The organism is Pseudomonas sp. fls2-241-R2A-110 (assembly GCF_030209165.1).
GTDB lineage: Bacteria > Pseudomonadota > Gammaproteobacteria > Pseudomonadales > Pseudomonadaceae > Aquipseudomonas.
Map to the genome: position 1 here is coordinate 1 of NZ_JARVSN010000042.1, position 55,872 is coordinate 55,872.

Consider the following 55,872-nt stretch of genomic DNA (forward strand, 5'->3'; position numbering starts at 1 on the left):
AAAAGCGCTTGGTTACTTGGCGCTCTTCCAAGTGACCCGCCGTCAGGGCGGAACCGCCAGCCGTCGTTACCGCAGCAACGGATATGTACCCAACCCGCAACCCCAAAACGTTCTTAAGTGAACAGCATTACGCACACGCGGGGCGTTTTCGTTAACCTGAAGCAACGCACTTCGCAGCCCCGCCACTGACCAGAACGAGGCATCAGCACCCCATGATCATTTCATCCGCATCGGATTACCGTGAGGCCGCACGCCGCAAACTCCCGCGTTTTTTGTTCGATTACATTGATGGCGGCGCTTACGCCGAGCATACGTTGCGGGCCAACAGCGCTGACCTGACGGGCATCAGCCTGCGTCAGCGGATTCTGAAAAACGTCGAAACCCTGAGCCTGGGCACCACCCTCTTCGATCAGCCGCTTTCCATGCCCATCATTCTCGCCCCGGTCGGCCTGACCGGCATGTTCGCCCGCCGAGGTGAAGTGCAGGCTGTCAAAGCGGCGCAAAACAAAGGCATCCCGCTATGCCTGTCGACCGTATCGGTGTGTTCGATCGAGGAAGTCGTAGCGCAGAGTCAGCAATCCATCTGGTTTCAGCTGTATGTGTTGAAAGACCGGGGCTTCATGAAAAATGCGCTGGAGCGGGCGAAGGCGGCCGGGGTCAAGAACCTGGTATTTACCGTCGACATGCCCACCCCCGGCGCTCGCTACCGGGATGCACATTCGGGGATGTCCGGGCCTTTTGCGTCATCGCGGCGAATGTTGCAGGCCATGACCCGACCCGACTGGGCGTTCAACGTCGGCCTCATGGGGCGCCCGCATGATCTGGGCAATATCTCGAAGTACCTGGGCAAAGCCGTCACCCTCGAAGACTACATGGGTTGGTTGGCCAACAATTTCGACCCGTCGATCAGCTGGAGCGATCTGGAGTGGATTCGTGAGTTCTGGAAAGGCCCGATGATCATCAAGGGCATCCTCGACCCTCAGGATGCCAGGGATGCGGTGAGCTTCGGCGCGGACGGGATTGTGGTGTCGAACCACGGGGGGCGGCAGCTCGATGGGGTGCTTTCTACTGCCAAGGCACTGCCGCCGATCATGCAGGCGGTGGGGAATGACCTGACGGTGCTGGTCGATTCGGGGATCCGCTCCGGGCTCGATGTGGTGCGGATGTTGGCGTTGGGGGCGAAAGGCGTATTGCTGGGTCGGTCGATGGCTTATGCATTGGCGGCTGATGGCCAGCGTGGGGTGGAAAACATGCTGGATATTTTCGCCAAGGAGATGCGTGTGGCGATGACGTTGACCGGGGTGACTTCGATTGGTCAGATTGATGAGTCGACGTTGGTGGGGGCTGGTGTTCGTTGAGCTGATGCGATTTGGGGGCTGATCCGTTATTTAGGTGATGGCTGCTTAGGGTTCCGCCCTGACGGCGGGTCACTTGGAAGAGCCTGCCCGGCCCGACGCCAAGTAACCAAGCACTTTTGCCCCTGACGCTCGGCCTCTCGAGGGGGCGTGTGCATCAAGATCAAAAGCTGAAGGCGAGCTAACGCACGACCTGATGAGTGGTGAAGATCAACAGCTTTGCGCCGATCCGCTTTTATGTGGGAGTGAGCTTGCTCGCGATGCTTTGGCTTTTCCTTTCGATCTTGGTCGGGTTGCCCCTCGCCTGGAAATCCGTCAGTCGATATTTTTCAGAACTTCAAACGTGACTTGATCGGGATAAAACGCCACGTATCCGCGAATCTGTTCTACGGACACTTTGGGGTTTTCATAGCGCCACACTGCATTCGCGGCCTCATGCCCCGTGACTTTCAAACTGTAGTAAGTGGCGTCGCCCTTGTAGGGGCAATAGGTTGTGTGGTCGGTACGCGCGAAATATTGTTCGGCGATGTCCTCCCACGGAACGTAGTACACCGGAGGATAATTGGCTTCCAGCATCACCAGCGCACGTGTCGAGGCGGCGACTTGAATACCGTGATACTTCACCAACAGGGTGCCCGGCTGTTCCGCGATGGTAATGACAGGACTGGGACCAGTGCTTTTCATGGAATGCGTTCCTCATGACGGTGATAGACCTGTGCGGCGCGCTGCGACGCCAAAACCTGAGACCAGGGTTTATCAGGTATAACGCAATTTTCGCGACAATGACTGTCTCACAGCTGAACGGGCCGTTTGGGTCGTCGCAACCTGACGCAATAGCTTAGCCTGTACATCCATACAGATAAAGATTGCTCCATCGCTCGCCACCGGCCATTCTGTGCGCCTCTTGCCAACTTGATGAACGATGGTGGTTATGCGGCTGTACCTCTGTGAGAAACCTTCCCAGGCCAAAGACATCGCGGCCGTGCTCGGCGCCAAACGGCGTGGCGACGGTTGCTGGCTGGGAACAGACGTCACGGTTACCTGGTGCATTGGCCATCTGCTGGAAACCGCACCGCCGGACGCCTACGACGCACGTTACAAGCGCTGGGTGCTGGCGGACCTGCCGATCATTCCCGACAAATGGAAGATGACCGTCAAGCCGCGCACGGCCAGTCAGTACAAGGCCGTCAAACGCCTGCTTGGCGAGGCCGATGAACTGGTGATTGCCACCGACGCCGACCGTGAGGGCGAAATGATCGCCCGGGAGCTGGTGGAACATTGCCGTTATCGTGGGCCGATCCGTCGGCTGTGGCTGTCGGCGCTGGACGATGCCTCGATACGCAAGGCGCTGGCGGCGCTCAAACCGGGTGAAGAAACCTTCAGCCTTTATCACTCGGCGCTGGGACGGTCCCGGGCCGATTGGCTGATCGGCATGAACATGAGCCGGTTGTTCACGCTACTGGGGCGTCAGTCCGGTTATCAGGGCGTATTGCCGGTGGGCCGGGTGCAGACGCCGACTTTGCGCCTGGTGGTGGACCGCGATCGCAGCATTGCCGATTTCGTCCCGGTCGCCTACTGGGCCATTGACGTGCAGCTGCTGCACGATGGCACCGCGTTCACCGCGCAATGGCGTGCGGTATCCGACGCCTGTGACGATCAGGATCGCTGCCTGAACCAGCCGCTAGCCCAGCAAGCAGCCGCCGCACTGCGCGGTGCCGCGAGTGCCCGGGTGATCAAGCTGCGCACCGAACGGATGCGTGAAGTCGCACCGTTACCGTTCGATCTGGGCACGCTGCAGGAAGTCTGTTCGAAGAAACTCGGGCTCGGCGCCCAGGAAACCCTCGACATCGCCCAGGCGCTTTATGAAACCCACAAGGTCATCACCTACCCGCGCAGCGATTGCGGCTTCCTGCCCCTGAGCCAGCACAGCGAAGCGCCAGGCATTCTCGCCGCGCTGCGCCAGGCCGACCCGTCGCTGAACGCCTTGAACGACCACCTGCAGCCCCAGCGCCGCTCACGGGCCTGGAACGATGCCAAGGTCACGGCGCACCACGGCATCATCCCGACCGCCGCCGCCAAGAATCTCGATCGGCTGGTAGGCAAGCAGCGCGCGGTCTACACGCTGATCCGCGCGCGTTATCTGGCGCAGTTCCTGCCCAACCATGAATACGACCGCACCCAGGCCGACTTCGATTGCGCCGGCGAAGCCTTGCGTGCCGTCGGCAAGCAAATCGTCGAACCGGGCTGGAAACGTGCCCTGCCCGAGGCGCTCGCCCCGGCGAAAGGCCGTGAGGCACCGGCGCCACAACCGCTGCCGGCATTGGCCGAAGGGCTTGATTGCGCCGTCGCCGAGGTCAAGCTCAAGGACCTCTGGACGCAACCGCCCAAGCCGTTCACCGAAGGCGACCTGATCAAGGCAATGAAGAATGTCGCGAAACTGGTGGAGGATCCGCTGCTCAAGCAAAAACTCAAGGACACCACCGGCATCGGCACCGAGGCGACACGCGCCTCGATCATTCAGGGCCTACTGGATCGCGGTTACCTGATCAAGAACGGCAAGGCCCTCGCCGCTACCCCCGCCGCCTTCAGCCTGATCGATGCGGTGCCGCGCGCAATTGCCGACCCGGGGACCACGGCCATCTGGGAGCAGGCGCTGGACATGGTGCAAAGCGGCGAGATGAGCCTGGAAGAATTCGTCACCAAGCAGGCGGCGTGGATGAGCAAGCAGGTCGCCCGTTGCGCCGGTCTGAGCCTGACCATCAGCGGTCCGGCAAGCCCCGCCGGTCGTGGCGCCACACCGTGGAAAAACAAACGCAAGCCCACCAAACGAAAGCCGTCGACGGGCACCAAGCGCGTGGCAAAACCGGCCAGTAAAGCTTGAGGGCACTTCGAATGGACGGTGATGGTCTAGTGTTCTTCAAGCTCACGACCGCCTATTTCTGACAAGACATCGCAGCCTCGTTTCACTCGACAGCTGCCACAGGGAAAATATTTATGATTACCGTGCACCACCTGAACAACTCCCGCTCCCAACGGATTCTCTGGTTGCTGGAAGAACTGGCCATCCCTTATGAGCTGAAAACCTACCAGCGTGACCCCAAGACCAACCTGGCACCGCCAGAACTGAAAGCGGTCAACGCCCTGGGCAAGTCGCCGGTGATCGAAGATGGCGCGCAGAAAGTCATCGAGTCCGCCGCGATCATCGACTACCTGATTCGCCGTCATGGCCAGGGACGCCTGCAACCCGATCCATCCACCGCCGCCTACGATGAATACATCCAGTGGCTGCACTTTGCCGAAGGCTCGGCCATGCTGCCGCTAATGCTGAACTTGTACGTCGGGCGCCTCGGTGAAGCCGGTGCGCCGTTGCATCCGCGTATCAACTCGGAAGTGGCCAACTACCTTGGCTACCTCGACACGGCACTGAGCCAGTCCCCGTTCTTGCTCGGCGACGAGTTCAGCGCCGCCGATATCCAGATGAGTTTCATCGGCGAGATCGCCAGAGCCCAGGGCAAACTCGGCAGCTATCCTCATGTGACCGCGTGGATTGAACGGTTCCAGGCCCGCCCTGCTTATGCCGCCGCTTTGAAAAAAGGCGGGAAGTACGACTTCGCGCCCCACTGAGTGATCCCGAACGGGCCACGGATGGCCCAGCGATCAGGAGCGACCCCGCATGCCTTCAATTGAGCTGCGCGCCGCGCACCGCGATGAAGTGGAAACCATCGAAAACCTGATGCAGTTCTACCTGTACGACTTGAGCGAATGGCTGCCGTTGAAACTCGGTGAACACGGGTTCTTCAACTTCCAGCCCGCTTGGGATTACTGGCGTAAACCCGCGACCCGGCCGTTTCTGATCAGGGTGGACGCAGAACTGGCCGGTTTCGTGACCGTGGACGACAACACCCATATCGACGGTGCCGACTACAACATCGGCTATCTCTTTGTCAGTCGACGCTTTCGTGGCCAAGGTGTCGCGAAGTTTGTCGTTTCCACCCTCTTGAGCCAGCTCCCCGGTCAATGGCAGATTTTCCACATCGACGCGAACCAGCCGGCCCGGCTGTTCTGGGCCAACGTCATGCCCGAACTCGCCGGCACTGACTTCACCCTGCACCAGCGTCCGGTAGACGGTTATCCCTGCACCTTCTACCGCTTCCAGCGTTTGCCGTCATCGGCCTGACAGACCCGCCTCGCCCACCCTTTTTTAATTCCAAACGGCTTTGTCCGACAATATGTAGTGACCAAAAATAATCACTACATAACGGTTGACGCCTTCGATTTGCCCTTGCATGATGCAGACATCTCCCCGATCGGGAGTACAGCAACATGTTTGAGCAAGCTCGTCTGACCGCCGAGCTGTTTTTCCCGGATACACGCTGCCCACAAGGCAGATTGAAGAAGCTGACCTGGCCCGAACGTCCAGTACAAGGACGAGAAGCGCTGGCGATCAATCCTCATGAAGCTTGTGGCCGACCCTGAAAAAGTCGGCAGTGGCCTCCAGGTTTTCGCTGCTTCTCCTCGTTGTGACGCTAACGCGTAGCAGTTATTCAACACGACTACATGCAACAGACGCGCAACCCCGTCGATTTGACGGCCGACCGCTGACGTCCTGGTTTCGGTGCCAGGGATCAACTAACCGATGGGCTACTTGTATTAGCGAATCAACTTTGAAAGATCACCAAATGGTCAAGGGGCATATTATGAATCTGAACAATCAACCTACTATCGATGAACTGGCTCGTATCTTCGCTGCGCAAAAAGACAGCCACGACAGCCACATTCTGTGGATCAGCAAATCGGGCCAGGTTCATATCGACTGCCTGTCGCCTCACGCTCATGAAGCGGAGTTCGACCAGAACAACCAGAACCTGCTCGCTCGACTGAAGATGTACCGTCGCGGCCAGGGCTATGTCGGCAAGAAAGCTGCAGCCGACAGGGACTTCATCGGTAACGTTCTGCAAACGCTGAAACAGGCATGGGCCTCGATGCAGAACCAGAATGAAGTTCGGGTGATTGACCGGTTCTACTGAAATCCGCCAAGGGTTTACCCCGCCTCTGAACAATAAAAAGGCCCCGCTCGAATGATCGAGCGGGGCCTTTTTTTGTTTGTCTTGTGTGCGCTAAATAAAGCTATCGTTACACCTACGTGCGGCCAGCCCTTGGAGACTTGCGATGAAAAATACCCTGACTGTTCTGCTGTGGTTGGCAATCGCCAATGCCGCCCATGCCGATATTTCCAGCCTGCCTTCATTCGATGCAGACTGCCCCGGAAAAATAGCGGTACATGCGGACTCCGGAGGCCCGGTCACCATCGGCGGCAAGGAAGCCGAAACCAAATCCATCGATGATCGCCACTTCGAAGCCAAGGCTTCGGGTATTACTGTTTCGATTGAAGTAATCGATGACGATACGGTCAAGGTGACAGCCGCCGGCAAGGGCTCGAATGGTGTGTGCCCAACACTGGATGATTGATCCTGTCGACTAACGAGCCACCGTCCCCAACACCAGATTCATAAACGCCACCGACGCTGCGCTGTGATAGTTGTTTTTACGCCGCAGCAACGCAGCGCCCCGGGTGGGCGCCTCTCCTTGCAACGGGATTTTTCGCAATGCCCGGTCCTGGGTGGCAATAGGCTCCGGGAGAATGGTGGCAATGGCCGTGTGCCGAATGACTTCCAGCAAGGTGTTCACCGAGTTGACCTCGATGACCACCTTCGGCGTGATCTGCTCCTGGGCAAAATACTCATTGATGCGGGTACGGGTGACGAAGCCAGGCGCCAGCAGCGCGAAGTCCAGTTGCGCCACCTGTTCAGCGGACAGTGCGACCTGGCTTTCATACAACGGATGATCGCGCCCCACCATCACGCCCAACGTCTCGGTAAACGCCGGGATGGATTCGATGTCGGCATTTCTGACTTGGGTAAACGCGATGGCAACGTCCAGTGAGTCATCGAGCAGCCCGGCCTCGATGTCGTCCATCGACAGCTCGAAAATCTCCAGGTGAATGTTCGGAAATTGCGCCACGTAATCGCGCACCAACGGCCCCACCAGGTACGCCATGAACGTCGGCGTCATGGCCAGGCGCAAGCTGCCGCGGGACAAGTCCTTGACGTCATGCAGCGCACGTTTCCCCGCTTCCAGCTCGACCAATACCCGACGTGCACACTCGATGTAGGCCGCCCCGGCATCGGTCGGTTTGACCGTGCGCGAGGTTCGGTCGAACAGGCTCACGCCGAGGGTTTCTTCCAGCTGGCGGATCTGCTGGGACAGGGTCGGCTGTGAAACGTGCAGCGCCTCGGCAGCGCGGGTAAAGCCGCCGTGGTCGGCAACCGCCAGCAAATAACGAAGATGTCGCAGCAACATGGGGCTCACCATCTATAGGCAGGACTTATGCGCAGCATTGTATATCGGTCTTGGACGCTATTGATCAATCGGCAGAAGATTGCTTCACACCCAAGCAATACCACCCCGATAGGAGAATCACCATGCAACAGTCCCACGCTTACAACGACCCAAGCCTGGCCCTGACCACGTCGATTCTCGATGCCAAGGCGCGTAAAAATCTGTCCTGGCAGGACCTGACCGACGGCACCGGCCTGGGCCTGGCCTACGTCACCGCCGCCCTGCTCGGCCAGCACCCACTGCCCGAATCCGCCGCCAAGGTCATTGGCGAGAAACTGGACCTGGACGCCGACGCCGTGGCCCGTCTGCAGATCATTCCGCTGCGCGGCAGCCTCTCCGGTGTTCCGACCGACCCGACCATCTACCGTTTCTACGAAATGATCCAGATCTACGGCACCACGCTCAAGGCCCTGGTCCATGAACAATTTGGCGACGGCATCATCAGCGCGATCAACTTCAAGCTCGACATGAAGAAAGTCGAAGACCCGGAAGGCGGTTCCCGCGCCGTGATTACCCTGGACGGCAAGTTCCTGCCTCTGCGTCCTTTCTAAGTTGAACCGGCCCGCACTCCGGTGCGGGCCAGACCCGATCCCCCAAACACGCTTTTGCGCTCACCACATTCGTCTGGAGGAGGCCCCATGAAAAAAATTCTGTTGGTTGTTTCCTTGCTGGCGGGCATCTCTGCCCAGGTTCACGCCCAGGACGCCGCCGTCGCTTACCAATATGGCATGCACCTGGATATCGCCCAGGTCGTGGCAATCACCCCGGTGGCCGATGTCTGCGGCGTGGTTCCAATGGAGATGACTTACCTCGACTCCAAAGGCGCGACCCACATTCTGCAATACAGCGAACTCGGCACCGGTTGCTCGAACTGAGCAGCCACTGTTAATCACTTATGAGGACGTCACCATGAAAGCGCTCATCGAAGGTTTTTTGAAGTTCCAGAACGAAGCTTTTCCGCAACGCACCGACCTGTTCAAACACCTGGCCACCACCCAGCATCCCGGCACATTGTTCATCACGTGTTCTGACAGTCGCGTGGTGCCGGAACTGCTGACCCAGCAAGAACCCGGCGAGCTGTTTGTGATCCGCAACGCCGGCAACATCGTGCCCTCCTACAGCCCGCATCCAGGTGGCGTGTCGGCCACGGTAGAATATGCCGTCGCGGTACTGGGCGTGACTGACATCGTGATTTGCGGCCATTCCGATTGCGGCGCGATGACCGCCATCGCCAAGTGTAAATGCATGGATCACTTGCCTGCCGTCAGCGGATGGTTGCAACACGCCGAGTCGGCCAAGGTTATCAACGAATCGCGCCCTCACGCCGATGACGCGGCGAAGGTGAGTTCGATGGTGCGCGAAAACGTCATCGCTCAACTGGCCAACATCCAGACCCACCCAAGCGTGCGCCTGGCCCAGGAAAAAGGTCAGTTGAACCTGCATGGCTGGGTCTATGACATCGAAACCGGTTCAATCGATGCGCTGGAAGCCAGTAGCCGCACCTTTGTGTCGCTGGCCGAACACCCAACGACCTGCGCCGTTTATGGCAAGACCGTTGAAGCGGCTTGATGGGTTTCAGAACGTGGCGAAAAGACGATCGACGCAGCGCTCCCGGTTTACGGAAGCGCTGCCTTTTAGACGATCGTGATGGTCACTTGTCGTCCGGTCTGGAGGACGATGACGACCGACGCTCAGAGGTTTCCTCGGCGTTGGGTGCCGTTGGAACGCTGCCTGGTGTGAACACGTGAGTGAGCAATTCCCTGGCATCGACCTCGACGACACCCGGCACCGAACGGGCCAGCGCAACGGCCTGCTCACATTGTTTATGGGTGATGACACGACCGCTCAACGCCACCGTTCCCGCATGGGTTTTGACATGGACCTGCATGGCAAGGCTGGGTTCGGCCAATGCCAGGGCCGACTTCACCCGGCCGGTGATCCACGTGTCGTGCACGACCGCTTCCAGATCATGAGAGTAATGCTGAAATGAATTAAGTTTCATGGCGAACCTCTCTCGAAACGCAGACGCAAACACACCTTAATTATAGTGCGCCTGGCGCCTGCGGTCGGAAAGTGATCAGCGTTTCACCGTCAGGTCCGTCTGGGTCATGCGACTGCGAACGGTGAACACCCCGTCGCCCGACAGAATGGCGCTACGGGCGAACAAACGGCCGCTCTCCCAGTTCGAAAGGCCCAGCTCCGGCTTGTTCAGCGCGTATTGGCCGTCGACCCAACGGGTGATGCCATTGCCGACAAATGGCGCGTTGACCGCATTGTAGAAACGCTCATGCGCCGCCGCATCCTCACTGATCAGCGACACGGTGAACTGCGGGCTGTAGCGATTGAACAAGGCGATGGCGCGGTCCAGGTCGTCGACGATGTTCAGGCTGACTTCCGGGGTTTCTTCCCATTCCCACTCGCGGCCCAACTGATCCTCTGGCAACGGCTCGGCCAAAGCTTCGGTCTGATAGCCTTCGGCGCGGTACACCTGGACGCTCGCGGTTTGCCATTCAGCCGGCAAGTACTGTTCGCTGCCCTCGACGATGTGCAACTTGCAGCCTTGGCCCCGAGCGGTGCCGGCCTGTTGCAGCGCGTCGAGGAACAACGGCACCAACTCCGAAGCGCGGTCACGCTGGATCAGGCAGACGTTCAGGGTGTTGCAGACCTTGCGGTCCAGGGAATTGCGCACCACGGCGGCGAAGCGCTCGGCGTCGGCGTCTTTATCGGCAATCAGCCAGGCGCCACCGGTGCCGTGCAGGCTGACGGCGGTGCCGGCCTGTTGGGCGATGCTGCCCAGTTGGCTGACTGCGCGACCCGAACCACGGGCCACCGCCAGTGACAAACGGCGGTCGGCAAACATCGCCCAGCCCGCCGCATGATTGACGCTTTCGACCAGCGACACCGCGCCGACCGGCAACCCGGCCTCGCTGAGTGCCGGGTTCAGTGCATGAGTGACAATCGCCTGGGCGGTGCCCAACGCATCGCTGCCAATGCGCAACACCGCGGTATTACCGGTGCGCAACACGCCAGCCGCGTCGGCGAAGACATTCGGCCGTCCTTCGAACACGAACGCGACGATGCCCAGCGGCGACACCACTTGCTCGACTTTCCATCCGTCGTGCTCGACGCAACTGATGACCTTGCCGCGAGTGGCCGGCGCATCGCGCCAGGCTCGCAGGCCGGCGATCATGTCGCGGCGCATGCGCTCATCCGCCAGCAGCCGTGTGGTGGAACGACCACGGGATTTGGCGCGTTCGATGTCGGCCAGGTTGGCGGCCTCGATCAAGGCCCAGCAATCCGGGTTTTCCAAACGTTGTGCAAAGAGATCGAAGAAGGTGCTGATCGCCTGATCCGGGACGCTCGACAGCGCGGTGAACGCCGCTTCGGCGCGCTCGATCGCGACGGCTGCCGCTTGCTGATCCACCACCGGGATGAGCAGCAACTCGCCGCTGACCTGCTCCACCAGCAAATGGTCCCCGGGCTGAAAGCGCGCAGCCAGTTCGGGGCTGACGACCGTGACACGATTACCGGCGAAAGGGATCGGCGTGCCAGCGACTAGACGTTCGAGCGCAAGAGACATGAAGCGGTTTCACCATGCAGGGGGCGGCTGGAAAATGTATAGGAAAATCCACGGAGCGTCATTAGCCCCGCCGCCCCGATTGCCTTAGAACACCGACCAGCCAATGCGCTGGCTCAACAACTCCAGCGCCGCCATCCCGGCCAGCGAGTTACCAGCGGCGTTCAATTCCGGTGACCAGACGCACACCGTGAACTGCCCCGGCACCACCGCGACAATCCCCCCGCCCACGCCGCTCTTGCCCGGCAGACCGACGCGATAGGCAAAGTTACCGGCCTCGTCATACAAACCGCTGGTGGCCATGATCGAATTGACCTGCTGAGTCTGGCGGGCGCTGAGAATCTGTTCGCCGCTGTGTTTGCAGAACCCGTCGTTGGCCAGGAAGCAGAACGCCCGGGCCAGGTCGACGCAATTCATGCGCAACGCGCAGTGACTGAAATAGCTGCGCAGCACCGCCTCGACGTCGTTGTGAAAGTTACCGAACGACTGCATCAGGTAAGCCATCGCCGCGTTACGCGCGCGGTGCTGGTATTCGGATTCGGCGACCTTGCCGTCCACCATCACCTGCGGATTGCCAGACAGCCGACGGACAAAATCGCGCATCGACAAGGCCGGCGCGGCAAAGCGTGACTGGTTGATGTCGCAGATCACCAGGGCACCGGCATTGATGAAGGGATTGCGCGGGCGGCCACGTTCGAATTCCAGCTGCACCAGCGAGTTGAACGGCTGGCCGGACGGCTCGTGGCCGAGGCGCTCCCAGATCGCTTCACCCGAGTGATCGATGGCCTGCACCAGGCTGAACACCTTGGAAATACTTTGCACCGAGAACGGCGTCTCGGCATCGCCCGCGCAATACAACTCGCCGTCGTTGCCATACACGGCAATGCCCAACTGATTGGCCGGGACCGTGCCGAGGGCAGGAATGTAGTCAGCCACTTTGCCCTGACCGATCAGCGGCCGGACGGCGTCAAGAATCTCGTTCAACAGCGCTTGCATGCCGGGTTCCGAAGTCTCGCCCCGAGGGATTGCGGGGACATGGAGGCTAGACGCCGTGGGTCGGCGCAGAATCACAGATTGCCCAAACACAATCTCAAAAAACACCGCGCCCCTGTGGGAGTGAGCTTGCTCGCGATGAGGCCAGATCAGTCAAATCAATGTTGACTGTCATTCCGCTATCGCGGGCAAGCTCGCTCCCACAGGAGATTGGTGTTGGCTATGTATCGGAGTGTGTACAGAGCCGCCCGCGACACACCCCATCCATAAAACCCCGCACCCGCGACACATCGCAGATACACCCGCTTGATGAACTGTGCCTGTCGATTGGCCTCGCCGATCAAAGCGCTCAACTCACTCAATGCTACGGAGTATCACCATGTTCAAGCTCTCGACTTCTTCCCTGACCCTCGGCCTGATCATCGCAGGCGGCCTGGCCCTGTCCAACGTGGCGTCGGCCTCCGAATCCGAGGCGTTCAGCATGAAACAACTGGCCCACGGCTACAGCCAGGTCCAGGCCGATACCGCAGAAAAACCCGCCGAAGGCAAATGTGGCGAAGGCAAGTGCGGCGCCGGCGAGTAACCCATTGCATGGGGCAACACGTTGCCCCGCTTCCCTGACAGAACGGAGACCCCGCCCATGACTTCTGCAATTTCGTCGGCCGTGAAAGGCCTGCACCTGAACCTCGACCGGGCCGGTAACTGGCTCGCGCCATTGACGCTACGGCTGTTCATTGCCTGGGAATTTTTCGAGTCGGGCCTGGAAAAATGGAACGGCGAAAACTGGTTCGCCGACATCCAGGACGCCTTCCCGTTTCCGTTCAACCACGTACCGGCCACCTTGAACTGGGAACTGTCGATGTGGGCCGAGCTGATTTGCGCCCTGGCCATACTCGTCGGCCTGGGGACACGTGTTTCGGCAATCATCCTGATCATCGTTACGGTCGTCGCGACCGCTGCCGTTCACTGGCCAGCCGATTGGTCTACATTGAGTGAGCTTGCTCAGGGTTATGCCATCAGCAACAAGGGGCACGGTAACTTCAAGCTGCCGCTGATCTACCTCGCAGCCCTTATGCCGCTGTTGCTCTCGGGTGCCGGCAAGCTCAGCCTGGATGCACTGTTGGCCCGATTCATCTGGCGTCGCACTCACCCTTGACCGACCAGAGGCTCGGGCGCGTCCTCCACTCCCTGAAAAAACGGAGCAATCGCCATGAGCCTTACTCTCTACGGTTTTGACGGCAGTACGTATGTGCGCACCGTGAAAATGCTGCTGTCAGAAAAAGACGCGGACTACGAACAAGTGCAGGTCAACGTGATCAAGGGCGAGCCGCACCTGCCCGAGCATTTGGTCCGCCACCCTTTCGGCAAGGTGCCGGTTATCGATCATGACGGATTTCGTGTGATCGAAACCGGCGCGATCGTCGCCTATCTGGACGAAGTCCTGCCCGGTCCGTCCATCACACCGGATAACGCCCACGACCGCGCCCGCACGCACATGGCCCAGGGAATTTACGATTCCTATGGCTATGGCAACCTGGTGCAGGTGTTCGGCTATCATCTTTTTCCTGACTTTATTGGCGGGCAGAATGAAGAAGCGCGCCGCAAAGGCATCGAAAACTCGAAACGGGTGCTGCGCGAACTGATGAAAATAAAAGGCACCGATCCGTATATTGCAGGTCTTGAACCCAGCATCGGCGACTTTTACCTCGCGCCGGGCTGCGCCTACATCGCGATGACGCCGGATGCGCCGCAGGTGTTCGCGGTGGAAGGTTTCGACGGATGGTGGAAACGCATGCAGTCTCTGCCAAGCTTCAAGGCCACACAGCCGCACTAAGCTTCATTCCACCTCACTTGCGAAAACAGGAGCCACCATGAGCGTGACCACCCAATGGATCGAGATCGACAGCGACGAAGGCACATTCGGCGCTTACCTGGCCATTCCGCATACCCGTAAAGGTCCGGGGATTGTGCTGATCCAGGAGATCTTCGGCGTGAATGAACACATCCGCTCGGTCGCCGAGCAATACGCTGCCGACGGCTACCTGGTCATCGCACCGGACCTGTTCTGGCGCAACGGCCACCGCATCGAACTGGGCTACGACGAAGCCGGCTGGAAACGCGCCGTCGAGTTGATGAACGCCACCGACATCGACAAGGCCCAGGCCGACATCAAACTGGCCATCGACGCACTCGATGCGCAGCCGGGCCTGGACGGCGGCATTGCCTCCATCGGTTATTGCTTTGGCGGCTTGCTGTCGTACCTCACCGCCGCCAACGGGCTGGTGGAAGTGGCCGTTGCTTATTACGGCGGCGGCATCCAGAACCATCTGGACCGCGCCGACGACATCGAGGTGCCGTTGCTGATGCACTTCGGCGAACAGGACAGCCACATTTCACTGGAAGCCGTGGAGAAAATCGCCGAGCGTTTCGAGAACAACGACAACGTGGAAATTGTTGTGTATCCAGACGCCGAACATGGTTTCAACTGCTCGCACCGTGACAGCTACAACCAGCGCGCCGCCGCTGAGGCCCACGGCAATACACTGATCTTTTTGGGTCAGGAACTGTAAAAGCAAATCAAAAAAAAGGGGCTTCCATCGCTCGGTGGAAGTCCCTTTTTTTCAGCGTCTTTGATGGCCCCTCGCGAGCAAGCCCGCTCCCACAAGGGATTTTCAGTGAACACAGCATTTGTGTTCAACGACGATCAACTGTGGGAGCGGGCTTGCTCGCGATGACGATCGTACATTCAGCATGGGGTGACGGGTATATCGCTTTCGCGAGCAAGCTCGCTCCCACAGGGGATTTTCAGTGAACACAGCATTTGTGTTCGACAAAGATCAAGTGTGGGAGCGGGCTTGCTCGCGATGGGAGCGCCTCGGTCTCAAGCCGTTTTCAACGCCCGGTTTCTTCAGCAGTGTCGATCACACCCGGTTTCGGCTGGTCGTTGCGTTCGTGAACATGACGATGCGGCGTACGGTCGATGTTCAGGCTCAGTATCTCCGGACGGCTGTAGTGACCGCGGCCGTCCATCTGGCGTTTACGGATTTCGATCTGGAACAGATCGATGTCGGCAATCACTTCGCCCTCGCCTTCGGTCAGTGCGCCGACGACTTCACCCTGAGGGTCAATGATCGCGGTGTAGCAGCCGCCGGAGATCGGCCCGATCTCGCAGCCGGTGTCGGCCATGATCTGGGCCTGCTGTTCCGGGTACAACCACGCCGTCGAGTTGACCACAAAGCACGCTGACTCCAGTGCGTGCATGCGGATGCTGACTTCCATCTGGCGAGTGAACAAAGGACCTGCGAACGAACCCGGGTACATCGAGGCGTGGATCTGTTCGCCGTCTTCGATCAAGGCGTAACGCGCCAGCGGATTGTAATGTTCCCAGCAGGCCAATTGACCGATGCGCCCGACCGCGCTGTCGGTGGCGCGCAGGCCAGAACCATCGCCCATGCCCCAGATCATGCGTTCGTGATAGGTCGGCGAAATCTTGCGACGCGCCTGAATCAGCGTGCCGTCGGCATCAAACAGCAACTGCGTGTTGTAGAGGGTGCTGCCATCGCGTTCATTGACGCCGATGGACACCACCATGTTGGCTTCCTTGGCTGCTTTGCCGATGGCATCGGTGGTTGCCGACGGCACGACAACGGCCTGGTCGAGCAATTTGTAGTGCTCGGAACCCATTTTGAAAGGGCTCTGCACGAAGGAAAAGTACGGGTAATACGGTACGACGGTTTCAGGGAAAACGGCGAACTGCACACCCTTCTCGCCGAGTTCGCGAATCTTGTTAACGACCTTTTCTACCGTGCCTTCACGGCTGTAGAGAACGGGGGCGATCTGGACGGCAGCGGCTTTGACAATGGTCATGGCGGTGATCTCACTGAGGGGATGGGCTTCAACGAGATCTAGATTACGGCAATCATATTTTGTCTTAAATGTCGAATGCACCACCTTTTAGGACACAGGGAAAATCAAGCTCGATGGGCGCGCTGAATCACCTGCGGTGGTTGCCCGAATGCACGGATAAAGGCGCGACGCATTCGCTCGCGGTCGCCAAACCCGGTGTCGGTCGCCACCACATCGATGGAATGCCGACCGGTTTCGATCATCAGCCGGGCCGCCTCCACCCGCAGGTTTTCGATGGCTTTGGCCGGGGTCTGGCCAGTTTCGGCATGGAACACCCGGCTGAACTGCCGGGGGCTGAGATGGGCCGCGCTGGCCAGTTCTTCCACCGACAGCGCCGATTTGAGGTGGTGTTTGGCGTAGGTCAATGCGGCCTGGATGCGATCGGTCTTGGGCTCGAGTTCGAGCATCACGGAAAACTGCGACTGGCCGCCCGCGCGCCGGTGATACACCACCAGTTGCCGGGCCACCTGGCGCGCGACTTCGGCGCCCAGGTCCTTCTCCACCAAGGCCAGCGCCAGGTCGACGCAAGCGCTCATGCCGGCAGCGGTCCAGATATTGCCATCGTTGATGAAGATACGGTCCTCTTCCACTTTCACCTTCGGGTACGCCCGCTGCAGCGCCGGGGCATGGCACCAGTGCGTGGTCGCCCGCTTGCCATCCAGCAGACCGGCTTCGGCCAGCGCGATAGCACCGGTGCAGATCGACCCCAGGCGCCGGGTGGTCTGGCGGGCGTTGCGCAGGAATTGCACCATGCCCGGCGATGTTGGCCGGATCAGGTTGTCGCCCATGACCAGCAGAGTATCGAACGCTCTCTTGTCGAACGCGTGGCTTGCCACGTCAAAACCGGCCGATGTCGGCACCGACCCACCGTGCTCGGACAGCAACGCAAGGCTGTACACCGGCTCCTCGGCGACGGTGTTGGCCAACTCGAAGGCGGCGCACATGGCGAGGCCCAAGACCTGGAAGCCTGGGTAAACGATGAGTCCGATGTTGTGCACGGGGCGTGTCCGTAAACGTGGCATGAGGGGATTCAAGTCATTGGATTGAACTCTACGCTTCTGCGCTTTCGGGTGAACAGTTCTTCGATCAGCGGATATCTATCCCCCCGTGTGTATTAGCCGCGTTACAACGTTCAGGTTCAACTGGAAGAACTAACATCGGGTCAAAAAACCAACGTGCTAATTGGGTCTATACCTAACGTGTAACTGTCGGCCATTCGAGGGAAAGGCCATGGATACCTCTAAGGATTCAGGTACTAACCTGGCCTTCTGGCTGCCTGGCAGTGCGGTCATCCTGAGTCTGGTGGTCTCGACGTTCGCCCTGACCCGCGAACCGTTCATGGAACCGCGTCCCATCGGCGCACAATTTCAGGCGCAACTGCCAATCGAAGCGCGATTGTGGCAAGACCCGTTTGATGCGCTGGAGCGTTATCGCAAAAAACTCAACGACGCCAAGAGTCCCGACGCCGGCCATTTATGCAACCCCTTGATCGCCCTGCCGCCCGAGGAATCCTCGGTTCCAGACATGATGGTGGCGCTGGTCGAGGGCGGCCCCTATGCCGATGAAGTCGAAAGGCGGCGGCGCATTCGTTACGCGTTGCTGGCAGGTTTCAAGAACTCGCACCGGGTGCCGGATCAAGAGCAATACATCCAGTGCCTGAAGCTTTCCGCTGATCTTTCAACCGACTCACCCAGCGAGACCAACTTCGCCGACATTCCCTACGAAATGTTTGTCGATAATCCCTTCGATCCACCGACCGATCCGCAAGACAAACCACTGCCGCCCAAACGCACGATCGTGTTCTGGCTGAAACAGGACGCACTCGGCACCACCCCGTTGCAAATGCTGGATAAATTGAACAAGACCCTGAGCGCCAAACTCCAGTTGGGGTGTTCCGCCCAAGCGTGTCCCCAACGGCCCGACGACGCCAATTTGAAAGTCATCGGCCCGGCCACTTCAACGGTCTTGCGCGGCATGTACCAGGATGAAGCCAACGCCCACGCAACACCGAACATCGAGATCTATTCCCCCCTGGCCACTGCCGACAACGAGACACTCGCCAAAAGCCTCCACCTCCCGGCGAAAGAACCGCCGGACAAACAGCCGATGAAACTGCTGCGCACCGTTAGTGACGACGGCACCATGACGCAATTGATGCTGGAGGAACTGAAACTGCGTCATGTCGATCCGGCAACCGGTTTGAAGTGCAACAAAGGCAGCTTGCGGCGGGTGGGTTCCGATTGCGCCCGGACCCGTTGGCCGCGCGCCGACCGCATCGCATTGATTTCCGAGTGGGACAGTTTCTACAGCCGTGCCTTGATCGAAAGCTTCAAGACCCAGGTCGCCGCGGATGCCGGCCTGCGCGAGAACAAGGAGAAGGCTGCTGTCGATCGCTGGATTCTGCGTTTCAGCTATTTGCGTGGCCTGGACGGACGCCTCCCCGAGGAAGCCGCCAGCTCTGACAAGGCAGCCAGCCCCGATGCCGGCAAAAACAAGGACGCCACGGCTATTGATCTGAGTCCGTTGGAAAAAGCCGACGGCAACTCCCAGCTGGATTATTTGCGCCGCCTCGCCGATCACATCGCCAGCGAAGACGCGACTTATCGACGAAACGGTGAAAGCGGCATCGGCGCCATCGGCATTCTGGGGGTCGATGCCTACGACAAACTGTTGGTGTTGCAGGCGCTCAAGAGCCGGATGCCGTACAAGCTGTACTTTTCCACCGACCTCGACGCCCGCATGCTGCAACGGGGCCAGGCTCAAACCACCCGCAACCTGATACTGGCAGCGCCTTACGGGCTGACGCTGACGCGAGCCCTGCAACAAGACGTTCCGCCGTTTCGCGACAGCTTGCAAAGCTCGGTGTTTGTCTCCGTCCTCGCGGCGCTGGCGCCACAGTCCTTCGACGCCAAGCGGGCGAAATTCGACTATTCGAAATCGGAGCTGCTATCGCCCGGCATCTACGAGGTCGGCATCAGCGGTTTCATTCCCTTGGCGAGTCCGGTGACCGGCATACGCCCGTTGAGTTGCGAAGCCCCGACACTGCTTTCGCGCTCGGACAGTGACTTGCGTCCACACGACTTGATGGCGTTGCGTTGCCTTCAAGACGCCTCGCCCCCGCCCTACCCGCAGGCCTCCCAGGCCGTGCGCGAGCAGTTCAAAGCCATTCAGTCGTTTTTCTGGGCCGGGCCGCTGACGTTCACCCTGCTGCTGATGGCCGGGTTCATTGCCTGGCGATGGATCTCGGGACCGAAGATCGACCCCGATACCAAGCTGGCCTGGGTGCGCGGCGTGCCCATGACGTTGTACATGGTCGCGGTGGCCTGTTCATTTATCGCCACGCGCTTCTGGCATGCCGAGTTTCTGTGGTTCACGTTCGTGCTGATCCTGCTGGGCATCATCTCGTCGAACCTGATCCGTCGTTCCCGGCAACAGGCCCACAGCAAAGACACGACGGCCAGCGCCGACAGCGGCTTTTACGACGCCTCGGCGTGGTACATCGTTGTCCCCCTCGTGGGGTTCATCCTCGCGTTGATGCTGGCGTATCAAATGCGCAGCACATTGACGGGCGAAGGCCTGGGTGAACCGATGTTTCTGTTTGAAGGCATCAGTGCCTGGCCGACCGTGGCGCTGCGCGTGGCCGCCGTACTGATATCGCTCTCGGCGCTGGCCTGGGGCTGGCGCAACCTGCGCGTCAACAGAGCCGAAATCGAAAGCGCCTACCATTTGCGCCAGTACATGCGCCGCTACCGGATCGGTGTATGCGGGCAGGTTCTGCGCTTTCTTCGCCACTGCAAGCGCTGGAACCTGCGGCGCAGGTGCAACGAACTGGGGAACGGCCTGCTGCTGATTTTTTTTCCGTTGATGAGTGCCAATGACGACTGGTCAAAACCCTGTCAGTCCGCTGAGGCCACCTGCGAGGACGGACGCAAAATGATCTCCATTGCACGCTTCTGGGGTGAACACTGCGTATGCGGATCGTTCGGTGCCCGACTGCTTCGCGCCCTGCTCGCCACCTGGGTTTTCGTCGTGGTCACCAGCGTGCTGTTCGTGGTGTGGCCCATGGAGCATTCTCCGGTGCGCGGCGATTCAATCGTGTGGATGCTCAGTTGGCTGATCCCCACCCTGGTGTTCCAGATGCTGGTGTTCTGGGTCGTGGATGCCAATCTGCTGCTGACGCGTTTCATCCGGCACCTGAGCGAACATCATGCGATCTGGCCCAAGTCGTTGCAGCTGGAACACCAGAAGATTTTCGGCATGCTCAAACACCCTTGCATCGACGAGTGGGTGGACATGCAGTTGATCGCCACCCGTACTTCGGCGGTCAGCCGCCTGATCTATGCACCAACGGTGGTCATGTTGATCCTGTTGGCGGCGCGCAGCAGCGTGTTCGATAACTGGCCGACCCCGCCCAGCGTGGTCATTTCGTTTTTAATCACGGCGCTGATCCTGCTCGCCTCCGCGCTGTCATTACGACGGGCAGCGGAAAAAGCGCGCACGGTCGCATTGCAACGGATCGATGCCTACCTGCTGCAAACGCCGAAAGCGCCAGGCCCCTACGAAAAATTCCAGATCATTCGCGAGCGCGTCGCGACGCTCAACAAAGGCTCGTTCTCGCGTTACTCCGAAGACCCGCTGATCCGCGCGCTGTTGCTGTCGCTGACCGGCATTGGCGGTTCGGCGATTGTCGATGCGTTGAACTATGCGAAGTTTTGAGCGCCCGGCACGGGCGCTGCGCGCCTACTTCGCCGACCCGTCATGCGGCTTGTAAAACTGGAACATCCCGGTTTCAGCCGTTTTGATGTACTCCTTGGCCCAGTCCGGTTTTACCGTGCGGTCATGGAAATACATGGCGCCACCGGTGTGGTCCGGCAACTGCTTATTGAGGGCCTTGCGCGCGATTTCCTTGGCGATCGCGTATTGGGTCTCATCCTGTGCCGTGTCCGGGCGCCCGTCGCACCACCAGGAGAACTGACATTTCTTGGTTTCGGAGCCTTGCTTGACCACCGCACACACCGTGTCGGGGAAACCTGCGTGACCGAGGCGGTTCATGACGACATTGGCGACCGCTTCCATGTCGGCGCTGTCCTTGCCTTTGGCTTCCCAGTAAATGGAGCGGGCCAGGCAGGTAATCGCCTCGTCCAACGGCGCAGTGCCGGACGGGTCGACTGCCTGGACCTCGGATTGGGTAATCTTCTCGGATTTGGGCACGGGCACGTTGTCGCCCTTCTCCGCCGCTTTCTGCTCAAGCACTTGAGCCTTGTCTTGAGCCACTTCTTTTTTTTGTTCCTGGTCGTCGGCGATGGCCTGACCGGCGAGCAGGGTCACGGCGAGTAATGCTGCGATCCATTTAACGGACATGGTGAAAACACTCCGAAAGTCGTCGATTCAGTGTAGTAGCCAAATTATGTCAAAGCTTAAGCAACAATCTGCAAAAAGCCATTGCCTTGAACGGGGTGAGTTCGCGCATTATGGGCGCACTCAGTCAAAGGGGATTTCCATGCGCGTTCCGTCATCCATTTTGCATCTTGTCGCGTTGCCGTTGGGCCTGGCATTTGCCGCCACCGCCGTGGCAACCGAGGATTCGCAACTGGTCGAGTCGATCAACGTTTACCGCAGCCAGGCGCAGCGCTGCGCCAATCAGGCCTCTTCGGAACTGCCACCGCTGACGAGCGACGCGCGCCTGGTCTTGTCGCCCACCGGTAACGTCGATCTGCAGCAGGCGATGGCCCGTGCGTCGTACCCGATGGTGAACGTACAGGCGATCAGCATGTCCGGACCGCGTGATGCGGCGTCCGCCATGGCGGCGATCAAAGAGAGCTTTTGCCAGGTGGTGCTCAACCCGCAATTCATCGACGTCGGTGTCAGCCATGAGGGGCGCGACTGGCGCATCGTGTTGGCGCGTCCACTGTTGACCGCACGTTTGGGCGACGCCACGGTAGAAGGCCAGAAGCTGCTGGAAATGCTCAACGCCGCTCGCAGCCAACCTCGCCAGTGTGGCGGTCAACCGTTCGCCGCAACCTCGCCGCTGGCCTGGAACGCGACATTGGCCGCTGCGTCCGAAAAACATTCGCGGGCGATGGCCAATAACAACTTCTTCGACCACAAGGACCGCGATGGCCGCACACCCGGGGACCGTGCCGAACTGGAAGGTTATAGCGGCCAGCAAGTCGGCGAGAACATTGCCGCCGGGCAAGACACCGTGCGCAAGGTCGTCGACGGCTGGCTGGCCAGCCCCGGTCATTGCGCCAACCTGATGAACCCGCAATACCGCGAGTTGGGCGCCGCCTACGCAGTCGATCCGAAGAGTGATGCCGGGATCTACTGGACAGCCATGTTCGGTGCGCAATAACGGCGATAGCGAGAGCGGTGATTCGCCGCTCTTACAACGTATGTTGTCTGTTGCCGATCTCTTTGGCTTTTTCGATGGCCCACTCCAAAGCGTCCTCCATGTCCAGCAGGTGTGGGGACGGATGCTCGTTCTCTTCAATTACGGAGTCGTCCGGCCGGTAAACGCCGATGAACATTTTCAGGGAGCCGTCCCTCAATATCTCGGCTGTCACCTTGATCTTGCATCCATTGGAAAGCGTTTCCTTGTGTTCCTCATGGCGTTCAGTCATCGCTGTCTCCCTCTCGTCGTGGATAGCAGGGTTTGCCGTCATTCTTTCTGAGCGTAGTAGAACTTCGACCAGGATTTTCACTGGCCGCCGGCAGGCGGTTTACCGGCCACGAGCCTCACAGGACAGCGGCGCAATGCCACCTATACTCCATTCCACCAACCCCGCGCGGGGCCTGCACTACCAACAATAAAAAGCAGAGGTGGAACATGGTCTGGCAGCAAGTCTACGATCCCTTTGGTAACCCGGTGCTCTCAACCATCATGGCCGCAGTGCCGGTTGTGGTGATGCTGGCATCCCTTGCGTTTTTCCATATCAAGGCGCATCTGGCGGCATTGCTGGCCCTTGGTTCTGCCCTGCTGATCGCCATCTTCGCCTTCGGCATGCCCGCGAACATGGCCGGCACGGCGGCGCTGTTCGGCGCCGCCAACGGTCTGCTGCCGATTGGCTGGATCGTGCTCAACATTATCTTCCTGCACCGGCTGACCACTGAGAACGGCTCGTTCAAAGTGTTGCAGGATTCCCTCGCACGCATCACCGACGACCGACGCCTGCAATTGCTGCTGATTGCTTTCTGCTTCGGTGCGTTCTTCGAAGGCGCTGCCGGGTTCGGCACGCCGGTGGCGGTGACGGGCGCAATCCTGATCGGCCTGGGCTTCTCACCCCTGGCGGCGTCTGGCCTGGCGTTGATTGCCAACACCGCGCCGGTGGCGTTCGGCGCTTTGGGCACGCCCATCATCACCCTGGCCAAGGTAACCGGGCTGGATGAAATGGAACTGTCGATGATGGTCGGCCGACAATTGCCATTCTTCTCGGTGCTGGTGCCATTCTGGCTGATCTGGGCTTTTGCCGGCTGGCGCAAGATGCTGGAAATCTGGCCGGCCATCCTGGTCGCCGGTGTCAGCTTTGCCGTGCCACAGTTCCTGGTGTCCAACTACCACGGGCCGATGCTGGTCGACGTGATCGCCGCACTGATCTCCATGGCCTGCCTGACCCTGTTCCTGAAAGTCTGGAAACCGGCCACGGTGCACACCTCCGCCGCGCTGTCGGGGCGTGTCGACACTTCAAAAATAGACGCCGAACATGAGCAAAAACCCGAAATCAGCGGCACCTTTGCCAGCGATGCAAAACCGGCGGTGATGCGTGCGTGGATGCCGTGGATCATCCTCACCGTCTTCGTTTTCGCCTGGGGCACCCAAGGCTTCAAAAACATGTTCGACACCCGCCCGGCAATCGACCCGGCCACCCAATCAGCCAAGCTCGACCCACAAGGCAAACCGCTGCGCGAAGCCAATCCAATGTTCGCCCCGGCCGTGACCTTCACCACCTTGCACCTGCAAGTGGAAAAGGTTCCACCGGTGGTGCCTGCGCCAAAAACCGAGGAAGCGATCTATAAATTCACTTGGTTCACCAGCACTGGCAGCGGCATCCTCCTGGCGGCCATCGTCGGCGGACTGCTGATGGGTTATTCGATCCCGCAACTGGCCCGCCAATACCTGCGAACGTTGTGGGTGGTGCGCTATTCGCTGATCACCATTGCGGCGATGTTGGCCCTGGGCTTCCTCACCCGCTACTCGGGGCTGGACGCGACCATGGGCCTGGCCTTCGCCGCCACCGGGATTTTCTACCCCATGTTCGGCACCCTGCTCGGCTGGCTCGGCGTCGCCTTGACTGGCTCGGACACGGCCTCCAACGTGCTGTTTGGCGGCTTGCAACGGGTGACTTCCGAACAACTGGGACTCAGCCCGGTATTGATGGCCGCAGCCAACAGTTCTGGCGGGGTGATGGGCAAAATGGTCGACGCCCAGTCAATCGTAGTGGCGTCCACGGCGACTCGCTGGTACGGGCATGAAGGGGAAATCCTGCGCTACGTGTTCTTCCACTCCATTGTGCTGGCCATTCTGGTCGGTGGCCTGGTCACGTTGCAGGCGTATGTCGCGCCGTTCAGCCATCTGGTGGTGGGTGGGCATTGATGAGCCGAGGTTAGTGAGTGATCCACGCCCGGCGATCTGGCCGGGTTGTGGCGAACGATGCGGTGCGGTGTGGATGAGGTGTCCAATGCGCTAAATACTGCTTTACTGATTCAAAGCCTGGACCCATGGGAAGTGCACCGATGGAACGCCTGACCGCCAAAGACTTCGCACCGGAACTGCTTGAGCTCTACGACTATTACGCCCATGGCAAAATCAACCGGCGCGAGTTTCTTGACCGGGCGGCGCTGTTCACCTTGGGCGGCCTGACGGCCAGCGCTCTGCTCGCCACCCTGAGCCCCAATTACGCGCTGGCCGAACAAGTGGAGTTCACTGACCCGGACATCCTCGCCGAGTACATCAGCTACCCCTCGCCCAACGGCCATGGCAATGTCCGTGGCTATTTGGTGCGTCCAGCCAAAGCCACCGGCAAAGTGCCGGCGGTGCTGGTCGTACATGAAAACCGTGGGCTCAACCCCTACATCGAAGACGTCGCCCGGCGCGTCGCCAAAGCGGGATTTGTTGCACTCGCCCCCGACGGCCTGAGTTCGGTGGGCGGTTATCCCGGCAACGATGACAAAGGCCGCGAGTTACAAGCGACGGTCGATCCGGAAAAGCTCATGAATGATTTTTTCGCCGCCATTGAATGGCTGATGAAACTGGATGGCGCCACGGGCAAGGTCGGGATTACCGGCTTCTGCTATGGCGGCGGTGTCGCCAATGCCGCTGCCGTGGCCTATCCGGAGCTGGCGGCAGCCGTGCCTTTTTATGGTCGCCAGCCCAAGTCCGAGGATGTGCCGAAAATCAAGGCGCCACTGCTGCTGCATTACGGCGAACTGGACAAGGCCATCAATGAAGGCTGGCCGGCGTATGAAAAAGCGTTGAAAGCGGCGGGCAAGACATACGAGGCGTATATCTATCCCGGCTGCAATCATGGTTTTCATAACGACTCCACGCCTCGTTACGATGAAGCCGCAGCGAAACTCGCGTGGGACAGGACGGTGGCCTGGTTTCGTAAATACTTGGTGTAGAAGCATCTACGGGGAGCAACTATCAATTCCCTCGATCTTTTACATCATGAAGCCGAATTTTTTATTTTTCTGCGGCGTGTTCAAGATAGCGCGACTTCTAATAATTCGGGCGATAGCGTCATGAACATAAATTTTGCGTTTGCGTGCTTGATCGTTGTGTCCTTTGCCATCGCCCTGGGCCACGGCTGATAGCGCGTCCCTGGCTCAATCGTCCGCCTGCACCACTTCAAGGCCAAGCTTTCGATAGTCCCCGATATCGCCCGAGGCGACATGCCGCTCGGTGATCAGCGTGTGAATGCGATTGCACGGCGCCACCACAAAAGGCTCGACCGCCCCCAGTTTGTCTGCAGTTGTCACCGCCACCACCTGGGATGCGCTATCGAGCATCGCCAGTTTCACCGGCACCTCATCAAAATGCAGCGAGCTGATGCCGACTTCCGGGTGGATCGCACAGACCCCGGTAAACAGCAGATCAGCCTTGATGCTCTCGATCAGTCGCAGCGTTTCATGTCCGCTGGCAGACATCGTCGCCGGATTGAGTTGGCCACCAGCCAGGATCACCTTGATGCCCGTGTATTCGGCCAACGTGATGGCAATCATCGGCGATGCCGTCATGGCCGTGATGACAATGTCCGAGGGTAACGACCGGGCGATCTGCAGCGTCGTGCTGCCCGAATCGAACATCACAATCTGGCCGTTGTGCACTCGACTGGCCGCGAGTTGCGCCAGGCGGGTTTTCACCTCATCGGTTTCGTTTACCCGGGTAAAGAAGTCCTTGCCGGTGTCCTTTGGACGCGGCAGCGCCCCGCCGTGCACGCGCTGCACCAGGCCAGCGGCGTGCAGTTCCGCCAGGTCGCGGCGAATGGTGTCTTCGGAAACGGCAAAATGCTGGCTCAACTCCGAAGCCATGACCTTGCCGTCACGCTCCAGGAGCAGAAGGATTTTTTGCCGGCGCACCGAAGGAAGCTCGACTGTCGAATGCTGATCTTGCATGTTCGTGCCTGTTTTTGCGTGTTTGTGCAAGATTAGCCAAGCAGCCTCGTAAACACAATCGCAACGAATTGTCTGGCGAGGAGGAAAAAGGCAGATGAGCGGTCGCGTAATACCCGGCGGATGGCCGATGTTGAACTAGCGTTATAAGTCCAAGCTGGCCAATCCAGCCCTTTTGCAGTGGTGAACTACATGGAAAAGATCGCCCGAAAGTTAGTCAACTCATCGGCGCCCCTTATAGCGTGCGCAGGACTTGGGTTAATGATTGGATTAGGGTATCCGGTCATTGCGCAGGCCGATGATGCAAGCGCCAAAAGCCTGCTAAAGAACATGTCCGACTATATGTCAGCGCAAAAAAACATATCGTTTAACTACGACACGGACCTTGAAGTCGTCACCCGAGAAAAACAGAAACTCACAGTGGCGGCGTCCGGCACGGTCATCATTAACCGGCCTGACAAAATCCGTTCCACGCGCACGGGCGGATTCGCCGATGTCGAGATGCTGTTCGACGGCAAGACCCTGACCCTGTTTGGCAAAAACGCAAACGCTTATACCCAGGTTGAAGCCCCTGGCACGATTGATCATTTGATTAACGAATTAAGGGACAAGTACAACCGCCCCTTACCGGGCGCCGACCTCTTTGTCGACAATCCTGCAGCGCAACTGATGGAGGGCGTCAATGACATCAAGGATTTGGGCAGCGGTGTGATTGGCGGCGTCGAATGCGACCACTTGGCGTTCAGGGCCAAGGACGTGGATTGGCAGATCTGGATCGCCCAAGGCGAGCGTCCCTACCCTTGCCGCTACGTCATTACCTCCAAGCAAGTGGCGGGCGGTCCGCAATACAGCATTGAAATCAGGGACTGGAAAAGTGGCACCGAAGTGGCCGCAGACGACTTCGCCTTCAATAACACGACAAATGCCAAGAAAATGGAGTTGAAGGACCTGCCCAACGGGGATGACTTGCCGAAAAACTTTGTGCGAGGAAAAGCCAAATGAAGCTCTTGATAAAAACAGCTGGCTTGCTGGCGGTGACGTTCGTTCTGTGCGCCGCGCTCGAACTCGGAGAAACCCTGTCGATCCCAGGCATTCACAGTGTTATTTCTCCGGCCGAAGCCATCGTCGGGCGTCCTCTCACACCGGTCAGCGTGGCTGGAGTGGCAAGGCGTACGGTGCGGCGTTGCGCGGTGGGAGTTCGTTACTGCTGATGATAATTGACACTTACCGGGTCAGGCGGCCCGGTAAGATTTAAAAACATTTGTGCGCCTGAATACCAGTAACTTCAGCAATATAAAATCCGCCAGTCTCATTTTTTTATCAAACTTTGTTGCACTCGCTTAACACTGACTCAAACTTATTACACCTCTCGTAAAAAGTAACACGTGCCTGCATTGACGAGTTTCTTAAACGCGCTTTTCATTAATCCAAAGGGCCGAATAAATATCACTCGGCCGCATCGGAAAAGCGCAAGACTCGCCAAAGGACATTGATCATGCTCATTATCGACACGCCCTATAAAACGACGGCAAAACTTAGCTGCCTGGCAAAAGAAAACGTTCAAACCATCATCCGCTACTACAACTTCAGCAACTCGGTAAGTTTTCCCGACAAGTGTTTAACGCTGATGGAAGCGCAATCCATTTGTGCCCAGGGAATGAACATTGCCGTGGTGTTCCAGCAACGACAAAACAGCGCAGACGACTTCTCGGACACCAAAGGGTATGAAGCAGGACGCAGGGCCTACCGCTATGCCAGCAACGACATCGGGCAACCCGAGGGGTCGGGGATATATTTTTCCGTCGACTTCGATGCCAGCCCCACCGACATCACCGGCAGCATCATTCCTTTTTTCCAGGGCATCCAACGGGCCTTCGAAGAGATATCCGGCAGCCAGCCGGCCTATCGGGTAGGCGTCTATGGCTCGGGAGCCACCGCCGCTGCGTTGTCAAAGAACAACTTGTGCTCGCTGGTCTGGCTCGCGATGTCATCGGGGTTCAGGGGCACGAAAGACGCGATCAGGAATGGCGTCTACAACATTCAGCAAAAGGCGCCGGAAGCCACATTGTGCGGCTTGGGCCTCGACTACAACCTCATCAATCCTCAACAGAGTGATTTCGGCGCGTTTGTTGTCCCTGTCGAAACGTCGTCAGTCCCGACGGCTGTCTCTGCGCCCACCCATGAGGTGATATCGCGAACCAGTCTGAGACTGCGGGGTGGTCCCGGCACCGAGTACAGCGTGTTGGGTAGCTTGAAGCCCAGGCAGCTGGTCGTGGCGAAACCGGTCAATCCCGAGTGGTCGAGTATTGATCTTCAGGGTGATGGCTTGATCGATGGGTTTGCGGCTTCGGCATTTCTAAAAGAGTTGGGATAAACGGCGCAACGAGGGTCAGTTAGCGGCAACCTGACCCCTGCTTGCGGACGTCACCAACACTTTCAGCGAAGCATCGAACTGCTTCAACGCATCGACCTGCACCACGTTTTGCTGGTCTATCTGCGCAGCGATCTCTGGAGCGGCCTTGCCATGCACCCAGACCGAAGGCATCTGTTGTTCCCGCGATCCTTCGGCCTTGCCGATGTACTGCAGGTTCGAATCGTAGAACTTGGCGAGGAAGCGTGCTTCGACCTGGTTATTGCGCTTGGACACCAGACGGCTGTAGGTGTCCAGCATCACCACGACGTCAGGATGGGCTTGCACCACCGCGTCGAGGCTGTCGTAGACAGTCACCGAGGCAAATTCCTTTTGCAGCGAGCCCTTGAGCCAATTGATCGCCAGTGTCGGATCGGAGCTCTTGACGAAGGCGCTGCTGATGCGCGAATCCAGCGCAGGGTTCTTCGCGCCGTTCAGTGCCACAGCATGGTACTGCTCAAGGTATTGGATCGTGTTGAGGGTGTTCTCGCTGTACAGCACGCCCACCGATTGGGTGCGCTGCAAGCTGGCGGTGCTGTCGCCCATCGGCAGGAAATGACAGGACGGATCGGCCGCATAAGCCGGTACGGTGGCGGCAACGCTGGCGGTCAATACGGCGACAAGCGCCAACAAGGTAGAGATTCTCATCGCGCAGGTTCCTTCAGAGGCGACTTCGGTATGACGTTATCTTCCTCTCATGACAGAAAAACAGAACTCGCATTCCTTGATGGTGATTATTGATTAAACGAATGGTTGCGCGGGGTTGAACGGGTTGGCCAGTGGATATCTGCGCGAAGCCGATTATGCTTCTAGAAACCCTGCAGCGATGCGAGGCCGCCAGCCTGTGTGCAGGCTTCGCGCAATGTTTAATCCGACGACATCAGCCCAAGGGCCTGGGTGCGGCAAACGATAGTGAGGTACTCCGGCCTATAACAAGAAAGACGGAGAAGACTCATGGCCGCAATCGACAACGCAACCACGGGCAGCACGTCCAACCACGGGATCACCAAGGAGGAGCGCAAGGTCATTTTCGCCTCCTCCCTGGGCACCGTGTTCGAATGGTACGACTTCTACCTGTACGGGTCCCTCGCGGCGATTATCGCCAAGCACTTCTTCGCCGGTGTCAACGAGACAACCTCGTTCATCTTCGCGCTGCTCGCCTTCGCCGCAGGCTTCGCCGTTCGCCCTTTCGGTGCCGTGGTGTTCGGCCGGCTGGGCGACATGATCGGGCGCAAGCACACCTTCCTCATCACCATTGTCATCATGGGTCTGTCCACGGCCGTGGTGGGCTTCCTGCCTGGCTACGCGACCATCGGCGTGGCGGCGCCGATCATCCTGATCTCCCTGCGCCTGCTGCAAGGCCTGGCGCTGGGCGGTGAGTACGGCGGCGCGGCGACCTACGTGGCCGAACATGCACCGAAGGGCCGGCGCGGCTACTTCACCTCGTGGATTCAAACCACGGCCACCCTTGGGCTGTTTCTCTCGCTGCTGGTGATCCTCGCTTGCCGCACCGCGCTGGGCACCGAAGCCTTCGAAGCCTGGGGCTGGCGGATTCCGTTCCTGCTGTCGATCCTGCTGCTGATCGTCTCGGTGTACATCCGCCTGCAACTCAGCGAGTCGCCGGTGTTCCTGAAAATGAAAGCCGAGGGCAAGTCCTCCAAGGCGCCGCTGACCGAATCCTTCGCGCGCTGGGAGAACCTCAAGATCGTGATCATGGCCCTGCTCGGCGGCACCGCCGGCCAGGCCGTCGTCTGGTACACCGGTCAGTTCTACGCGCTGTTCTTCCTGCTGCAAACACTGAAGATCGACCCGCAGACCGCCAACCTGCTGATTGCCGGTTCGCTGCTGATCGGCACGCCGTTCTTCGTCATCTTCGGCAGCCTGTCCGACCGGATCGGCCGCAAAGGGATCATTATGGCCGGCTGCATCCTGGCGGCAGTGACCTACTTCCCGATCTTCCATGCGTTGACCCAATACGGTAACCCCGACGTGTTCCTCGCCCAGGAGAAGAACCCGGTCACGGTGGTGGCCGATCCGGGGCTGTGCTCGTTCCAGTTCGACCCGGTGGGCAAGGCCAAATTCACCAGTTCCTGCGACCTCGCCAAGACCGTATTGGCGAAACGCGCCATACCCTACAAGAACCTCAAGGCTGAACCGGGCGCCGTCGCGCAGGTACGCATCGGCGACAAAGTCATCCAGAGCTTCGAGGGCACCGGCATGCCGGCCGCCGACTTCAAGACCAAAAACGACGCCTTCGCCGCGACCCTCGGCACAGCGCTCAAGGAGGCCGGCTACCCCGAAAAGGCCGACCCGGCCAAGACCAATTACCCAATGGTGCTGCTACTCCTGACCATCCTGGTGATCTACGTGACCATGGTCTACGGCCCGATTGCCGCCTGGCTGGTGGAACTGTTCCCGGCGCGCATCCGCTACACCTCGATGTCGCTGCCCTACCACATCGGCAATGGCTGGTTCGGCGGCTTCCTGCCGACGGTGGCGTTCGCCATGGTCGCGGCCACGGGTGATATCTATTACGGGCTGTGGTACCCGATCGTCATCGCCGTGATGACGGCCATACTCGGTACCTTCTTCCTGCCGGAAACCAAGGATCGGGAAATTCATCACACCTGAAGGCAAACGGGCCCTCTCGCCCCCGGAGAGGGCCCTGCAAACATGATCAAACGGTCTACGCTCATTTTCATTGCCTGGGGACTTCCCGGACTCCGAGAGGGGCAGCACCATGATCCGCGTCCTGTTTACCGTTTTTATGCTGGCGCTAGGCATCCCGGCCCATGCCGGGGTGACGCCATTTCCCGCCGGTTTTCGCACGCAAGACATCCCGGTCGAAGGCGCCAAAATCCATGTCCGCGTCGGCGGCAAAGGCCCTGCCGTGGTGCTGTTGCATGGTTTCGGCGACACCGGCGACATGTGGGCGCCGCTGGCAGCCGATCTGGCCCATGACCACACCGTCGTGGTCCCGGATTTACGCGGTCTGGGCTTGTCGTCAATCCCCGACGGCGGCTACGACAAGAAAACCCAGGCCAGTGATGTTCGAGGCGTGTTGGCCGCACTGGGTATCGAACATGCGGTGGTCATCGGTCACGACATCGGCACCATGGTCGCCTTCGCCTACGCCTCGCGGTATCCGCAGCTGACTGACCGCTTGGTGGTAATGGATGCGCCCGTACCGGGCATTCCGCCCTGGAACGACATTGTCCGTTCACCGATGCTGTGGCATTTCGACTTCGGCGGAGCCGATGCCGAACGCCTGGTCGCCGGTCGTGAACGCATTTACCTGGACCGTTTCTGGAACGAATTCGCGGGTGACCGCAGCAAGGTCGATGAAGCCACCCGTCAGCATTACGCCAAACTCTATGCCCGTCCCGGCGTCATGCATGCGGCCTTCGCCCAGTTCCGCAGCATTCGTCAGGACGCGGTGGACAACGAAGCGTCAATGAAAACGCGACTGACCATGCCGGTATTGGCTGTCGGTGGAGAGAAATCCTTCGGCAATAACGAAGCCATCGTGATGCGCAACGCGGCGGACAACGTGACAGAAGTGGTGATCCCCGGCGCGGGGCATTGGCTGATGGAAGAAGCGCCGACCCAGACCATCGCGGCGATCCGTAACTTTATTGGCCAGTGACCCGGCAGATCGCCAAGCCGATTGAACCCCGGCCCTCATCGTGTTTTCGAAATCCTGAGTGATGACACACGTTGATACGTCGCTGTTACATCAGTCGATCAGCCTGTTTGCGTGTTGTTACCTTAGCGGCCGTGTTGTCACTTCTGCGTCGCTCGGCAGGCCAATAGAGTATGGCCTTCGGTGTCTGGCGGGGACATGAAGTCCCATCGGCCCTGCTGTGCGCCGATCCCCCCATCACGGAAGAGGTGACACCATGAGTTTTGTAACCGTTGAAAAAAACCAGAGCAGTGCCCCATCGGAAGCCGACCTGAAAAAGGCCATGGTCGAGTCTGGCGGCAAACCGGGCGAGGTCACCGGGACCAATGCCGCTCGCAAGCTGACCTACACCGGCACAGTCAATCACACCACGTATGAGAACAAGCTGATCGAGATTGCCAAAGGCAAGCGCACCAGCTGGAACTTTGTCTGGGCCGACGCGAAGGTGAGCACACCGGCGCATTGAGGCCACGGTGGGGCGGTCGAGCGGCCGCCCTGCTGTCTCATGCCGCAGACTCACTTGATACAACCTCGTTACGCTGACTGTTACCTCCAGGGTTTGCACCCGGTTCATGCCCCTCCCGCCTGTAACGCCAAGATACTTCGCCGCCCTGCCCCTCCCGCCTACAGTGAAGCCGTCAATGTGTTTAGAGGGTGCTGATACGTTGCCCGCTGCGCATTGATTGCCTAACACAACCAAGGAAGAGGAAAGCCATGAGTAAGTCGAGCGCTGTAAGCAAGCAAGCTCTGCAACTTCACAATGATGTGCAAGAGGCCCTCAAATCGTTCCAGAGTCTGGCCCCCACGGCCCTGAAAACGTCGGATTACAGCAAGGTGCTGACGTCGACCCTGGCGGCCACGCAAAAGTCAGTCACGATCGAGATCGCCCCCGATGACCTGACGCTGCTCAAGCAGTCAGGCTACAAGCTGTGCTTCGCCAAGAAAGTCGGCAACGAAGCCTACAACGTCGTTTGGCAGTCCTATGACAAATACCTGAGCAACAACGGCTTCAGCTGGACACCTCAGTACCAACTGTTCGGGTCCAATACTTTTCAGGCTGATGTGACGGTGAAGGTGTCGACCAACATCGTCACGATCGGCCTGGGGCAACAATCGATACTGAGCGCGGAAGGTTTGTTGGGGCAGGCAGTAACCGGTGGCCCTGACATTTCCATCACCCTGGACAACGAATACGGGCCGATCCACCCCGGCATCAATCAATTGTCCGTTGGCATCGACGGCAAGCAAGTCAGCACCCCGATCTACGTTGCCACCAACCAGGTGGTCACCGGCAACACCGTTCTGACCCCTGTCGAGACCATTCTCGTGTGGTTCGAACAGAACGTGCAGACCAGCACCATGTTCAGCACTTCGCGGTCCAAGGCCATTGAAATCGACCTGACCACCGTTAACGATGCGACCCGCCTCTACGAAGACGGTAAATGGAAAACGGTGTAAAAGTCACACCGGGGGCAACCTCGCGGTTGCCCCCCTTTCATTCACGAAACATCACCGCCTCCCCGGGAGAAATACCCGGTCAACGAGCGACAGATCGACTCCGCCAGATCTTCCTGAGTGGCGATGCCATAAGGCCGATTGCGATCAAATTGCTCCGACCAGCGAATCCGCCCCTGAGCCACATCAATCAGGCGCACCGAGGTGCGGACACGGCTCGGCTCCACCCGCACGCTGCCTTCCAGCGAATAATTGCCGCGCCCGGCCCGCATGACGTCCGAGGCTTTGACACGGCTGCGCGCCACCTTCATCAACACATGGTTAGTACGGCTTTGCGTCTGTTCGAACGTCTCGAATAACCGGCAGCTCAACTCCTCGCTCAGGCCACGGGTAAAGTCATCGCCGTCGCGGGTGATGCAGGTAAAGGGCTGAATTTGCAGTATTGGATGGCGAGTCGCGACGCCCTTGGGCCTGAGCCGCTGATACGCCAGGCGATAACAACCGGGCGGTATGCTCAGGTGCACCGGGTCCAGCTGACCCGTGGTGGTGTAATGCGTCGCGAGCTTGCGCCGTAATCGGCCCACCTGCACCCGCACCACCGGATCGTCGCCCGTGCAGTAAACCGCCGGATCTCGGCGAAACACCGCCAGACCGATGGCATGCTCGGTGAGTGGCGTGTTCGAACATTGAAGGTCGTGCTCGACCAGAAAGCGCAGCAGACTGCCCATTCGCCGGGACTTGGCAAACACCGGACTGGCCAGAAGCAGCGTCAGCACGCGCTCCAATTCTTCACGATCGAGCGGCTCGGGAACCCCCTCGGCACTCGAATTGCCAACGTGTTTGATCACCATTGCCTGCCTCCGTGCAGGTTACCGACAATCGCTGGCCACCCCGATGGAGTGGATATGGATACTGAAGTCGTACTCCATGGCTACGCGCAACGCCCGACCCATGAGTGACTGGGGCGCTGCAAGGTCGAAGCTTAGCAGCCGTAACGCAATGTCGCGGATATTGTGATGATCGTCACACTGGCCGCTGCGCGTCGTGCATTGTTTGCCGCTGCAAAGGGATTGCCCTTGCCCACTGATCCGTATTTTTGTGCGCTGGCTGCCTCTGTACCAAAACCACCCCTCGTCCAACAATGAGCGACGCACGGGCACAGTTTGTTAATATCCACGCGCTTTTTTCGTCTGACTCATCAGACGCAGTCGTTCTCAAGTCGCAACACAGGAATGCTTTTCCATGAGTACGTTGTATACCCGTCGCACGGTCCTGCGCGGCATGAGCCTGTTGAGCCTGGGTTTGCTCGCCGGCTGCGATGGCAGCAGCAAGCTGTCGTTCAAGTACGGCAAGGACCTCAGCGACAAGATCATGGGACGTACCTTCAAGCTCAAGGACGCCCAGGGCGAAACGAAGATGCTGACCAGCTATCGCGGCCTGATGCCGATGGTGTTCTTCGGTTTCACCCAGTGCCCGGCGGTCTGCCCGACAACGCTGGCCCGGGCGGCGCAGGCGAAGAAGCTGATGGGTCGCGACGGCGAAAAGCTGCAAGTGATCTTCATCACCCTGGACCCCGAACGCGATACGCCGCAGATGCTCGACGCTTACGTCAAATCGTTCGATCCGAGTTTCGAGGCGCTGCATGGCTCGCTCGAAGAAACCGCTGAAACCGCCAAGGAGTTCGGCGTGTTCTTTGAAAAGATCCCCAGCGGTTCGAGCTACACCCTGTCCCACACCGCCACCAGCTTCGTCTTCGACTCCCGGGGCAATTTGCGCCTGGGGCTGTCCGCGTCCCTTACCGCCCAAGAGTGTGCAGACGATCTGCTCACCGTCATGGAAGTCTGCTAATGAATTCGATGTCCGCAAAAACCGCCTTCTCGCGACGCATCAAACAACTGGTCCTGGGCTGCTCCCTGATCGGCATGGCGTGGCAGGTCTGCGCGCAAACCCAGGTGCAAGACGCCTGGGTCCGCGCAACGGTTGCCGGCCAGCCATCGACCGGCGCCTTCATGACCCTGCAAGCCGACAGCGACAGCACACTGCTCAGCGTGCAGTCGCCCGTCGCAAAAACCGTGCAGATTCACCAATCCACCATGAAAGACGACGTGATGAGCATGCGTCAGGTCGAGTCCGTCGCGCTGCCGGCCGGCAAACCGGTGAGCTTTGATCCCCACGGCTACCACATCATGCTGATTGACCTGACCGCCCAGGTTCAGGAAGGCAGCAAAGTGCCCCTGACGCTGATCGTGGAAAACGCCAAGGGCGAGAAAGAAACGATTGAAGTGCAAGCCGATGCCCGCGCACTCGGCATGGCCGATCACAGCAAGATGCATTGACGGCTGGGCGAGCGACTCTTATTTGACGAGTCGCTTTTCCTTGGAAGGCCGGTAGCCGAAATACGAGCTGTAGCACTTGCTGAAATGGCTCGGCGAGACAAAACCACACGCGACCAACACATCCACTTGCGACAGCTCGGTGTGCTGGAGCAATCGACGTGCCTCGGTGATGCGCAATTCCAAGTAATAGCGCTGCGGCGTCGTGCCCAGTTGCTCCTTGAACAAGCGTTCCAGTTGTCGCCGTGAACGCCCGGCATAAACCGCCAGTTGCTCCAGCTCCAATGGCTCTTCGAGGTTGGCGTCCATCAACTTCACCACCTCGCGCAGGGGCGCGCTCACGCAGATGTTTTCCGTCGGTTTGATACGCCGGTAGCGCGATTCCTCAAACGCCAGAATGTCTTCGATTCCCTCGACCAGCGCTTTGCCGTGCAGGCTTTTGATCCAGTCCAGCGCCATGTGGAAGGCCCCGGATGGGCTGGACGCTGTCAGTCGGTCTCGATCAATGATGTAGGGTTCGCTGCTGACCTGCGTGACCTTGCAGAAATCGGCGAGCGCGGGGCGATGTTCGGGGTGAATGGCGCAACGGTAGCCGTCAAGCAAGCCGGCCTTGCCCAGGAACCATGCACCGTTCCACAACCCGGCCAGGCTGACACCCTGGTCTGCCGCCGTGCGCAGCAGGGTGATGAAGCCCTCGCTGGCTTTCAGCTCAGTCCGGTAGCCGCCACAAACGACCAGCAGGTCCAGCTCCTTGATCGCCGCACAATCGAGACGCGCGTCGGGACGAATGACCAGGCCCAGGTCGCTGACGACCTCCCCTTCGTTGAGGCCGAAGGTGCGCGTAGAAAACGTGTCCGGCCGCAGCAGGTTCGTCGTGACCAGCGTATCCAGCGCCTGGGTAAACGCGGGCAGCGAGAAATGTTCAAGCAGCAGGAAGCCAGCCCGAACCGTTTGCCTGGTTTCCCCGGGTTGCTCGTTCAGATAGCGCAGGTTTTTTCCCTTCATGCCCCCGCTGAATTGACGTCGTTCGATCAATGTCCGATCACTCCACTGCGTTTACGAACCTATAGTTTGATGCATTCCTGATGGTTACCACCAGAAGCGCATAAAAAAGCCCCGTCCATTGCTGGCGGGGCCTTGATCATGCCTCAGATTTCATTCAAACGGGTTTGAAGCAATAGACCGCCAGCTTGTTGCCATCCAGATCCCTTGCGTAGGCGGCATAGGCATTGGGCGCCCAGTCACGCGGGCCTGGCGCGCCTTCATCGACACCACCGGCCGCCACAGCACTGGCATGGAAGGCATCAATGGCGGCGCGATCCGGTGCCTCGAAGCTGACGGTGACGCCGTTGCCGACGCTGGCCGGGGCGCCGTTGGCCGGCTTCAAGACGAAAAACGAAGGGGCGCTCTCGCCCCAGATCGAGCCGTTCTCGCCCAGATCGGCGATGCGTTTATGGCCGAGTTGAGCCAGTACGCTGTCGTAGAAACGGCGGGCTTTTTCCAGGTCGTTGGTGCCGACGGTGACGTGAGTGAAGATGCTCATCTTAAAAATCTCTCGGGTTCAAAAACGGTGGGTGGGGTTTAACGATTGAAATGAACAACGGTGCGAATGCTCCGGCCTTCGTGCATCAGCTCGAAAGCCTGGTTGATCTCTTCCAGGCCGAGGGTGTGCGTGATGAAGGTATCCAGCGGGATTTCACCCGTTTGCGCCTTTTCGACATAGCTGGGCAGTTCGCTGCGACCTTTCACGCCGCCAAACGCCGAGCCGCGCCAGACGCGTCCGGTGACCAACTGGAAAGGACGAGTACTGATTTCCTGACCGGCGCCGGCGACGCCAATAATCACCGACTCGCCCCAGCCCTTGTGGCAGCTCTCCAGGGCCGCACGCATGAGATTGACGTTGCCAATGCATTCGAAGGAGTAATCCACGCCCCCTTCGGTCAGCTCGACAATCACGTCCTGGATCGGCCGGTCGTAATCCTTCGGATTGATGAAGTCGGTGGCGCCGAGCTGCCTGGCGATTTCGAACTTGGCCGGGTTGATATCGATCGCGATGATTCGCCCGGCCTTGGCCATGGTCGCGCCGATGATCGCGGCCAGACCGATCCCGCCCAGGCCGAAGATGGCGACGCTGGCGCCCTCTTCCACCTTGGCCGTGTTGAGCACCGCGCCAATGCCGGTGGTCACGCCGCAACCGAGCAGGCAAACCTTCTCCAGCGGCGCCTCCTGCGGAATTTTCGCCAGGGAAATTTCCGGCAGCACGGTGTACTCGGAAAAGGTCGAGGTCCCCATGTAGTGGAAGATGGGTTGGCCCTTGTAGGAAAAGCGGCTGGTGCCGTCCGGCATCAAGCCTTTGCCCTGCGTGGCGCGAATTTTCTGGCAGAGGTTGGTCTTGCCCGAAGTGCAGAATTTGCACTCGCCACATTCCGGGGTGTACAGCGGGATCACATGATCGCCCACCGCCACGGAGGTCACACCCTCGCCGATTGCTTCGACGATGCCGCCACCTTCGTGACCAAGAATGACCGGAAAGAGGCCTTCCGGATCCGCCCCGGACAGGGTGAATGCATCGGTATGACAGACGCCGGTGGCGACGATGCGCACCAATACTTCCCCGGCCTGCGGCGGTGCCACGTCGACTTCGACGATTTGCAAAGGCTGGTTAGCCGCGAAGGCTACGGCAGCGCGTGATTTGATCATATTCATAATTTCCGGGCGCAAAGAGACGCCGCCTCTGTGTGGAAGCAAGAAAACTCAGTCGTAAGCGTGTGTTTACGCGGATCGCGTTGAGGAGCGATACAACGGGCAAGGCATCCTTGCCTTCATTGCCGGTTACAACGTTGCGTCGATTTTTTTCGCGGCTGATTCACTGACCCAGGCGTGCCAAACCTCCGGGTGCTCCTTGAGGAAAATCCTCGCCAGCTTCGGTGATTCAATACGTTCCTTGGTCATCCGCGCCAGGTTCAGATTCAACAGGTCAATGGGGATGTTGACCTTCTCCAGTACCGCCACCAGTTCGGGTGCCTGCTCATGAAAAGCCTTGGAGATGCCGACTCGAGTGATGACGTTCTTGTCGACACCCGGTTTCTCTTCCAGCCTGATCGCATCGATCTGCCCCATGAGCGGCGTCGGTGACCAGTAGTAGAACAGCACCGGTTCACCACGCTTGTAGCTCGACAGCACAGCAGCATCCAATGCCGCCCCGGTGCCTGGGCGGAAATTGGTGTAGGTGCTTTCAAGACCGTACTCTTTCAACATCTCGGTATTGTCCTGCTCGCAAATCCAACCTGCGGGGCAGTTGTAGAAGCGTCCTTTGGAAGGCTCCTCCGAATCGCGAAAAACTTCGGGATACTTGCTCAGGTCGGCCACCGACTTGAGGTCTGGAGCGCGAGCGGGCTTGTTGCGTTTTGCGTCCCCCTCAACGACGTAACGCGGGACATACCAGCCTTGAACCGCACCGACGATCGGTGCGCCAACCGCCACCACTTTTCCTGCTGCCGCGGCTTTTTTCCAGACCTCGCTGCGCTCCATCCACTCTTCGCCAAACACTTGAATGTCGTTACTGGCCAGAGCAGTCTCCAGAATGATGGTGTTACCCACCAACTGGTCGGTTTCACAGCCATAGCCATCCTTGAGCACGATCATCATGATGTCGGTGAGGAGCATCCCGCTCTCCCAGTTCAAACCGGCAAACTTCACCGACTTGCCTGAGTCACACCACCCGGACGCCTGGCTTGAAACACTACCGACGAGCAGGCCAAGGGTGACTAACGATGCCAGCAAATTCTTCTTGTACTTCATGATCAGACGCTCCAAAACAATAGTAGGGGCGCTCTTGCTTGCCACAAACGGGGCCAGCGAGTGCCATCAGATCTAACGTGGACAGGTGCCTGTACAAACACGTGAAGCGATGGAGTCAATGAATGGATTTATTGTTAATGGGGCGTCACTTAAACCAATGGGTCTACGCTGGTCCGTCCGTAAAACAACTGGCGGGCATAGGCACTGAATTCGACATTGGGCTGATCCACATAAGCAAATACCGCGTTGAGCCTCAATCGGTCGCCCACCACCGGCGTGACCCGATGCAATGAATAGCGGCCGCGAAACAACGTCAGTGTTCCAGGCACTTGAGGCAGGACTTCTATGGTCTGGGTCTGGGGATCATCAAGGAATTGCCGGACCGCGTCATAACAGTCGTCGTCCTTATTGCGAAGCATGCGTACATACTCGAAATCCCCTCCAGCGCTTGCCGCCTGGAGTGACAGCGTGACGCTGAAATCTGAACGGTCAAAGTGCCAGCCCAATTGCTGCCCCGTCGTAAAGCCCTGCAAGTTAAGCGCGGCCAACGGATCGGCATGGCGGTAGAGCGTGTCCAGACCCAAGACATCCCTGATGAACGACAGCACTTCGTCGGATTCGTAGATGTTGCGGATCACATTGTCGGCGGGAATGTCCGCGTAGGCGACGGTATCTTTTTCGGTTTTCATCAACCGCCGCAGCGGATGCCCTGAGTCGACGCCGTCCTCTTGAGGCTTGAAATAAACCGTGTGGTTTTCCCGAAAATGGAACATGCGTGGGTGCAGGGCAAGCGTTTGGTCCGCCATTGTGGCGACCATCTTGTCACGGACAAATCCCGGGAAGATCGCAACGCCTTCTTTGCCCAGTAATGCCTGGCTGTCAGCGACCAACGCCAGATAAGCCGGGTTGGTTCGATCGGTAATGGGATAGCGCTCCAGGTCGATGATATCGCCCAGGGTTACGCCGGTTGTGAGAGGAAGCAAAGTCATGATTGTTATTCTCCGTTGGCTCTTGCTGGAGTCAGATTGCATCGGAGGCAAAAACAAGTCACGCTCATATTTTTACGCAAATTTGTGAATTATTTTCAGGTCGCCCTCCCCTATGAGACTCACCCTGGATCACCTCGTCATGCTGCAAACCCTGTCGGAAGTCGACTCGATCACGGCGGTTGCCGAGCGTTTATGGCTGACGCCTTCAGCCGTCAGTCATCGCATGCGGGAGGCGGAACGGCGACTGGGCGTGCCCCTCACGGAGCGATCCGGCGGAAAGTTGCGACTCAGCCCCGCCGGGGTGCGCCTCGAACGCGCCGCCAGAGACATCATTGCCATTCTCAACGAAGCGGAGGCCGAGGCACGGTCGATGGCCGGCGGGGTCACAGCCTTCGTGCGCATGGGGGTCACCTCATACGGTCCGTTTCGCTGGATTCCAAAATTCATCAAACACTATTCGAGCCTGCGTCCAGACATCGAAATAACCCTGGTCACGGTGCCCCGTAACGACGTCTACGCGAGCCTGATGCAGGGAAGGATCGATGTATCGATCATTGACGACGGTATGGTGCCCAGCGGAGTCGCCAAGTTGCCGCTGTTCCGCGACGACTTGATTGCGATCATGGCCACCGATCATCCGCTGGCCGGGAGGAAAAACATCTACGCCGAAGACTTCAAGACTTACAACCTGGTGACCTACTCGACCGACCGTGCCAGCGGCTGGGAATATGACCGTTTCTTCGCGCCCGCCAGCATTCTGCCCCGGCGAATGATCACCGTGGAGTTGATCGAAGCGATTGTCGAATTGGTACGTTCAGGCTACGGAATCAGCATCTTGCAACGGGATTTGGTGACGCCCAGCCTTGAGCGCGGGGAGCTCGCCTGGGCCGCCCTGAATGAAGGCCTGGATATCGCCTGGAACGCTATCATTCGGCCCTCTGAGCCCGAATCGAGTGAGGTTCATAAAATGGTCGGGGAATTGTCCAGCTGGGTTGAAACCCTGGGTAAACCCTAGTCCAGGCAATTCCCTTCAGCCGCGCCGCGACCTGGCCTGCGCATAGCGCGCAGCGCGCAGCGCGCAGCGCGCAGCGCTTAGGCAAATGCTCTGCCTCAGTTATTTATACTCAAATGCCAGCTTAATAATATTTTACCGATACCAGGGTCATCCCTAGTCTTGAGCCCAAGAAATGGCAGGTCGTTCGCGACCGAACTCCAACTTCGAAGGGTATTGAGATGACCTCTGAAACAATAAAAACAGATACGCTGATTGTTGGCGCCGGTCAGGCTGGCGTGGCCATGAGTGAACACTTGAGCAAACTTGGGGTGCCGCACCTGGTGCTGGAGCGCAATCGTATTGCCGAGCGCTGGCGCACCGGGCGCTGGGATTCGCTGGTCGCCAACGGTCCGGCGTGGCATGACCGCTTTCCTGGCCTTGATTTCGACGACCTCAGCCCGGACGAATTTGCGCCCAAAGAACGCGTCGCCGATTACTTCGAAGCCTACGCGAAGAAATTCAACGCGCCGATCCGCACTGGCGTGGACGTGCTGAAAGTCGAGCGCAACGTCGGCCGCCCGGGTTTCACCATCGAAACCTCTGAAGGCGTGATCGAAGCCAACCGCGTGGTGGCGGCGACCGGGCCTTTCCAGCGGCCGGTTATCCCGCCGATTGCACCGAACGACCAGCCTTTCCTGCAGATCCACTCAGCGGACTACCGCAACCCGGCGCAACTGCCCGAAGGCGCTGTGTTGGTGGTCGGCGCGGGCTCGTCCGGCGTGCAGATCGCCGATGAATTACAGCGCGCCGGCAAGAAGGTTTACCTCTCCGTCGGCGCCCACGACCGCCCGCCTCGCGCTTACCGCAACCGGGATTTCTGCTGGTGGCTGGGCGTGCTGGGCGAGTGGGATCAAGCGGCGATGAAACCGGGTCGCGAACACGTCACCATCGCGGTGAGCGGCGCCCATGGCGGTCGCACCGTGGACTTCCGTGGGCTGGCGCATCGCGGCATGACCCTGGTCGGTCTGACCCAATCGTTCAACGGCGCCGTGGCGACCTTCCAGCCCAACCTGGCCGAGAACCTGGCCCGTGGCGACGAGAACTATCTGGCGCTGCTCAATGCCGCCGATGCCTACATCGAACGCAATGGCCTGGACCTGCCGGAAGAACCGGAAGCGCGCCACACCTTTCCCGATCCAGAGTGTGTGACCCAGCCGATTCTTGAGCTCGATCTGGCCAAGGCCGGCGTGACCTCGATCATCTGGGCCACCGGTTTTGCCACCGACTACAGCTGGCTCAAGGTCAATGCCTTCGACGACAAAGGCAAGCCACAGCATCAGCGCGGCGTGTCGAGCGAGCCGGGTGTGTATTTCCTCGGGCTGCCGTGGCAGTCGCGTCGCGGGTCTTCGTTCATCTGGGGCGTTTGGCACGACGCCAAGTACGTGGCGGATCACATCGCCATCCAGCGTTCCTACCTCGACTACCACGATGCGGCGCAGCGCGCGGTGGAAGCCGTCCCGGTCGCCCATAAAACCACCGTCAGTGCTTAAGCCTTTTTTTGTCAGGAGCTAAAAATGTCCACGCCAACCCATACCCGTATTCGCATGTTCAACACCAAGGAAACCTACCCGAACCAGAGCCTGGACAACGATCTGTGCCAGGCGGTCCGGGCCGGCAACACCGTTTATGTTCGTGGCCAGGTCGGCACCGATTTCGAGGGCAGACTGGTGGGCCTGGGTGACCCGCGTGCGCAAGCCGAGCAAGCCATGCGCAACGTCAAGCAGTTGCTGGAAGAAGCCGGTAGCGACCTTAGCCACATCGTTAAAACCACGACTTACCTGATCGATCCGCGGTATCGCGAGCCGGTGTATCAGGAAGTCGGAAAGTGGCTTAAAGGCGTGTTCCCGATTTCCACCGGGCTGGTGGTGTCGGCACTCGGGCAGCCGCAGTGGTTGATGGAGATTGATGTGATTGCGGTGATTCCTGAGTAAAGACCGCGTCGCGGCTATCGCGAGCAGGCTCGCTCCCACAGGGGATCTTCAGCGAACACAGATTTTGTGTACGACACAGATCCAAGTGTGGGAGTGAGCCTGCTCGCGATGAGGCCAGCCCAGACAACTTATTTGCCAAGGCAAACCAAGGAGCAAAACCATGACCTTCTCCATCGCCGCCCGTTGCCCCGAAACCGGTCAGTTCGGCATCGCGATCAGTTCCTCCAGCATCGCCGTCGGCGCCCGTTGCCCCTGGCTGCTGCCGGGTGTCGGTGCGGTCTCCACGCAAAACATCACCCTGCCGTCATTAGGCCCGGACGTCCTCGCTCTGATGGAGCAAGGCCTCGCCCCCGCCGAAGCGCTGGACAAGGTGCTCACGCGCAACGGCTACAGCCAATACCGTCAGATCACCGCCATCGACCACCTCGGCCAGACCGCGCATTTCAGCGGCGCGCAAACCCTGGGCAACCACAACGCCGTGTCCGGCGAGCAGTGCGTCGCCGCCGGCAATATGCTAGCGGACCGCTCGGTGATCGAGGCGATGGTCGAGGCGTTCGAGCACGGTGAAGGCCAACTCGCTGACCGCTTGCTCGCGGCCATGAAAGCCGCCATCGCCGCCGGCGGTGAGGCTGGGCCGGTGCATTCGGCAGCGATGGTGGTGGTCGGCGAATTGACCTGGCCGATCATCAACCTGCGGGTCGATTGGGCGGATGAAAACCCTATCGGCGCGTTGGAAAAACTCTGGGACGCCTATCGCCCACAGGTTCAGGACTACATCGACCGCGCCCTCGCGCCCGATAAATCCCCAGGCTACGGCGTCGCCGGAGACGACCGATGAGCAGCAGCCGCGATTTGCTGCAAACCCTGGTGGCGTTCGACACCACAAGCCGCGAATCCAACCTGCAACTCATCGAGTTCGTGCGCGACTACCTCGCCGGCTTCGACGTGCCGTGCGAGCTGATCTACAACGAGCAACGCAGCAAGGCCAATCTGTTCGCCACGATTGGCCCGGCGCAGTTGCCGGGCATCGTGCTGTCGGGCCACACCGACGTGGTGCCCGTCGATGGCCAGCCGTGGAGCGTGGCGCCGTTCGAACTCACTGAGCGCGACGGCAAACTGTACGGTCGCGGCACGGCAGACATGAAAGGCTACATCGCCTGTGTGCTGGCCCTCGTTCCTTGCCTGATGAAGGCATCGTTGCGGCGGCCCGTGCACATCGCGCTGTCCTACGACGAAGAAGTCGGCTGCCTCGGCGTGCGTTCGCTGCTGGCGGAACTGCAACAGCGCCCGGTCAAACCGATGCTCTGCATCATTGGCGAACCGACCGAACTCAAGCCGGTACTCGGGCATAAAGGCAAACTGGCGATGCGCTGCGACATTCACGGCCAAGCCTGCCACTCCGCCTATGCGCCGCTCGGGGTCAACGCCATCGAATACGCCGCCGAACTGATCGGTGAACTGGGACGAATCGGCACCCGGCTCAAAGCGCCCGAGCACCACGATGCGCGGTTTGATCCGCCGTTCAGCACCGTGCAAACCGGCGTCATCTCTGGCGGCAAAGCACTGAACATCGTCCCCGCCGATTGCCGCTTCGACTTCGAAATCCGCGCCCTGCCCGCGCATGATCCGAGCGAGGTCGCACAGTCTCTTCAAGCCTATGCCGAGCAGCACGTTTTGCCGCGCATGCGCGCCGTGAGTGAGCAGAGCGACATTCGCTTCAGCGAGCTGTCGGCGTACCCCGGCTTGGCGACGGATGCGCGCAGTGAAGCGGCTGAATTGATTGCGACGTTCTGCGGCTCCCGAGAATTCGACACCGTGGCGTTCGGCACCGAGGGCGGCCTGTTCGACGCGGCTGGAATGCCCACCGTCGTCTGTGGCCCCGGCAGCATGGATCAAGGCCATAAACCGGACGAATTCGTCAGCCTCGAACAACTCAACGCCTGCGACGCCATGCTGCAACGGATGCTGCTATCGATTACTGAATAAACAGGGTCTTGAACACCCAAAAACCCCCTGTGGGAGCTAGCCTGCTGGCGATAGCGATCTGTCAGTCAAATCAATCTTGACTGTCCGATCGCTATCGCCAGCAGGCTAGCTCCCACAGGTTTTTCACCGTCCAAACGGCATACATTTTTTAACGTCTATACCCACAATCTTACTAATTTATCTATCCGCCCCCACCGCACATCATCCACTCCAACAAGAAAAGCGTCGCCCTCGCGTGGCGCTCACCGAAGTACGTCCACGTACTCAAATTGCCTTGGAGTCCGTCATGGTTACCCCTGCAACAACCTCCGCCCCGCTCATCGAAAAACACACCATCGGCTATGTGCCGCCCGAAGATCGCCACGGCAAAACCCGCGACCTGTTCACCCTCTGGTTCGGTGGCAACATCGCGCCGTTGCCCATCGTCACCGGCGCCCTGGGCGTGCAGATGTTTCACCTGAACCTGGTGTGGGGCATCGTCGCCATTCTTGTCGGCCACCTGGTCGGCGGCGTGCTGATGGCGCTGCACTCGGCGCAAGGCCCGCAGATGGGCATCCCGCAAATGATTCAGAGCCGTGCCCAGTTCGGCTCCCTCGGCGCGCTGCTGGTGGTGCTGATTGCCGGCATCATGTACATCGGTTTCTTCGCCTCCAACATCGTCCTCGCCGGCAAGTCCTTGCACGGCGTAGTCGACAGCGTGCCGGTGCCCGTCGGCATCGTCATCGGTGCGCTCGGTTCGGGCATCATCGGCATCATCGGCTACCGCTTCATCCACGTGCTCAACCGCATCGGCACCTGGGTCCTCGGCGCTGGCATCGTGCTCGGTTTCGGCTACATCTTCACCCACGTGCAGACCGCCGATTTCCTCACTCGCGGCAGCTTCAACATCTCCGGCTGGCTGGCCACCGTGTCCCTCGCCGCGCTCTGGCAAATCGCCTTCGCACCGTACGTGTCCGACTACTCGCGCTACCTGCCAGCCAACGTACCCGTGGCCGCCACGTTCTGGACCACGTACCTGGGCACCGTGCTCGGCTCCAGCCTCTCGTTCATCTTCGGCGCCGTCGCCGTGCTCGCCACGCCCGTGGGCATGGACACCATGGACGCGGTCAAACTCGCCACCGGCTCCATTGGCCCGCTGATGCTGGTGCTGTTTCTGCTCAGCGTCATCAGCCACAACGCCCTTAACCTCTACGGCGCCGTGCTGTCGCTGATCACCCTGGTGCAAACCTTCGCCTACCGCTGGATTCCCACCGCCCAAAGCCGCGCCGTGCTCTCGGTCATCGTCCTCGCCGCGTGCTGCTTCGCCGCCGTCGGCGCCTCGGCTAACTTCATCGGCCACTTCGTCGACATGGTCTTGGTGCTGCTCGTGGTGCTGGTGCCGTGGACCGCGATCAACCTGATCGACTTCTATGCGATTCACAAAGGTCAGTACGACATTGGTTCGATCTTCAAGGTCGACGGCGGCATCTATGGCCGGTACAACCCGCAGGCGTTGCTGGCGTATGCGATCGGCATCGTGGTGCAGATTCCGTTCATGAACACGCCGCTGTACGTCGGGCCGATTTCGGAACACATCAATGGCGCGGACCTGTCGTGGCTGGTCGGCCTGCTGATCACCTCGCCGCTCTACTACTGGCTGGCGAACCGTGACAGCGCGTACAAGCGTCGTCTCTCGACCGGAAAACTCGCCAACAGCCTGTAAAACCCAGGACGCCGAGGGCAGACCACGCCGTGCTCTGCCCTCCCTGCCATACAAATGTCACGAAGCCATCGCCGTCTTGCTCTACGCTGAACCAGGCCAGATAACCTCGCGTCACACACTCGAGTACTTACCATGACTGATTTCATCGCAAGGACGACTGACGGATTCACCATGAAACTTTGGCGCGGCGAGCGCACGTGCATGATCGGCTTCGACGTCGAAGCCCCCGCCGCCACCTTCGTCGGGTTTGCCATTGAGTGCAAATTCCCCGGCGACGCGGACTTCACGCCCCTGCCCAATCGCATCGCCTTCGAGTACGACAAACCCACCGCAGAAGCCGTCAGCGGCGCGCGAAAGTTCTCGTCGCTCACTGCACCGTTCCAGAAATTTCGCTGGATTCACTTTCCCCATGAAACCGGGCACGGCACGTTCACCTACCGGGGCACCCTGATGCACATGCCCACGGACGGCCAACTGGTTGCCGGCACGTCCATTGAACTGGCGATTGACCTGGACCCCATCAGCTACGAAGGCATCGTCGATATCGGTTTTACCCGGGGCTTCACCTCTTCCCAGGCGTTTGTGGATCGAGTGCCCAGCGGCATGAACGTCAATGAATACGGAAAGAGCCTGATTCCATCGAAGAGCGAAGACGGTCTCGACCACCCGAAGACCGACCCGGCAATCTATGAGTGGCTGGGTTTTGAAGCCGTCGACATGATCTTCGGCGTGCTCAACGAAGTCATTCAGGACACCAACACCACGCTCGATGTGCTCGCCTATGACCTCAACGAGCCCGACATTGTCGGTTCATTCGAGAAACTCGGCAGTCGCCTGAGAATCATCATCGACGACGCTGGCGATCACCACGCCCCTACCAGCTGCGAGACGAGAGCCGCCATCCGCCTGGCCGCATCCGCTGGCGCGGCCAACGTCCACCGCACTCATTTCAAGGGGCTACAACACCATAAAGTGCTCATCGCCCGGCGCAATGGCGTGCCTTACAAAGTCCTGTGCGGCTCCACCAATTTCAGCTTTCGCGGCTGCTACGTGCAAAACAACAACGCGCTGCTGTTCTCGGAACCGGCGGTGGCCGCGCTATTCGGTCAAGTCTTCGACGCCTCTTTCAATGACCCGGACCACTTCGCCGACAGCGACCTGGCCAAGAAATGGCACGTCATCGAAACCCAAGGCCCGCGCCTGCACTTCTGCTTTTCACCCCACGAAAGCGCAAACCTCTCGCTCAGCCCGTTAGGAGGCGCAATCGACCAGGCCACCAGTTCGGTGCTGTTCAACATCGCCTTCCTTAACCTGATCGTTTCGGGCCCCACGTTCGATTCGATCACTCGCCTCTATAAACGGCCGATCTTCAGCTATGGCGTCAGCGACAAACCCTCGGGCATGGACGTAACCAAGCCCGATGGCACCTCGGCTGAAGTCGATTTCGAATACCTGGCCAAGAACGCACCGGAACCCTTCCGCAGCGAGTGGGCCGGCGGCAGCGGCGTCTCCGTGCACAACAAATTCGTGGTCACCGACTTCAACCTGCCCAGCGCCAAAGTCTTCACCGGCTCCTCGAACCTCTCCGTTGCCGGCGAAGAACACAACGGCGACCACCTGATCCTGATCGAAGATGGCCGAATTGCGCAGGCCTACGCCATTGAAGCGCTGCTGGTGTTCGATCACCTGCACTTTCGCACCGACATGAAAAAAGCCTTCGAACCGGCAGCCGGAGGCGTTGCCGGACACCCGCCACCCATGACGCTGCGCAAACCCACCGCCATCACCGGCCAGCCCGCCTGGTTTGAGGACTACTACGTCCAGGGCTCACAGAAAGAACGAGACCGGCAGTTGTTCTCTCACTGACGACGGCGCTGACCTGTAAACCTGTGGGAGCGAGCCTGCTCGCGATGACGCACTGGCAGCCAATATCCATTTGACTGACAGCCCGCCATCGCGAGCAACGTCTCGCCTCCCGAAATTTAATGAACCCTGCCCACCACCACCCGCCTAACAAAAGACTATCTGGAGGGTGACCCATGCAAATCGAAACAATCTGGATCGTACTGACAGCCGTTCTGTTGCTGATCGAGTTGTGGGCGATCAACCGGGTGCGCAAAGCCCAGGGCAAGTCGAGCAACAAACTGTTATGGATCGTGGTGATCGTGTTTGTGCCACTGATTGGGGTGATCGCGTGGGCTGTGGCGGGACCGAAGCACACTGAGCACAATCCGCATGCGCCGCAGGCTGGGCAATGATGTTGACGGGTATGCGATAGGGATTTGGAAACTGCGTGATTCCAGACAACACAGCCCCGATGAATTGGGGCTGTGTTGTTTCTGGCGATTCATTCGGTGTTCGAATCGCCGAAAGCTGGAATTTCATCGTCTGAAATTTGTGTAGGACATCGCCATCTGTGGCGAGAGATCTTACTGACTCTGGACGGTGATGCAGCCGCGATTCCCACGGAGATTTTAAACACGCTCACTTCCTGTAGCGGTTGACGAAGACTGCGTTTGGTAGCACAGCAGCCGTAAACCCAGCACACACGGTCTACCTGAAGTTAAACAACTTCTGAATTCACATCAGCTCCTCAGCCAAACGCAGTCTCCACCATCGGCCAACAACCTGTCTTTCAGTCCTACGACCTCGTTTGCAGGCACGAAAATCACCGCTTAAAGTACGCCCCGTCACTGATGACCATCAGAGACAGGGTTTCGCAGCCCTAAAAGAAGATCACCAATTCCGTCAGACATGACACGGTCGGTTTCCGTCTGTGAATGGACTTTGACGACTTTGATTAATTTTTTAGGACTATAAGCATGTCAACCCTAAACTCGCCCCGCCGTTTCACCCCAATGTCCCAACTCGCCACCGAATACCCCGTCCTGCTCATCGACTACGACGCCCCGCTGCGCGAACTCCACAACTGCCTCAGCGAACGCCTCAACGCCGTCCTCAAATACCTCAACCTCATGGCCTGCACCAGCCTCCCCGACTACGCCGAACACGACATCAACACCGTCACCAACATCGCCCGGATTCTGGTTCAGGACGTGAGCGATGTGTTTCGGGTGATTGAGCAGCGGGGGTTTGATACGCCCAAAGACCAGTGAACGAATTTCAATCCAAAAAAAACCCGCGTTGATGCGGGTTTTTGTTACTTGATCGTTTGCTGTAGTTCCAGCTTTTGATTGGGCGCTGGATTCAGAGGATTGTGCCAGGCGACAATCGGCTAGAAGCGGCCGCTCGGGTATACATTTAATTCCACGGTCTACAACTGCTATCGTAACTGTTCACCCACAAAGGTCTCATAGCTGCACGGCTTTTGTTTTTTTAGAGGATTTCCTTGCCAGCGAGCTAGACGACGCTCTAGGCTCGGTCTGCTCTCGGACATACGGCATCTATCAAATAGCTCATAGGGAAAATGGCTGTGATCAAGAACATACTGATGATCGTTGGCTTCCTCGCTCTAGCTGGTTGCGCAAACCCCTACGCCAAAAGCTACAAGTCACTTTCTAATCCGGAATATATCGCCGCCTATCGAACAGCTCCCGCTCCTGCGGAGCCGACTTTAGCGCTCGGCACAAACCCGGTCCAGGACGTTCAGACGTACTATGAAAACAGCTATGAAGCACTTGGTTTTAGTATGTTCAGCGACGAATTATCGACACAGCAGAAAGCAATTGAGCAAGGTCGGGTAGTTGGTGCTGATCTGGTTGTCTACTACGAGCCCGTTTACCAGCGTACCAACACCCAAGCTGTACCGGTATCGCTTCCCACTCAGCAAACTGTGAGTAGTTATGGGCAAGCGACCGCTTACAATAACTATGGCGGATCAGCCACTGCATATGGCTCTTCGTATGGAACTGTTTCCGGGCAACAATGGACTGCGATTCAAGTTAGTCGGGATAGCTACTTTCAGACCGCCACGTACTACGTTAGGACCAACCAGCCCTTAGGACTGCATTTCCGCGCACCTACTACTGCGGAAGCTCAAGCTCTTGGCACACAGCGTGCTGTTGTGATTACCTCCATTGTGCGCGGTTCTGCGGCCTATCAAGCGGATCTCCTTCCTGGAGATACAATTCTTAAAGCAGATAATCTTTCCGTTGACCAAATTCCTAATGCTGCCGACTTTGTACGCGCGCGCCGCGGAAAGACGGTCGACGTTATGCTTATCCGTAGTGGCAAATCCATTATAAAGAAATTAACAATACCGTAGCTCAGGCCCATGTGGTGATTGCATAGGCTTGTCCAGCCGTTTGTAATCGAGCTGACAAGCCATTTGAGCCAGATTTAACCACCATGCTTCGTGCAGTGAACGGCAGTGAACGGCCAAAAGCGGACTCTCAGGTCGCGAGATTGCGTTCATCCAGGAGGCCCCAGGCTGGCACATCGTAGCGTCCGGCCAAGACGCCCTCCTCGAAAACACAATCAGTCGGGACTTTTGATACCAGACTACCAACACAGCTGTCGCAGAGAAATTTCAAAATTTTTGAACCGAGGTTAATCTTCTACCCCTTCGACTATGACGCAAGGACAGCTGATGGCCCTCACCAGTGAAATCTCTCCATACAACCCTCAGTGGCCGCTACTTTTTACCGCCGAAAACCGACGAATAGCGGAGGGCTTCGGTGCTGAGCTTATCGGAACTCATCATGTTGGTAGCACCGCCGTTCCGGGGCTTTCTGCCAAACCGGAAATCGACATCTTGGTTGTGGTGTCGGAGCATATAAATGAGGTGGCTCGTAGCGAGTTCATGCGTACATTGGGCTATGTGCGGGGAACCGATCTTTTCGCCGGACACCACTTTTATCGTCGTGATGTTGATGGGGTGAGAACTCATAAAATGCATGTGTGCGTTGCTGGTCATGGACAGATTGCACGAATGTTACGTTTCCGCGACCTGTTAAGAGAAGACTGTACTATCCGCAAGCAATACCAGGATTTGAAGCTGCGGCTCGAAGCTAACAACCGGGGAGGCATTGCTGAATATCTCGCGCATAAGGCGCCCTACATTGACGCCTTGATGAATATCACCTAGGGGATTCAGTCCGTGTTCATATCAGCTCTCTAGAGCTAGACGGGTATCCACTGATGCGGCAGCAGCTCAGCAACCTCACTCGCCCGCTGCGTCGGCAACGCGTGAGAACATCCTTCAAGTAAGCATACGGATCAGTGTTGCGCGGACGGTTACGGTACATCTTCGATGGGTGAGTTTCCAGCGCATTGCTACGCTAGCCATAGGTCTATCTTGTACCGAACATATAGGAGAGTAAGAGTGGAAACGGACAACATAAGCGCAATGCGTGACGAATATGTTAGCTCCATGGGAGCTGAGCTGGGGCCGGTCTTCTTCGCAGTGCATCACGAAGTAATTGAACTAGGTATTGTCTGGCAGCAATACGTGCATCTATACGGCACTAGTGCTGAAAATATCAATGTTCTAAACCGTACCGCCAGCTTGTTTTTTAGGGTGATACAGGATGAGTTGTGGGATAGCGTTCTGCTTCGAATAGCGGCTTTGACTGATCCTGCGACGATGAGTGGAAAGAAAAATATAACTTTGCGTGCATTGCCCGCGTTGGTCTTAGATCCAGTGATGCGAGGTGAAATCCAGAAGTTATGCGACCTGGCCCTTGCTGAAACGGGGTACGCTCGAGAGCATCGGAACAAGCGGATAGCCCACAACGATCATGATTATCACATAGTAAAAGGGGCGGTCCATCTGAGCGGGATCAGCAGAGTGAAGATTGAGGAAATGCTCACTGCTATTCGTAATGTTCTCAGATATGTGCAGCAAAAAACCCGCGACGTTGACTTCCTTTACGATCGATTCATTGAAGAAAGCGGTGCCGCATTGCTGCTCAGGAAGCTGAGAACAGTTGATTGAGTGATTTCAAGCAGCGACTTGAGAGCCGCACCAAGATGGCCGCCTGCTTTTGAAAACTTCTGACAAGCAGCAGTCGGCCAATTTCTGCCTTTGCTGACCGGCAGCTATGGGTCGTTTACAGCCCTTTGCAACGGGCAACAATCAGAAGCGGTCACCTAACATTTGCGCTTACTGTCAGTCGACATCAATCAATAATATGTGCGAATGGGAACAGTTTGCTCGCCTGGACTACGTGGTCCACACCGGACCGATGAAAGATCTCAGCTTCTCGTTTCGTCGAGCCAACTACCGCACCGGGCTGCCAGAAACCACTGCTAAAGACCAAGATCAAACCAGCCTTTATCAACTATATCTACGCTCTCTGGTGACCACCTGAGGCTTTTAACGGAGTGTCTATAAGGTCCTAGTTTTTTAGGGCCTTTCATACATCCTAAAAAATACAAAAACACCTACCAGCAGTCATTCAGAGCACTTTAAAATAACCAAAAAATCATAGCACCATAAATATTCTCCTATATTACAGACATAAACTCATGCCTCTAGGGACGCCCTTTTCTCTTCTCTTTTTGCCGTCGTTGCGCCTCCCTCGTCCGCGCCGCTTGGAAATCCTCTCTATAGAACAATCTGTCGTCATTTGGGTTTCGCTGAGACAGACTAATGTGCCACAAGTGCTCCATCGCTTGATAGTGACCGGCTGGAATACTGGAAATCGAAAAACGATCTTTAAAGGATTGAGATAAACTCAATACCGACCTTATACTTTCGTAATTTGGATTTAAGAGGGCCTGATAAAAAATATATTTGATTTCATATATAGTGAACTGAGAAGAGAATATTTTCAAATAGTTCTCTTGCCTTTCTTGATCATAGCAGTCATCCCTTACCAACGAAATTATCGAATTTAGAGACTCTAGATACCTAGCCTGTCTAGGAAAATGTACATTGCAGTTCTTGTATAGCCAGTACGTGTAATCATCTTTATCAAGTTCGCTACCGCTCGAAGGAAAAGATGACAGCCTTTTTATACAGGCCTGTTCGAAATCTTGCAGCCTTGAGTTGAGTGCATCTATGCCATGCAGACGAGGCTGGCCAGTATTTAAAGGTCGGATTGACAAATCAGCCAAATTGTTTCGATACAGCAAGAGAAGCCTATAGAAAGACTCTTCGAACTGTTGCTGTCGGAAGGTTCTACTTTGAAGCTTTATCTCAACTCTCGTTTCAGACAACTCAGCCCTGGTAAGCTTAAGGTCTTCCCTCTGTAAAAAAATAGTAATGAGTAAGCCGGCAAACCCGAGCCCAGTAAAAAGGCAGTTTAACGCACCAAAACTATCACCGAATGTGCCTGCCTTGGAGATCGAATATTCGCCAATTGGCCATGCTTCATATACCAGAACACTCGCATAAATCAAAACGATTAACGCTATGGCGCCGAAACAAGCAAGTAGAACGCGTGAAATACGCAGACTTGGCGGTGAATCCGGTTCTAACGCGTCACTTACGAAGAAAATATTGTGATAGCTTCTGAAATTCATCCCTGAGATTACCTTTTCACGAATTAACTCACCAAATCGGGCCCTGTGTTCAAATACAAAATTCTGCTGCGTGATATTACACACATACATGCTGCGATTCTAAGCCGTACGCCGCCCTTATCACGAAACAAAAATACAGTATGCTAGTGTCCTTTTCCACTCCCATGTGTGGATGAGACTCAGTTCTCACCGAGGACTTACAAGACCTCTCTAAAGCGGCTACTCTCGGATTTATGTAGACCCAGTTCAACGTTGCAAAATCT

Annotated in this window: 58 protein-coding genes and 1 pseudogene; 40 read left to right on the top strand and 19 right to left on the bottom strand. The window is 58.4% G+C overall.

Features of this window, described 5'->3' with window-relative positions; genetic code table 11:
* The first annotated feature begins 212 nt into the window (after positions 1-212).
* Positions 213-1,358, top strand: coding sequence for an FMN-dependent L-lactate dehydrogenase LldD (lldD, locus tag QRN31_RS29195; protein ID WP_285436246.1), 1,146 nt, complete (start codon positions 213-215; stop codon positions 1,356-1,358).
* Positions 1,359-1,670: 312 nt separating this feature from the next.
* Here the strand turns inward: lldD and QRN31_RS29200 are convergent, their stop codons facing one another.
* The gene (locus QRN31_RS29200) at positions 1,671-2,039 is read right to left on the bottom strand and encodes a DUF427 domain-containing protein (RefSeq protein ID WP_285436247.1); all 369 of its coding nucleotides are present in this window, start codon (positions 2,037-2,039) and stop codon (positions 1,671-1,673) included.
* A 247-nt stretch (positions 2,040-2,286) separates the two neighbouring features.
* On the opposite strand from QRN31_RS29200, the gene QRN31_RS29205 reads away from it, so the two are divergent.
* The 6 genes from QRN31_RS29205 to QRN31_RS29230 all read left to right on the top strand — a co-directional run bounded on the left by QRN31_RS29205 (position 2,287) and on the right by QRN31_RS29230 (position 6,824).
* Positions 2,287-4,236, top strand: coding sequence for a DNA topoisomerase III (locus tag QRN31_RS29205; RefSeq protein WP_285436248.1), 1,950 nt, complete (start codon positions 2,287-2,289; stop codon positions 4,234-4,236).
* A gap of 113 nt (positions 4,237-4,349) precedes the next feature.
* Positions 4,350-4,979, top strand: a complete 630-nt coding sequence (locus QRN31_RS29210; protein ID WP_285436249.1) for a glutathione S-transferase family protein — start codon at positions 4,350-4,352, stop codon at positions 4,977-4,979.
* Positions 4,980-5,028: 49 nt separating this feature from the next.
* Positions 5,029-5,532, top strand: coding sequence for a GNAT family N-acetyltransferase (locus tag QRN31_RS29215; RefSeq protein WP_285436251.1), 504 nt, complete (start codon positions 5,029-5,031; stop codon positions 5,530-5,532).
* Between the two features lie 146 nt (positions 5,533-5,678).
* A complete protein-coding gene (locus tag QRN31_RS29220; protein WP_007946257.1) occupies positions 5,679-5,831 on the top strand; it encodes a hypothetical protein in 153 nt (50 codons plus the stop codon).
* 221 nt (positions 5,832-6,052) lie between these two features.
* Positions 6,053-6,382, top strand: coding sequence for a hypothetical protein (locus tag QRN31_RS29225; protein WP_208667882.1), 330 nt, complete (start codon positions 6,053-6,055; stop codon positions 6,380-6,382).
* 142 nt (positions 6,383-6,524) lie between these two features.
* Complete coding sequence (locus tag QRN31_RS29230) at positions 6,525-6,824, top strand: hypothetical protein (RefSeq protein WP_285436253.1); 300 nt, start codon at positions 6,525-6,527, stop codon at positions 6,822-6,824.
* A gap of 9 nt (positions 6,825-6,833) precedes the next feature.
* Here the strand turns inward: QRN31_RS29230 and cynR are convergent, their stop codons facing one another.
* Positions 6,834-7,715 (bottom strand): transcriptional regulator CynR, encoded by an 882-nt coding sequence (gene cynR / locus QRN31_RS29235; RefSeq protein ID WP_285436254.1) that lies wholly within the window; start codon positions 7,713-7,715, stop codon positions 6,834-6,836.
* Between the two features lie 122 nt (positions 7,716-7,837).
* Between cynR and cynS the strand changes: the two genes are divergently transcribed.
* The 3 genes from cynS (at position 7,838) to QRN31_RS29250 (ending at position 9,323) form a co-directional block, all read left to right on the top strand.
* Entirely contained in the window at positions 7,838-8,305 is a 468-nt protein-coding gene (cynS, locus tag QRN31_RS29240; RefSeq protein ID WP_201112519.1) for a cyanase, read from the top strand.
* 87 nt (positions 8,306-8,392) lie between these two features.
* Positions 8,393-8,629: a DUF2790 domain-containing protein gene (locus tag QRN31_RS29245; protein WP_285436257.1), complete on the top strand. Its 237-nt coding sequence runs from the start codon at positions 8,393-8,395 to the stop codon at positions 8,627-8,629.
* A gap of 34 nt (positions 8,630-8,663) precedes the next feature.
* Positions 8,664-9,323: a carbonic anhydrase gene (locus QRN31_RS29250; protein ID WP_222586105.1), complete on the top strand. Its 660-nt coding sequence runs from the start codon at positions 8,664-8,666 to the stop codon at positions 9,321-9,323.
* An 82-nt stretch (positions 9,324-9,405) separates the two neighbouring features.
* Here QRN31_RS29250 and QRN31_RS29255 read toward each other — a convergent pair whose 3' ends face one another.
* The 3 genes from QRN31_RS29255 to glsB all read right to left on the bottom strand — a co-directional run bounded on the left by QRN31_RS29255 (position 9,406) and on the right by glsB (position 12,327).
* On the bottom strand, positions 9,406-9,756 hold the full coding sequence (locus QRN31_RS29255) for a BON domain-containing protein (protein WP_285436261.1): 351 nt from the start codon (positions 9,754-9,756) through the stop codon (positions 9,406-9,408).
* A 75-nt stretch (positions 9,757-9,831) separates the two neighbouring features.
* The gene (locus QRN31_RS29260) at positions 9,832-11,334 is read right to left on the bottom strand and encodes an aldehyde dehydrogenase family protein (RefSeq protein ID WP_285436262.1); all 1,503 of its coding nucleotides are present in this window, start codon (positions 11,332-11,334) and stop codon (positions 9,832-9,834) included.
* An 84-nt stretch (positions 11,335-11,418) separates the two neighbouring features.
* Positions 11,419-12,327 carry a glutaminase B gene (glsB, locus tag QRN31_RS29265; protein WP_285436263.1) on the bottom strand — a complete coding sequence of 303 codons (909 nt, stop codon included), beginning with the start codon at positions 12,325-12,327 and terminating at the stop codon, positions 11,419-11,421.
* A gap of 376 nt (positions 12,328-12,703) precedes the next feature.
* Between glsB and QRN31_RS29270 the strand changes: the two genes are divergently transcribed.
* Genes QRN31_RS29270 through QRN31_RS29285 form a run of 4 tightly spaced genes read left to right on the top strand, consistent with a single transcriptional unit; the run spans position 12,704 to position 14,894 of the window.
* Positions 12,704-12,907, top strand: coding sequence for an HvfA family oxazolone/thioamide-modified RiPP metallophore (locus tag QRN31_RS29270; RefSeq protein WP_059405530.1), 204 nt, complete (start codon positions 12,704-12,706; stop codon positions 12,905-12,907).
* Between the two features lie 57 nt (positions 12,908-12,964).
* The gene (locus tag QRN31_RS29275) at positions 12,965-13,480 is read left to right on the top strand and encodes an HvfX family Cu-binding RiPP maturation protein (RefSeq protein WP_285436266.1); all 516 of its coding nucleotides are present in this window, start codon (positions 12,965-12,967) and stop codon (positions 13,478-13,480) included.
* A 54-nt stretch (positions 13,481-13,534) separates the two neighbouring features.
* Positions 13,535-14,158 carry a glutathione S-transferase family protein gene (locus QRN31_RS29280; protein ID WP_090182999.1) on the top strand — a complete coding sequence of 208 codons (624 nt, stop codon included), beginning with the start codon at positions 13,535-13,537 and terminating at the stop codon, positions 14,156-14,158.
* A gap of 37 nt (positions 14,159-14,195) precedes the next feature.
* Complete coding sequence (locus tag QRN31_RS29285; protein WP_285436267.1) at positions 14,196-14,894, top strand: dienelactone hydrolase family protein; 699 nt, start codon at positions 14,196-14,198, stop codon at positions 14,892-14,894.
* A gap of 322 nt (positions 14,895-15,216) precedes the next feature.
* Here the strand turns inward: QRN31_RS29285 and QRN31_RS29290 are convergent, their stop codons facing one another.
* Positions 15,217-16,191, bottom strand: coding sequence for a nitrilase-related carbon-nitrogen hydrolase (locus tag QRN31_RS29290; RefSeq protein WP_259154363.1), 975 nt, complete (start codon positions 16,189-16,191; stop codon positions 15,217-15,219).
* 104 nt (positions 16,192-16,295) lie between these two features.
* A complete protein-coding gene (locus QRN31_RS29295; RefSeq protein WP_285436272.1) occupies positions 16,296-17,228 on the bottom strand; it encodes a GlxA family transcriptional regulator in 933 nt (310 codons plus the stop codon).
* 232 nt (positions 17,229-17,460) lie between these two features.
* Between QRN31_RS29295 and QRN31_RS29300 the strand changes: the two genes are divergently transcribed.
* Positions 17,461-20,946: a hypothetical protein gene (locus QRN31_RS29300; RefSeq protein ID WP_285436274.1), complete on the top strand. Its 3,486-nt coding sequence runs from the start codon at positions 17,461-17,463 to the stop codon at positions 20,944-20,946.
* 24 nt (positions 20,947-20,970) lie between these two features.
* Here QRN31_RS29300 and QRN31_RS29305 read toward each other — a convergent pair whose 3' ends face one another.
* Positions 20,971-21,591: a cell wall hydrolase gene (locus QRN31_RS29305; RefSeq protein ID WP_285436276.1), complete on the bottom strand. Its 621-nt coding sequence runs from the start codon at positions 21,589-21,591 to the stop codon at positions 20,971-20,973.
* Between the two features lie 139 nt (positions 21,592-21,730).
* Between QRN31_RS29305 and QRN31_RS29310 the strand changes: the two genes are divergently transcribed.
* Positions 21,731-22,582, top strand: coding sequence for a CAP domain-containing protein (locus QRN31_RS29310; RefSeq protein ID WP_285436278.1), 852 nt, complete (start codon positions 21,731-21,733; stop codon positions 22,580-22,582).
* Positions 22,583-22,613: 31 nt separating this feature from the next.
* Here the strand turns inward: QRN31_RS29310 and QRN31_RS29315 are convergent, their stop codons facing one another.
* Positions 22,614-22,850 carry a hypothetical protein gene (locus tag QRN31_RS29315; RefSeq protein ID WP_285436279.1) on the bottom strand — a complete coding sequence of 79 codons (237 nt, stop codon included), beginning with the start codon at positions 22,848-22,850 and terminating at the stop codon, positions 22,614-22,616.
* A gap of 206 nt (positions 22,851-23,056) precedes the next feature.
* On the opposite strand from QRN31_RS29315, the gene QRN31_RS29320 reads away from it, so the two are divergent.
* Both QRN31_RS29320 and yghX read left to right on the top strand, forming a co-directional pair.
* The gene (locus QRN31_RS29320) at positions 23,057-24,820 is read left to right on the top strand and encodes an L-lactate permease (protein WP_285436281.1); all 1,764 of its coding nucleotides are present in this window, start codon (positions 23,057-23,059) and stop codon (positions 24,818-24,820) included.
* Positions 24,821-24,960: 140 nt separating this feature from the next.
* Complete coding sequence (gene yghX, locus QRN31_RS29325; RefSeq protein ID WP_285436282.1) at positions 24,961-25,848, top strand: YghX family hydrolase; 888 nt, start codon at positions 24,961-24,963, stop codon at positions 25,846-25,848.
* A 204-nt stretch (positions 25,849-26,052) separates the two neighbouring features.
* Here yghX and QRN31_RS29330 read toward each other — a convergent pair whose 3' ends face one another.
* Positions 26,053-26,841 carry a DeoR/GlpR family DNA-binding transcription regulator gene (locus QRN31_RS29330; protein WP_285436284.1) on the bottom strand — a complete coding sequence of 263 codons (789 nt, stop codon included), beginning with the start codon at positions 26,839-26,841 and terminating at the stop codon, positions 26,053-26,055.
* A 189-nt stretch (positions 26,842-27,030) separates the two neighbouring features.
* Here QRN31_RS29330 and QRN31_RS29335 point away from each other — a divergent pair, with 189 nt between their 5' ends.
* From QRN31_RS29335 to QRN31_RS29345, 3 genes are all read left to right on the top strand, one after another.
* Positions 27,031-27,840 (top strand): DUF2092 domain-containing protein, encoded by an 810-nt coding sequence (locus QRN31_RS29335; protein ID WP_259154353.1) that lies wholly within the window; start codon positions 27,031-27,033, stop codon positions 27,838-27,840.
* Positions 27,837-28,049: a hypothetical protein gene (locus tag QRN31_RS29340; protein ID WP_259154351.1), complete on the top strand. Its 213-nt coding sequence runs from the start codon at positions 27,837-27,839 to the stop codon at positions 28,047-28,049. Before QRN31_RS29335 ends, QRN31_RS29340 begins: the two co-directional genes overlap by 4 nt.
* 284 nt (positions 28,050-28,333) lie before the next feature.
* Positions 28,334-29,212, top strand: a complete 879-nt coding sequence (locus tag QRN31_RS29345) for a DUF1906 domain-containing protein (protein WP_285436287.1) — start codon at positions 28,334-28,336, stop codon at positions 29,210-29,212.
* Between the two features lie 15 nt (positions 29,213-29,227).
* Here QRN31_RS29345 and QRN31_RS29350 read toward each other — a convergent pair whose 3' ends face one another.
* Complete coding sequence (locus QRN31_RS29350; protein WP_285436289.1) at positions 29,228-29,896, bottom strand: ATPase; 669 nt, start codon at positions 29,894-29,896, stop codon at positions 29,228-29,230.
* 306 nt (positions 29,897-30,202) lie between these two features.
* On the opposite strand from QRN31_RS29350, the gene QRN31_RS29355 reads away from it, so the two are divergent.
* From QRN31_RS29355 to QRN31_RS29370, 4 genes are all read left to right on the top strand, one after another.
* Positions 30,203-31,879, top strand: coding sequence for an MFS transporter (locus tag QRN31_RS29355; protein ID WP_285436291.1), 1,677 nt, complete (start codon positions 30,203-30,205; stop codon positions 31,877-31,879).
* Positions 31,880-31,988: 109 nt separating this feature from the next.
* Positions 31,989-32,894 (top strand): alpha/beta fold hydrolase, encoded by a 906-nt coding sequence (locus QRN31_RS29360; protein WP_285436292.1) that lies wholly within the window; start codon positions 31,989-31,991, stop codon positions 32,892-32,894.
* Positions 32,895-33,147: 253 nt separating this feature from the next.
* Complete coding sequence (locus QRN31_RS29365) at positions 33,148-33,396, top strand: hypothetical protein (RefSeq protein WP_285436294.1); 249 nt, start codon at positions 33,148-33,150, stop codon at positions 33,394-33,396.
* Between the two features lie 248 nt (positions 33,397-33,644).
* Positions 33,645-34,388, top strand: coding sequence for a hypothetical protein (locus tag QRN31_RS29370; protein WP_285436295.1), 744 nt, complete (start codon positions 33,645-33,647; stop codon positions 34,386-34,388).
* 41 nt (positions 34,389-34,429) lie between these two features.
* On the opposite strand, the gene QRN31_RS29375 is transcribed toward QRN31_RS29370, so the two are convergent.
* The gene (locus QRN31_RS29375) at positions 34,430-35,236 is read right to left on the bottom strand and encodes a hypothetical protein (protein WP_285436296.1); all 807 of its coding nucleotides are present in this window, start codon (positions 35,234-35,236) and stop codon (positions 34,430-34,432) included.
* 391 nt (positions 35,237-35,627) lie between these two features.
* On the opposite strand from QRN31_RS29375, the gene QRN31_RS29380 reads away from it, so the two are divergent.
* Both QRN31_RS29380 and QRN31_RS29385 read left to right on the top strand, forming a co-directional pair.
* Positions 35,628-36,233, top strand: a complete 606-nt coding sequence (locus QRN31_RS29380) for an SCO family protein (RefSeq protein WP_285436298.1) — start codon at positions 35,628-35,630, stop codon at positions 36,231-36,233.
* Positions 36,233-36,721 carry a copper chaperone PCu(A)C gene (locus QRN31_RS29385; RefSeq protein WP_285436300.1) on the top strand — a complete coding sequence of 163 codons (489 nt, stop codon included), beginning with the start codon at positions 36,233-36,235 and terminating at the stop codon, positions 36,719-36,721. Before QRN31_RS29380 ends, QRN31_RS29385 begins: the two co-directional genes overlap by 1 nt.
* An 18-nt stretch (positions 36,722-36,739) precedes the next feature.
* On the opposite strand, the gene souR is transcribed toward QRN31_RS29385, so the two are convergent.
* The 5 genes from souR to QRN31_RS29410 form a co-directional block, all read right to left on the bottom strand.
* Complete coding sequence (souR, locus tag QRN31_RS29390; protein ID WP_285436351.1) at positions 36,740-37,723, bottom strand: transcriptional regulator SouR; 984 nt, start codon at positions 37,721-37,723, stop codon at positions 36,740-36,742.
* Positions 37,724-37,877: 154 nt separating this feature from the next.
* The gene (locus QRN31_RS29395) at positions 37,878-38,261 is read right to left on the bottom strand and encodes a VOC family protein (RefSeq protein WP_285436301.1); all 384 of its coding nucleotides are present in this window, start codon (positions 38,259-38,261) and stop codon (positions 37,878-37,880) included.
* Between the two features lie 38 nt (positions 38,262-38,299).
* Complete coding sequence (locus QRN31_RS29400) at positions 38,300-39,418, bottom strand: S-(hydroxymethyl)glutathione dehydrogenase/class III alcohol dehydrogenase (protein WP_285436302.1); 1,119 nt, start codon at positions 39,416-39,418, stop codon at positions 38,300-38,302.
* A 132-nt stretch (positions 39,419-39,550) separates the two neighbouring features.
* Positions 39,551-40,519 (bottom strand): glycine betaine ABC transporter substrate-binding protein, encoded by a 969-nt coding sequence (locus tag QRN31_RS29405; protein ID WP_285436304.1) that lies wholly within the window; start codon positions 40,517-40,519, stop codon positions 39,551-39,553.
* A gap of 149 nt (positions 40,520-40,668) precedes the next feature.
* Positions 40,669-41,508 (bottom strand): HalD/BesD family halogenase, encoded by an 840-nt coding sequence (locus QRN31_RS29410; RefSeq protein WP_285436305.1) that lies wholly within the window; start codon positions 41,506-41,508, stop codon positions 40,669-40,671.
* A gap of 112 nt (positions 41,509-41,620) precedes the next feature.
* On the opposite strand from QRN31_RS29410, the gene QRN31_RS29415 reads away from it, so the two are divergent.
* The 11 genes from QRN31_RS29415 to QRN31_RS29465 all read left to right on the top strand — a co-directional run bounded on the left by QRN31_RS29415 (position 41,621) and on the right by QRN31_RS29465 (position 53,228).
* Complete coding sequence (locus tag QRN31_RS29415; protein ID WP_285436306.1) at positions 41,621-42,523, top strand: LysR family transcriptional regulator; 903 nt, start codon at positions 41,621-41,623, stop codon at positions 42,521-42,523.
* Between the two features lie 218 nt (positions 42,524-42,741).
* Positions 42,742-44,052 (top strand): flavin-containing monooxygenase, encoded by a 1,311-nt coding sequence (locus QRN31_RS29420; protein WP_285436308.1) that lies wholly within the window; start codon positions 42,742-42,744, stop codon positions 44,050-44,052.
* 24 nt (positions 44,053-44,076) lie between these two features.
* The gene (locus QRN31_RS29425) at positions 44,077-44,493 is read left to right on the top strand and encodes a RidA family protein (RefSeq protein WP_017338215.1); all 417 of its coding nucleotides are present in this window, start codon (positions 44,077-44,079) and stop codon (positions 44,491-44,493) included.
* Positions 44,494-44,653: 160 nt separating this feature from the next.
* Positions 44,654-45,331, top strand: coding sequence for a DUF1028 domain-containing protein (locus QRN31_RS29430; protein WP_285436313.1), 678 nt, complete (start codon positions 44,654-44,656; stop codon positions 45,329-45,331).
* Entirely contained in the window at positions 45,328-46,479 is a 1,152-nt protein-coding gene (gene argE / locus QRN31_RS29435) for an acetylornithine deacetylase (RefSeq protein ID WP_285436314.1), read from the top strand. Before QRN31_RS29430 ends, argE begins: the two co-directional genes overlap by 4 nt.
* Before the next feature lie 286 nt (positions 46,480-46,765).
* Entirely contained in the window at positions 46,766-48,181 is a 1,416-nt protein-coding gene (locus QRN31_RS29440) for a purine-cytosine permease family protein (protein ID WP_222586076.1), read from the top strand.
* A gap of 171 nt (positions 48,182-48,352) precedes the next feature.
* Complete coding sequence (locus QRN31_RS29445; protein ID WP_285436315.1) at positions 48,353-50,047, top strand: phospholipase D-like domain-containing protein; 1,695 nt, start codon at positions 48,353-48,355, stop codon at positions 50,045-50,047.
* Between the two features lie 173 nt (positions 50,048-50,220).
* Entirely contained in the window at positions 50,221-50,439 is a 219-nt protein-coding gene (locus QRN31_RS29450) for a PLD nuclease N-terminal domain-containing protein (protein ID WP_090182949.1), read from the top strand.
* A 564-nt stretch (positions 50,440-51,003) separates the two neighbouring features.
* On the top strand, positions 51,004-51,297 hold the full coding sequence (locus QRN31_RS29455; protein ID WP_285436317.1) for a fructose-bisphosphate aldolase: 294 nt from the start codon (positions 51,004-51,006) through the stop codon (positions 51,295-51,297).
* 317 nt (positions 51,298-51,614) lie between these two features.
* Positions 51,615-52,406 (top strand): PDZ domain-containing protein, encoded by a 792-nt coding sequence (locus tag QRN31_RS29460; protein ID WP_285436318.1) that lies wholly within the window; start codon positions 51,615-51,617, stop codon positions 52,404-52,406.
* Between the two features lie 324 nt (positions 52,407-52,730).
* Positions 52,731-53,228 carry a GrpB family protein gene (locus QRN31_RS29465; protein WP_285436319.1) on the top strand — a complete coding sequence of 166 codons (498 nt, stop codon included), beginning with the start codon at positions 52,731-52,733 and terminating at the stop codon, positions 53,226-53,228.
* A 35-nt stretch (positions 53,229-53,263) separates the two neighbouring features.
* Here QRN31_RS29465 and QRN31_RS29470 read toward each other — a convergent pair.
* A pseudogene (locus QRN31_RS29470) lies at positions 53,264-53,361 on the bottom strand (transposase domain-containing protein); the annotation flags it as partial.
* Between the two features lie 104 nt (positions 53,362-53,465).
* On the opposite strand from QRN31_RS29470, the gene QRN31_RS29475 reads away from it, so the two are divergent.
* Both QRN31_RS29475 and QRN31_RS29480 read left to right on the top strand, forming a co-directional pair.
* Positions 53,466-54,077 carry an AbiU2 domain-containing protein gene (locus tag QRN31_RS29475; RefSeq protein ID WP_285436320.1) on the top strand — a complete coding sequence of 204 codons (612 nt, stop codon included), beginning with the start codon at positions 53,466-53,468 and terminating at the stop codon, positions 54,075-54,077.
* 196 nt (positions 54,078-54,273) lie between these two features.
* A complete protein-coding gene (locus QRN31_RS29480; RefSeq protein WP_285436352.1) occupies positions 54,274-54,453 on the top strand; it encodes an OprD family outer membrane porin in 180 nt (59 codons plus the stop codon).
* Positions 54,454-54,616: 163 nt separating this feature from the next.
* Here QRN31_RS29480 and QRN31_RS29485 read toward each other — a convergent pair whose 3' ends face one another.
* Positions 54,617-55,609 carry a putative phage abortive infection protein gene (locus QRN31_RS29485; RefSeq protein ID WP_285436322.1) on the bottom strand — a complete coding sequence of 331 codons (993 nt, stop codon included), beginning with the start codon at positions 55,607-55,609 and terminating at the stop codon, positions 54,617-54,619.
* Between the last annotated feature and the right edge of the window lie 263 nt (positions 55,610-55,872).

Bases quoted from the DNA above. Each gene is read 5' to 3' on its own strand.
- lldD (WP_285436246.1), top strand. From the start codon at position 213: ATGATCATTTCATCCGCATCGGATTACCGTGAGGCCGCACGCCGCAAA.
- QRN31_RS29200 (WP_285436247.1), bottom strand. From the start codon at position 2,039: ATGAAAAGCACTGGTCCCAGTCCTGTCATTACCATCGCGGAACAGCCG.
- QRN31_RS29205 (WP_285436248.1), top strand. From the start codon at position 2,287: ATGCGGCTGTACCTCTGTGAGAAACCTTCCCAGGCCAAAGACATCGCG.
- QRN31_RS29210 (WP_285436249.1), top strand. From the start codon at position 4,350: ATGATTACCGTGCACCACCTGAACAACTCCCGCTCCCAACGGATTCTC.
- QRN31_RS29215 (WP_285436251.1), top strand. From the start codon at position 5,029: ATGCCTTCAATTGAGCTGCGCGCCGCGCACCGCGATGAAGTGGAAACC.
- QRN31_RS29220 (WP_007946257.1), top strand. From the start codon at position 5,679: ATGTTTGAGCAAGCTCGTCTGACCGCCGAGCTGTTTTTCCCGGATACA.
- QRN31_RS29225 (WP_208667882.1), top strand. From the start codon at position 6,053: ATGAATCTGAACAATCAACCTACTATCGATGAACTGGCTCGTATCTTC.
- QRN31_RS29230 (WP_285436253.1), top strand. From the start codon at position 6,525: ATGAAAAATACCCTGACTGTTCTGCTGTGGTTGGCAATCGCCAATGCC.
- cynR (WP_285436254.1), bottom strand. From the start codon at position 7,715: ATGTTGCTGCGACATCTTCGTTATTTGCTGGCGGTTGCCGACCACGGC.
- cynS (WP_201112519.1), top strand. From the start codon at position 7,838: ATGCAACAGTCCCACGCTTACAACGACCCAAGCCTGGCCCTGACCACG.
- QRN31_RS29245 (WP_285436257.1), top strand. From the start codon at position 8,393: ATGAAAAAAATTCTGTTGGTTGTTTCCTTGCTGGCGGGCATCTCTGCC.
- QRN31_RS29250 (WP_222586105.1), top strand. From the start codon at position 8,664: ATGAAAGCGCTCATCGAAGGTTTTTTGAAGTTCCAGAACGAAGCTTTT.
- QRN31_RS29255 (WP_285436261.1), bottom strand. From the start codon at position 9,756: ATGAAACTTAATTCATTTCAGCATTACTCTCATGATCTGGAAGCGGTC.
- QRN31_RS29260 (WP_285436262.1), bottom strand. From the start codon at position 11,334: ATGTCTCTTGCGCTCGAACGTCTAGTCGCTGGCACGCCGATCCCTTTC.
- glsB (WP_285436263.1), bottom strand. From the start codon at position 12,327: ATGCAAGCGCTGTTGAACGAGATTCTTGACGCCGTCCGGCCGCTGATC.
- QRN31_RS29270 (WP_059405530.1), top strand. From the start codon at position 12,704: ATGTTCAAGCTCTCGACTTCTTCCCTGACCCTCGGCCTGATCATCGCA.
- QRN31_RS29275 (WP_285436266.1), top strand. From the start codon at position 12,965: ATGACTTCTGCAATTTCGTCGGCCGTGAAAGGCCTGCACCTGAACCTC.
- QRN31_RS29280 (WP_090182999.1), top strand. From the start codon at position 13,535: ATGAGCCTTACTCTCTACGGTTTTGACGGCAGTACGTATGTGCGCACC.
- QRN31_RS29285 (WP_285436267.1), top strand. From the start codon at position 14,196: ATGAGCGTGACCACCCAATGGATCGAGATCGACAGCGACGAAGGCACA.
- QRN31_RS29290 (WP_259154363.1), bottom strand. From the start codon at position 16,191: ATGACCATTGTCAAAGCCGCTGCCGTCCAGATCGCCCCCGTTCTCTAC.
- QRN31_RS29300 (WP_285436274.1), top strand. From the start codon at position 17,461: ATGGATACCTCTAAGGATTCAGGTACTAACCTGGCCTTCTGGCTGCCT.
- QRN31_RS29305 (WP_285436276.1), bottom strand. From the start codon at position 21,591: ATGTCCGTTAAATGGATCGCAGCATTACTCGCCGTGACCCTGCTCGCC.
- QRN31_RS29310 (WP_285436278.1), top strand. From the start codon at position 21,731: ATGCGCGTTCCGTCATCCATTTTGCATCTTGTCGCGTTGCCGTTGGGC.
- QRN31_RS29315 (WP_285436279.1), bottom strand. From the start codon at position 22,850: ATGACTGAACGCCATGAGGAACACAAGGAAACGCTTTCCAATGGATGC.
- QRN31_RS29320 (WP_285436281.1), top strand. From the start codon at position 23,057: ATGGTCTGGCAGCAAGTCTACGATCCCTTTGGTAACCCGGTGCTCTCA.
- yghX (WP_285436282.1), top strand. From the start codon at position 24,961: ATGGAACGCCTGACCGCCAAAGACTTCGCACCGGAACTGCTTGAGCTC.
- QRN31_RS29330 (WP_285436284.1), bottom strand. From the start codon at position 26,841: ATGCAAGATCAGCATTCGACAGTCGAGCTTCCTTCGGTGCGCCGGCAA.
- QRN31_RS29335 (WP_259154353.1), top strand. From the start codon at position 27,031: ATGGAAAAGATCGCCCGAAAGTTAGTCAACTCATCGGCGCCCCTTATA.
- QRN31_RS29340 (WP_259154351.1), top strand. From the start codon at position 27,837: ATGAAGCTCTTGATAAAAACAGCTGGCTTGCTGGCGGTGACGTTCGTT.
- QRN31_RS29345 (WP_285436287.1), top strand. From the start codon at position 28,334: ATGCTCATTATCGACACGCCCTATAAAACGACGGCAAAACTTAGCTGC.
- QRN31_RS29350 (WP_285436289.1), bottom strand. From the start codon at position 29,896: ATGAGAATCTCTACCTTGTTGGCGCTTGTCGCCGTATTGACCGCCAGC.
- QRN31_RS29355 (WP_285436291.1), top strand. From the start codon at position 30,203: ATGGCCGCAATCGACAACGCAACCACGGGCAGCACGTCCAACCACGGG.
- QRN31_RS29360 (WP_285436292.1), top strand. From the start codon at position 31,989: ATGATCCGCGTCCTGTTTACCGTTTTTATGCTGGCGCTAGGCATCCCG.
- QRN31_RS29365 (WP_285436294.1), top strand. From the start codon at position 33,148: ATGAGTTTTGTAACCGTTGAAAAAAACCAGAGCAGTGCCCCATCGGAA.
- QRN31_RS29370 (WP_285436295.1), top strand. From the start codon at position 33,645: ATGAGTAAGTCGAGCGCTGTAAGCAAGCAAGCTCTGCAACTTCACAAT.
- QRN31_RS29375 (WP_285436296.1), bottom strand. From the start codon at position 35,236: ATGGTGATCAAACACGTTGGCAATTCGAGTGCCGAGGGGGTTCCCGAG.
- QRN31_RS29380 (WP_285436298.1), top strand. From the start codon at position 35,628: ATGAGTACGTTGTATACCCGTCGCACGGTCCTGCGCGGCATGAGCCTG.
- QRN31_RS29385 (WP_285436300.1), top strand. From the start codon at position 36,233: ATGAATTCGATGTCCGCAAAAACCGCCTTCTCGCGACGCATCAAACAA.
- souR (WP_285436351.1), bottom strand. From the start codon at position 37,723: ATGAAGGGAAAAAACCTGCGCTATCTGAACGAGCAACCCGGGGAAACC.
- QRN31_RS29395 (WP_285436301.1), bottom strand. From the start codon at position 38,261: ATGAGCATCTTCACTCACGTCACCGTCGGCACCAACGACCTGGAAAAA.
- QRN31_RS29400 (WP_285436302.1), bottom strand. From the start codon at position 39,418: ATGATCAAATCACGCGCTGCCGTAGCCTTCGCGGCTAACCAGCCTTTG.
- QRN31_RS29405 (WP_285436304.1), bottom strand. From the start codon at position 40,519: ATGAAGTACAAGAAGAATTTGCTGGCATCGTTAGTCACCCTTGGCCTG.
- QRN31_RS29410 (WP_285436305.1), bottom strand. From the start codon at position 41,508: ATGACTTTGCTTCCTCTCACAACCGGCGTAACCCTGGGCGATATCATC.
- QRN31_RS29415 (WP_285436306.1), top strand. From the start codon at position 41,621: ATGAGACTCACCCTGGATCACCTCGTCATGCTGCAAACCCTGTCGGAA.
- QRN31_RS29420 (WP_285436308.1), top strand. From the start codon at position 42,742: ATGACCTCTGAAACAATAAAAACAGATACGCTGATTGTTGGCGCCGGT.
- QRN31_RS29425 (WP_017338215.1), top strand. From the start codon at position 44,077: ATGTCCACGCCAACCCATACCCGTATTCGCATGTTCAACACCAAGGAA.
- QRN31_RS29430 (WP_285436313.1), top strand. From the start codon at position 44,654: ATGACCTTCTCCATCGCCGCCCGTTGCCCCGAAACCGGTCAGTTCGGC.
- argE (WP_285436314.1), top strand. From the start codon at position 45,328: ATGAGCAGCAGCCGCGATTTGCTGCAAACCCTGGTGGCGTTCGACACC.
- QRN31_RS29440 (WP_222586076.1), top strand. From the start codon at position 46,766: ATGGTTACCCCTGCAACAACCTCCGCCCCGCTCATCGAAAAACACACC.
- QRN31_RS29445 (WP_285436315.1), top strand. From the start codon at position 48,353: ATGAAACTTTGGCGCGGCGAGCGCACGTGCATGATCGGCTTCGACGTC.
- QRN31_RS29450 (WP_090182949.1), top strand. From the start codon at position 50,221: ATGCAAATCGAAACAATCTGGATCGTACTGACAGCCGTTCTGTTGCTG.
- QRN31_RS29455 (WP_285436317.1), top strand. From the start codon at position 51,004: ATGTCAACCCTAAACTCGCCCCGCCGTTTCACCCCAATGTCCCAACTC.
- QRN31_RS29465 (WP_285436319.1), top strand. From the start codon at position 52,731: ATGGCCCTCACCAGTGAAATCTCTCCATACAACCCTCAGTGGCCGCTA.
- QRN31_RS29480 (WP_285436352.1), top strand. From the start codon at position 54,274: ATGTGCGAATGGGAACAGTTTGCTCGCCTGGACTACGTGGTCCACACC.
- QRN31_RS29485 (WP_285436322.1), bottom strand. From the start codon at position 55,609: ATGAATTTCAGAAGCTATCACAATATTTTCTTCGTAAGTGACGCGTTA.